The organism is Lacisediminihabitans profunda (genome assembly GCF_008040105.1).
In the GTDB taxonomy this organism is placed as follows: domain Bacteria; phylum Actinomycetota; class Actinomycetes; order Actinomycetales; family Microbacteriaceae; genus Lacisediminihabitans; species Lacisediminihabitans profunda.
Window position 1 is genome coordinate 224,104 of record NZ_VRMG01000007.1, and the last position, 57,671, is coordinate 281,774.

49 protein-coding genes (2 of these 49 only partly in view) are annotated in these 57,671 nt (G+C 66.7%); 17 read left to right on the forward strand and 32 right to left on the reverse strand.

Features of this window, described 5'->3' with window-relative positions; all coding sequences use genetic code 11:
• Window positions 1-195, reverse strand: the start of a protein-coding gene (locus FVP33_RS10540) for a lysophospholipid acyltransferase family protein (protein WP_147783605.1). Its footprint begins 513 nt before the window's first position; the window shows 195 of its 708 coding nt (coding positions 1-195); the start codon lies at window positions 193-195; its stop codon lies off the left edge, out of view.
• Window positions 196-611: 416 nt separating this feature from the next.
• On the opposite strand from FVP33_RS10540, the gene FVP33_RS10545 reads away from it, so the two are divergent.
• The 5 genes from FVP33_RS10545 (at window position 612) to FVP33_RS10565 (ending at window position 5,729) form a co-directional block, all read left to right on the forward strand.
• Entirely contained in the window at window positions 612-2,147 is a 1,536-nt protein-coding gene (locus FVP33_RS10545; RefSeq protein ID WP_147783606.1) for a sugar transferase, read from the forward strand.
• On the forward strand, window positions 2,147-2,791 hold the full coding sequence (locus FVP33_RS10550; RefSeq protein ID WP_147783607.1) for an acyltransferase: 645 nt from the start codon (window positions 2,147-2,149) through the stop codon (window positions 2,789-2,791). The genes FVP33_RS10545 and FVP33_RS10550 overlap by 1 nt, the downstream gene beginning before the upstream one ends.
• Window positions 2,788-3,480, forward strand: coding sequence for a hypothetical protein (locus FVP33_RS10555; RefSeq protein ID WP_147783608.1), 693 nt, complete (start codon window positions 2,788-2,790; stop codon window positions 3,478-3,480). Before FVP33_RS10550 ends, FVP33_RS10555 begins: the two co-directional genes overlap by 4 nt.
• 115 nt (window positions 3,481-3,595) lie before the next feature.
• Window positions 3,596-4,612 (forward strand): TolB family protein, encoded by a 1,017-nt coding sequence (locus FVP33_RS10560; protein ID WP_147783609.1) that lies wholly within the window; start codon window positions 3,596-3,598, stop codon window positions 4,610-4,612.
• Between the two features lie 172 nt (window positions 4,613-4,784).
• Complete coding sequence (locus FVP33_RS10565; RefSeq protein ID WP_147783610.1) at window positions 4,785-5,729, forward strand: glycosyltransferase family 2 protein; 945 nt, start codon at window positions 4,785-4,787, stop codon at window positions 5,727-5,729.
• Here the strand turns inward: FVP33_RS10565 and FVP33_RS10570 are convergent.
• From FVP33_RS10570 to FVP33_RS10590, 5 genes are all read right to left on the reverse strand, one after another.
• Window positions 5,701-6,942 carry an O-antigen ligase family protein gene (locus FVP33_RS10570; protein WP_187270670.1) on the reverse strand — a complete coding sequence of 414 codons (1,242 nt, stop codon included), beginning with the start codon at window positions 6,940-6,942 and terminating at the stop codon, window positions 5,701-5,703. The two genes, FVP33_RS10565 and FVP33_RS10570, sit on opposite strands and share 29 nt — an antisense overlap.
• A gap of 98 nt (window positions 6,943-7,040) precedes the next feature.
• A complete protein-coding gene (locus FVP33_RS10575) occupies window positions 7,041-7,796 on the reverse strand; it encodes a YveK family protein (RefSeq protein ID WP_147783612.1) in 756 nt (251 codons plus the stop codon).
• On the reverse strand, window positions 7,793-8,461 hold the full coding sequence (locus tag FVP33_RS10580) for a hypothetical protein (RefSeq protein ID WP_147783613.1): 669 nt from the start codon (window positions 8,459-8,461) through the stop codon (window positions 7,793-7,795). The genes FVP33_RS10575 and FVP33_RS10580 overlap by 4 nt, the downstream gene beginning before the upstream one ends.
• Before the next feature lie 295 nt (window positions 8,462-8,756).
• Complete coding sequence (locus FVP33_RS10585; protein WP_147783614.1) at window positions 8,757-8,996, reverse strand: hypothetical protein; 240 nt, start codon at window positions 8,994-8,996, stop codon at window positions 8,757-8,759.
• A gap of 74 nt (window positions 8,997-9,070) precedes the next feature.
• Entirely contained in the window at window positions 9,071-10,552 is a 1,482-nt protein-coding gene (locus FVP33_RS10590; RefSeq protein WP_147783615.1) for a DUF4082 domain-containing protein, read from the reverse strand.
• A gap of 323 nt (window positions 10,553-10,875) precedes the next feature.
• Between FVP33_RS10590 and FVP33_RS10595 the strand changes: the two genes are divergently transcribed.
• Both FVP33_RS10595 and FVP33_RS10600 read left to right on the forward strand, forming a co-directional pair.
• Complete coding sequence (locus FVP33_RS10595; RefSeq protein WP_147783616.1) at window positions 10,876-12,075, forward strand: glycosyltransferase; 1,200 nt, start codon at window positions 10,876-10,878, stop codon at window positions 12,073-12,075.
• A gap of 1 nt (window position 12,076) precedes the next feature.
• Window positions 12,077-13,480, forward strand: a complete 1,404-nt coding sequence (locus tag FVP33_RS10600) for a glycosyltransferase family 4 protein (RefSeq protein ID WP_147783617.1) — start codon at window positions 12,077-12,079, stop codon at window positions 13,478-13,480.
• Here the strand turns inward: FVP33_RS10600 and FVP33_RS10605 are convergent.
• Window positions 13,449-14,102, reverse strand: a complete 654-nt coding sequence (locus tag FVP33_RS10605) for a polysaccharide deacetylase family protein (RefSeq protein ID WP_147783618.1) — start codon at window positions 14,100-14,102, stop codon at window positions 13,449-13,451. The two genes, FVP33_RS10600 and FVP33_RS10605, sit on opposite strands and share 32 nt — an antisense overlap.
• On the reverse strand, window positions 14,102-14,968 hold the full coding sequence (locus FVP33_RS10610) for a glycosyltransferase family 2 protein (protein ID WP_147783619.1): 867 nt from the start codon (window positions 14,966-14,968) through the stop codon (window positions 14,102-14,104). Before FVP33_RS10610 ends, FVP33_RS10605 begins: the two co-directional genes overlap by 1 nt.
• Window positions 14,969-15,018: 50 nt before the next feature.
• On the opposite strand from FVP33_RS10610, the gene FVP33_RS10615 reads away from it, so the two are divergent.
• Window positions 15,019-15,885 (forward strand): hypothetical protein, encoded by an 867-nt coding sequence (locus tag FVP33_RS10615; protein ID WP_222706692.1) that lies wholly within the window; start codon window positions 15,019-15,021, stop codon window positions 15,883-15,885.
• Window positions 15,886-15,901: 16 nt separating this feature from the next.
• Here FVP33_RS10615 and FVP33_RS10620 read toward each other — a convergent pair whose 3' ends face one another.
• The 15 genes from FVP33_RS10620 to recQ all read right to left on the reverse strand — a co-directional run bounded on the left by FVP33_RS10620 (window position 15,902) and on the right by recQ (window position 36,821).
• Window positions 15,902-16,159, reverse strand: a complete 258-nt coding sequence (locus FVP33_RS10620; RefSeq protein WP_147783620.1) for an acyl carrier protein — start codon at window positions 16,157-16,159, stop codon at window positions 15,902-15,904.
• A 17-nt stretch (window positions 16,160-16,176) separates the two neighbouring features.
• Entirely contained in the window at window positions 16,177-17,403 is a 1,227-nt protein-coding gene (locus tag FVP33_RS10625) for a pyridoxal-dependent decarboxylase, exosortase A system-associated (protein ID WP_147783621.1), read from the reverse strand.
• Window positions 17,400-18,971 carry an acyl-CoA ligase (AMP-forming), exosortase A system-associated gene (locus FVP33_RS10630; RefSeq protein ID WP_147783622.1) on the reverse strand — a complete coding sequence of 524 codons (1,572 nt, stop codon included), beginning with the start codon at window positions 18,969-18,971 and terminating at the stop codon, window positions 17,400-17,402. Before FVP33_RS10630 ends, FVP33_RS10625 begins: the two co-directional genes overlap by 4 nt.
• Entirely contained in the window at window positions 18,968-20,305 is a 1,338-nt protein-coding gene (locus FVP33_RS10635) for a glycosyltransferase family 4 protein (RefSeq protein WP_246142290.1), read from the reverse strand. Before FVP33_RS10635 ends, FVP33_RS10630 begins: the two co-directional genes overlap by 4 nt.
• Window positions 20,302-21,897 (reverse strand): lipopolysaccharide biosynthesis protein, encoded by a 1,596-nt coding sequence (locus FVP33_RS10640; protein WP_147783623.1) that lies wholly within the window; start codon window positions 21,895-21,897, stop codon window positions 20,302-20,304. Before FVP33_RS10640 ends, FVP33_RS10635 begins: the two co-directional genes overlap by 4 nt.
• Window positions 21,894-22,973 (reverse strand): glycosyltransferase family 2 protein, encoded by a 1,080-nt coding sequence (locus FVP33_RS10645; protein ID WP_147783624.1) that lies wholly within the window; start codon window positions 22,971-22,973, stop codon window positions 21,894-21,896. The genes FVP33_RS10640 and FVP33_RS10645 overlap by 4 nt, the downstream gene beginning before the upstream one ends.
• Before the next feature lie 15 nt (window positions 22,974-22,988).
• Entirely contained in the window at window positions 22,989-24,068 is a 1,080-nt protein-coding gene (locus FVP33_RS10650; protein WP_147783625.1) for a glycosyltransferase family 2 protein, read from the reverse strand.
• 16 nt (window positions 24,069-24,084) lie between these two features.
• Complete coding sequence (locus FVP33_RS10655; RefSeq protein ID WP_147783626.1) at window positions 24,085-25,236, reverse strand: DegT/DnrJ/EryC1/StrS family aminotransferase; 1,152 nt, start codon at window positions 25,234-25,236, stop codon at window positions 24,085-24,087.
• Entirely contained in the window at window positions 25,194-25,832 is a 639-nt protein-coding gene (locus FVP33_RS10660) for an acetyltransferase (RefSeq protein ID WP_147783627.1), read from the reverse strand. Before FVP33_RS10660 ends, FVP33_RS10655 begins: the two co-directional genes overlap by 43 nt.
• Window positions 25,829-26,986 carry a DegT/DnrJ/EryC1/StrS family aminotransferase gene (locus FVP33_RS10665; RefSeq protein ID WP_147783628.1) on the reverse strand — a complete coding sequence of 386 codons (1,158 nt, stop codon included), beginning with the start codon at window positions 26,984-26,986 and terminating at the stop codon, window positions 25,829-25,831. The genes FVP33_RS10660 and FVP33_RS10665 overlap by 4 nt, the downstream gene beginning before the upstream one ends.
• Window positions 26,983-27,978, reverse strand: a complete 996-nt coding sequence (locus FVP33_RS10670) for an NAD-dependent epimerase/dehydratase family protein (RefSeq protein ID WP_147783629.1) — start codon at window positions 27,976-27,978, stop codon at window positions 26,983-26,985. The genes FVP33_RS10665 and FVP33_RS10670 overlap by 4 nt, the downstream gene beginning before the upstream one ends.
• On the reverse strand, window positions 27,975-29,039 hold the full coding sequence (locus FVP33_RS10675; RefSeq protein WP_147783630.1) for a Gfo/Idh/MocA family protein: 1,065 nt from the start codon (window positions 29,037-29,039) through the stop codon (window positions 27,975-27,977). Before FVP33_RS10675 ends, FVP33_RS10670 begins: the two co-directional genes overlap by 4 nt.
• A gap of 44 nt (window positions 29,040-29,083) precedes the next feature.
• The gene (locus FVP33_RS10680) at window positions 29,084-33,535 is read right to left on the reverse strand and encodes a DUF4082 domain-containing protein (RefSeq protein ID WP_246142292.1); all 4,452 of its coding nucleotides are present in this window, start codon (window positions 33,533-33,535) and stop codon (window positions 29,084-29,086) included.
• 226 nt (window positions 33,536-33,761) lie between these two features.
• A complete protein-coding gene (gene pip / locus FVP33_RS10685; protein ID WP_147783632.1) occupies window positions 33,762-34,721 on the reverse strand; it encodes a prolyl aminopeptidase in 960 nt (319 codons plus the stop codon).
• A gap of 156 nt (window positions 34,722-34,877) precedes the next feature.
• The gene (recQ, locus tag FVP33_RS10690) at window positions 34,878-36,821 is read right to left on the reverse strand and encodes a DNA helicase RecQ (RefSeq protein WP_147783694.1); all 1,944 of its coding nucleotides are present in this window, start codon (window positions 36,819-36,821) and stop codon (window positions 34,878-34,880) included.
• A 197-nt stretch (window positions 36,822-37,018) separates the two neighbouring features.
• Between recQ and FVP33_RS10695 the strand changes: the two genes are divergently transcribed.
• The 3 genes from FVP33_RS10695 to FVP33_RS10705 all read left to right on the forward strand — a co-directional run bounded on the left by FVP33_RS10695 (window position 37,019) and on the right by FVP33_RS10705 (window position 39,792).
• Complete coding sequence (locus FVP33_RS10695) at window positions 37,019-37,900, forward strand: EamA family transporter (RefSeq protein ID WP_147783633.1); 882 nt, start codon at window positions 37,019-37,021, stop codon at window positions 37,898-37,900.
• A gap of 64 nt (window positions 37,901-37,964) precedes the next feature.
• On the forward strand, window positions 37,965-38,816 hold the full coding sequence (locus tag FVP33_RS10700) for a DMT family transporter (RefSeq protein ID WP_147783634.1): 852 nt from the start codon (window positions 37,965-37,967) through the stop codon (window positions 38,814-38,816).
• 46 nt (window positions 38,817-38,862) lie between these two features.
• The gene (locus tag FVP33_RS10705) at window positions 38,863-39,792 is read left to right on the forward strand and encodes a LysR family transcriptional regulator (protein WP_147783635.1); all 930 of its coding nucleotides are present in this window, start codon (window positions 38,863-38,865) and stop codon (window positions 39,790-39,792) included.
• On the opposite strand, the gene FVP33_RS10710 is transcribed toward FVP33_RS10705, so the two are convergent.
• The 4 genes from FVP33_RS10710 to FVP33_RS10725 all read right to left on the reverse strand — a co-directional run bounded on the left by FVP33_RS10710 (window position 39,735) and on the right by FVP33_RS10725 (window position 44,651).
• Window positions 39,735-40,595: an aldo/keto reductase gene (locus FVP33_RS10710; protein ID WP_147783636.1), complete on the reverse strand. Its 861-nt coding sequence runs from the start codon at window positions 40,593-40,595 to the stop codon at window positions 39,735-39,737. The genes FVP33_RS10705 and FVP33_RS10710 overlap by 58 nt on opposite strands.
• A gap of 37 nt (window positions 40,596-40,632) precedes the next feature.
• Window positions 40,633-41,604 (reverse strand): aldo/keto reductase, encoded by a 972-nt coding sequence (locus tag FVP33_RS10715; RefSeq protein ID WP_147783637.1) that lies wholly within the window; start codon window positions 41,602-41,604, stop codon window positions 40,633-40,635.
• Window positions 41,605-41,892: 288 nt separating this feature from the next.
• Window positions 41,893-42,342: a GNAT family acetyltransferase gene (locus FVP33_RS10720; protein WP_147783638.1), complete on the reverse strand. Its 450-nt coding sequence runs from the start codon at window positions 42,340-42,342 to the stop codon at window positions 41,893-41,895.
• A gap of 197 nt (window positions 42,343-42,539) precedes the next feature.
• A complete protein-coding gene (locus FVP33_RS10725) occupies window positions 42,540-44,651 on the reverse strand; it encodes a DEAD/DEAH box helicase (protein WP_147783639.1) in 2,112 nt (703 codons plus the stop codon).
• Between the two features lie 353 nt (window positions 44,652-45,004).
• On the opposite strand from FVP33_RS10725, the gene FVP33_RS10730 reads away from it, so the two are divergent.
• Window positions 45,005-45,457: a GNAT family N-acetyltransferase gene (locus FVP33_RS10730; protein WP_147783695.1), complete on the forward strand. Its 453-nt coding sequence runs from the start codon at window positions 45,005-45,007 to the stop codon at window positions 45,455-45,457.
• A 7-nt stretch (window positions 45,458-45,464) separates the two neighbouring features.
• Here FVP33_RS10730 and FVP33_RS10735 read toward each other — a convergent pair whose 3' ends face one another.
• From FVP33_RS10735 to yczR, 3 genes are all read right to left on the reverse strand, one after another.
• A complete protein-coding gene (locus tag FVP33_RS10735) occupies window positions 45,465-45,932 on the reverse strand; it encodes an NUDIX hydrolase (RefSeq protein WP_147783640.1) in 468 nt (155 codons plus the stop codon).
• A 9-nt stretch (window positions 45,933-45,941) separates the two neighbouring features.
• Complete coding sequence (locus FVP33_RS10740; RefSeq protein ID WP_147783641.1) at window positions 45,942-49,061, reverse strand: efflux RND transporter permease subunit; 3,120 nt, start codon at window positions 49,059-49,061, stop codon at window positions 45,942-45,944.
• Window positions 49,062-49,190: 129 nt separating this feature from the next.
• A complete protein-coding gene (yczR, locus tag FVP33_RS10745) occupies window positions 49,191-50,609 on the reverse strand; it encodes a MocR-like transcription factor YczR (RefSeq protein WP_147783642.1) in 1,419 nt (472 codons plus the stop codon).
• Between the two features lie 61 nt (window positions 50,610-50,670).
• Here yczR and yczE point away from each other — a divergent pair, with 61 nt between their 5' ends.
• Window positions 50,671-51,330 (forward strand): membrane protein YczE, encoded by a 660-nt coding sequence (gene yczE / locus FVP33_RS10750; protein ID WP_147783643.1) that lies wholly within the window; start codon window positions 50,671-50,673, stop codon window positions 51,328-51,330.
• 140 nt (window positions 51,331-51,470) lie between these two features.
• Here the strand turns inward: yczE and FVP33_RS10755 are convergent, their stop codons facing one another.
• Window positions 51,471-52,214, reverse strand: coding sequence for a MerR family transcriptional regulator (locus tag FVP33_RS10755; RefSeq protein ID WP_147783644.1), 744 nt, complete (start codon window positions 52,212-52,214; stop codon window positions 51,471-51,473).
• 389 nt (window positions 52,215-52,603) lie between these two features.
• Here FVP33_RS10755 and FVP33_RS10760 point away from each other — a divergent pair, with 389 nt between their 5' ends.
• From FVP33_RS10760 to FVP33_RS10770, 3 genes are all read left to right on the forward strand, one after another.
• A complete protein-coding gene (locus tag FVP33_RS10760; protein WP_147783645.1) occupies window positions 52,604-53,404 on the forward strand; it encodes a DUF4097 family beta strand repeat-containing protein in 801 nt (266 codons plus the stop codon).
• Window positions 53,401-54,009, forward strand: a complete 609-nt coding sequence (locus FVP33_RS10765; protein WP_147783646.1) for a PadR family transcriptional regulator — start codon at window positions 53,401-53,403, stop codon at window positions 54,007-54,009. Before FVP33_RS10760 ends, FVP33_RS10765 begins: the two co-directional genes overlap by 4 nt.
• Before the next feature lie 136 nt (window positions 54,010-54,145).
• Window positions 54,146-56,206 carry an APC family permease gene (locus FVP33_RS10770; protein WP_246142293.1) on the forward strand — a complete coding sequence of 687 codons (2,061 nt, stop codon included), beginning with the start codon at window positions 54,146-54,148 and terminating at the stop codon, window positions 56,204-56,206.
• Window positions 56,207-56,218: 12 nt separating this feature from the next.
• Here FVP33_RS10770 and FVP33_RS10775 read toward each other — a convergent pair whose 3' ends face one another.
• Complete coding sequence (locus tag FVP33_RS10775; protein WP_147783647.1) at window positions 56,219-57,265, reverse strand: LacI family DNA-binding transcriptional regulator; 1,047 nt, start codon at window positions 57,263-57,265, stop codon at window positions 56,219-56,221.
• A gap of 369 nt (window positions 57,266-57,634) precedes the next feature.
• Here FVP33_RS10775 and FVP33_RS10780 point away from each other — a divergent pair, with 369 nt between their 5' ends.
• On the forward strand, window positions 57,635-57,671 hold the 5' portion of the coding sequence (locus FVP33_RS10780) for a sugar ABC transporter substrate-binding protein (RefSeq protein WP_147783648.1). The gene runs 1,217 nt beyond the window's last position; the window shows 37 of its 1,254 coding nt (coding positions 1-37); its start codon is at window positions 57,635-57,637; its stop codon lies beyond the right edge, outside the window.

Genomic DNA, 57,671 nt, shown 5'->3' on the forward strand with positions numbered 1-57,671 from the left:
GTAGCTCGATTTCGCCAGAAAGGAGACCGAACGTGGGGCGACGAGCGTGATCACCACGCTGTCGATGAACGACAGATGGTTGCTCGCGAGGATCACCGGGCCGGTGCTGGGCACATTCGACCGCCCGATGATTCGAGGCCGAAAGAGCAGGCGGGCCAGGGGTGCGAGGAAGATCCTCGACAGTCGTTTCAGCACTCACGCCTCCCGTGTAGATTGCTCGCTCCACCCTACGGAGCCCCCCATGCCCCGAGCAGCATATTCGGCGTATTCGCGGCACCCTGGTGGCTATGATTCGGGCCGAATTCGTCGGTGCAAATCGGGGGTGTCCAGGGGGTGGACGGACCCCAAAATGGGGGCCACCACAATGGTGAGAGAAGCGCTACTCTAGGTCGAATCGAGTGATTACTGATCGTTCGTTCCGGCTTACCCCGCTGGAACGTCGTGAGAGCCATCTCGCGTGAGCAGTGGTCATCCGATTTCCCTGTAAACCCGAACTACAGGAATGATTCAATGACCCGAACATTGACGACCCATTCAAGGTTTTTTCCGCGCCCTCATGGTGCTGGATTGTGCCTACCCGCGAGCCGCAAGGTGTCACCGGTGGGTGAATCATGAGCGAGCTCGGCAACATCCTTCCCGCTCGTGACATTACCCAGTCGGCCTATCGAGAGCGGTATCGACACGCCGACACGCCGAATTCGACGACGGCGACTTTCGCCGCGACCGGAGTTTCCTGGGCTCGACACTTTCGCAGGCAGCTCCTCGTCTCCGACAGCGTGGTGATCATCGTCGCGGTCGCCAGCTCGCTGGTCGCGCGATTCGCCCTGGCCGCCGGTCCCGCCGGCGGTTCCGGCATCACGGCCGAATACGCCGGCATCGCCGTCGTCATTGCAGGCGCCTGGATGGTGATGCTCGCGGCGTACCACTCGCGAGACGCTCGTGTCATCGGCGTCGGACTCGCCGAATACAAGAGCGTGGTCAACGCGAGTTCCCTCACCTTCGGGCTGCTGGCGATCGGCTTCCTCGTGTTCCAGGTCCCGATCGCCCGCGGCTTCTTCATCGTGGCGCTCCCGGCCGGTCTCGGCGGACTCCTGCTCGAGCGGTGGCTCTGGCGACGCTGGCTCAACCACAACCGGGGAGAGGGCCACTACCTGTCGCGAGCGATCGTCGTCGGCGAGGCATCCGACGTCAGCTACGTCGTGCGGCAGATCGACAAGAAGTCCGGCGCCGCCTACAACGTGGTCGGCGTGGCCCTCCCGTCGAACGAGCGTCTCCCGATGCAATTCGCGAAGCACTCGGTCCCGGTGGTCTCCGACCTCGAGAGCGTCGGAGCCGCGGTGCGCAACATGGGTGCGGATGCCGTCATCGTCGCCGGCGAACCCGCCGGTCGGGGGCACTACATCCGTGACCTGGGGTGGGAACTCGAGGGAACCGGCGCAGAACTCGTCGTCGCCTCCAGTCTCACGAACGTGGCCGGCCCGCGCATCCACTTCCGTCCGGTCGAGGGCCTGCCGCTCATGCACGTGGAGTTGCCGCAATTCGAGGGCGGAAAGCACCTGCTCAAGCGGATATTCGACGTGACGATGTCGGGCCTCGCCCTGCTCGCGCTCTTCCCCGTCTTCGCGATCATCGCGCTCGCCATCCGGCGGGACAGCGAGGGCCCCGTGCTCTTCCGGCAAGAACGGGTCGGCCGCAACGGCAAGACCTTCAAGATGCTCAAGTTCCGCTCGATGGTGCAGACGGCCGAGACGGATCTCGCCATGCTGCTCGACAAGAACGAGGGGTCCGGGCCGCTGTTCAAGCTCAAGAACGACCCGCGCGTGACGAAGGTTGGCCAGGTGCTCCGCCGGTTCTCCCTCGACGAATTGCCCCAGTTCTGGAATGTGTTCACCGGAGAGATGAGCCTCGTCGGTCCTCGGCCGCCGCTTCAGACCGAGGTGGAGGACTATGAGCGCCACGTTCACCGCCGCCTCTACATCAAGCCGGGGCTCACGGGCATGTGGCAGGTGAACGGTCGCTCAGACCTGAGCTGGGAGGAGAGCGTTCGCCTCGACCTGTACTACGTGGAGAACTGGTCCCTCACCGGAGACCTGATCATTCTGTGGCGCACCCTCCGGGTGTTCGCCCGCCCCGTCGGGGCGTACTGATGATCGACCACGCGCGCGCAGAGACGGTGCGAGGCGCCTCGCGACCCGAGGAGGTGCCGGCGCAGATTGCCGCGTCGGCGGACATCGACCCGCGTTGCCGGATCGGCCCGGGCAGCCTCGTCTGGCATCTCGCCCAGGTGCGCGAGTTCGCGCAGATCGGCTCGGGCACCATCATCGGTCGGGGCGTGTACATCGGCCCGGGAGTCATCATCGGACGTAACTGCAAGATCCAGAACTACGCACTCGTCTACGAACCGGCGTTGCTCGAGAACGGAGTGTTCGTGGGGCCGGGTGTCGTGTTCACCAACGACGTCTTTCCGCGGGCGATCAACGTCGACGGGAGCCGAAAGTCCAACGACGACTGGGAGGCCGTGGGGGTCACCGTTCGCACCGGGGCATCCATCGGGGCGAGGGCGGTCTGTGTAGCCCCTCTCACGATCGGACGCTGGTCACTCATTGCCGCCGGCGCGGTGGTCACCAAGGACGTGCAGGACTATGCCCTCGTCGCCGGAGTCCCGGCAAAGAGGATCGGTTGGGTCGGCCGTGCCGGAGCGGCGCTGCGCGACGAGGGTGACGGAGTCTTCGTCTGCCCGGCGACCGGAGAGAAGTACCTGGAATCGGGCGGAGCGTTGGGGTTGGCATGACGAGCTCTTGGGGAGACAAGTCGAAGGTCGCGCGCCGCGCAATCATCAGCGGGCTGGCCGCCGCGGCCGTCATCGTCGGCGTGACCCTGGTCGCCAGTTCGCTGAACTCCGCTCCGGCGACGCCGTCCGCCCAGACGACACCGAGCGCGCGGGCTACGGCTCCCACGGACTCCACCGCGGCGCCGGCCCCGACGGCCGACCCCGGCGCCGCGCCGACCGCGGCTCCCGCTCCCGGCCCGAGCCCGACGGCACCGCGCACGTCAACCGAAGTCCAGAAGGGGACCACCGCCGGAGCGGCGCTGCCACCGGCGGCTCCGCTTCCCGTCCTGTTCAGCGGTCCAATGCCGAGGTCGGCCTCCGCCGTCGGCAAGCTCGTCGCGGAGTTCCCGGCGGTGATCCCGGTGGCCCCGGGCTCCACGATCACCGACTCCTCCGTCTCGTCGAGTGGCAACTTCCTTCAGGCGACGCTCTCGGCTAAGACTTCGCTGTCGCCGCAGGCGGTGATCGCCTTCTACCAGTCCGAGTTCACGAAGGTGAGTCTGCCGGAGGCACCACTGCCCGCCGTCGGCGGATCCACGGCGTTCGACTTCGCTCGCGACGGCAATTCGATCACCCTGACGGTATCGCCGTCGGGATCGGGGGGCTCCACCTACACAGTGCTCGGTGTGCTGCGCGCGTCGTCGTCGTAGTCGATAGCTCGGGGAATCGGTTCGTGTACAGATCGTTGCGCGACCGGGGCAGCAGCAATAATGCCCCAGGCGCAGGCGCCGCGCCGAGGGTGTCCGGCGTGGCCGTGAGGGCGGCATGAACCGGGCGCGGCTCATCATCGCCGCGGCGATCACCGTGATCCTCCTCGGCGGCGCGATCGTCTACGCGGCGGTCGCATTCACCAACTACGAGCGCCGCCAGAACAATCCGGTCGCACCGCAGGCCGAGGCGCGGTCGAGCGTGGCCTTCGACGGGTCGCCCAGAATCGTCTTTCGGAACACGACTCCGGATTCCGCGTACGGTCTCGTCGCCAGCGTCCCGCTTTCGGCGCCCTCGGGCGCACGCTCCATCACCACGGTGCCCTGCGATCGCGTCTATGCGACGACCAGGTACTCGATGTGCCTTCGCATCGACCGCGGTGTCGTGACCACCTTCTCGGCGAACCTGTTGGATTCGACAGGCAAGACGGTGCACAGGTGGCCGCTGCCGGGCATCCCGAGCCGGACCCGGATCTCCCCGGACTCGAGACTCGTCGGATTCACCGCCTTCGTGACGGGGGCGGCCTACGGCTCCGTGGGAGTCTCGACCGAGACCGAGATCTCGAGCACCTCTGGTCACGACTTCGGCAACCTGGAGGACTTCGCTTTCATGGTGGATGGAACCCGGAACACGGCGACCGACCGCAACTTCTGGGGCGTGACCTTCACCTCGGACGACAACGAGTTCTACGCGACGGCGGCCTCGGGCGGCCGCACCTGGCTCGTGCGAGGCGATCTCGCCGCACGCACTCTCACGGCGATCAAGGAGACGGCGGAGTGCCCATCCGTCTCCCCGGATGGACGCCGCGTCGCGTACAAGAAGAACGTCTCGACCACGGCATCCGCGTACTGGTCGATCGCCGTGCTCGACCTGGCGACGGGCAAAGAGACCGTGCTTCCCGAGAAGCGGAACGTGGATGACCAGGTGGAATGGCTCGACGACTCGACGCTGCTCTATGGGCTGCCGAGAACCGACTCCCCCGGCGACAGCGACATCTGGTCGATACCTTCCGACGGGGCGTCGAAAGGTAGACGGTTTGTCCAGCACGCCTGGTCTCCCTCCGTTGTGGACTGATGAGCTCGCCGCTCGATGATCCGTCCGTGCCGCGATATGTCTTCATTCAGGCCTGGGATCGGGCGTGCGCGATCATCGAGGTGACGATGTCTCTGAGAATGAATGCCGTTAGTCTGACTCGTGTGTGGGGACACCGCCCACCCGGCGGCCGCGCTCGATCCAGGGAGACGTGATGACCACACCTCGGGTGGCGATCTGTGTTGTCACTTACAACAGCGCACCCCTCATCGCGGATCTTGTCGGCTCACTCGAGCGTGGAGCTGCGGGGGTCGACTGGTCTCTGGTCGTTGCCGACAATGCTTCGGCCGACGGCACGCTGTCCGAACTGGAACGCCATGCGCCCCACGCCACAGTGGTCCGCAACGAGCAAAACCTCGGATACGCGGCGGGAGTCAATGCAGCGGTGCGTGCGGCCGGGCCGCACGACGCCTATCTGATCCTGAACGCAGATGTCCGCCTCGATCCGGGATGCGTACTGGCCTTGGTCGAAACACTGACGCCCGCCATCGGCATCGTCGTTCCGCGATTGACGGATGCCGAGGGGGCACGGATCTCGTCACTGCGTCGGGCACCGACCGTGCTGCGCGCCTGGGGAGACGCGTTGCTCGGCGCCGGACGCGCCGGTCGGTTCCCCCGGCTCGGGGAGATCGTCAGCGACTCGAAAGCGTATGAGACCGAGCACTCGACGGATTGGGCCGAGGGGTCAACCCAGTTGATCAGCTCCGATTGTTGGAACGCCTGTGGCACGTGGGACGAGTCGTACTTCCTCTACTCCGAGGAGACCGAGTACGACCTCAGGGTTCGAGACTTCGGCAGGGTGGTGTGGTACCAGCCGCGTGCGACCGCTCAGCATCTCGAGGGAGGCTCGGCCGACAATCCCCGGCAATGGTCGCTGCTTGTCGCCAATCGGGTCAAGCTCTTCCGCGCAACCCACGGCAGAGCCTCGACCGTCGGCTTCTGGTGCGCGACAATCATTCGTGAAGGGAGCCGGTCATTGCTCGGGAAGCGCACGAGCAGAGCAGCGCTGCGCGATCTCATTCGACCGGCACGGCTCCGCCAGCATCGCGGCCCGCAGTGGCTTGCCGACGTCAAGCTTCCTGCGCCCGACCGATCTTGAGGGTCGCCCCGCAGAGGCCTGCGATCAGGAAGAACATTCCACCCGACTGCGGGAACGACAGACCGTCGAAGAAGGCGAACAGGACGGCGATGTTCACCACCGAAGCGGCGAGTGCGTACCCAAGAAGACTGATTCCCGGATCGTTTGACCGGTACCGGGCCGTGATGCCGCTCCAGATCGCCGCCAGAAAGATGGAGCCGAAGGCGACGACACCTAGCACTCCGAGCTCGATGGCAACCAGGACCCACGCGTTGTCAAAGATGTAGTAGCGGGGCAAGAACGTACCGAAACCGACACCCACCAGGGGCGAGGCACTGATGAACTCCGGGGCTCGGGCAAGGCCACCCGTGCGGGACTGCGTGCTGGGATCGTTTGACGCGCCGGCGAACAGATTCACTGTCGTCGCCAACAGGCCCGGAATCGCGGCGACGGCGACAAACGCCAGCGCGAGGCCCCCGACGATCACGAGAGCGCGATGTCGTCGCGGAAGTACGGGGATCATGGTCAGCGCGGCGACGCCGAACCCGATGATGGCCGAGCGCGACACTCCGATCAACGCGGACAGCGAGATCAATGCGGCCGGAATCCACCAACCATACTTGCCCTTCCTCAGGTTCCAGCGCAGCCCGTGGCTAACCGCGGCGGCGATGACGAGCGGAAGGGCAGCATTGAGGACGGTCGCATATTCGAGCGGATGGATCGCGGTTCCGGGAACACGAGAGACTCCGCCACGTTCAGCCACCTCCACAAACGACATCGTGATGCCCGGAATCGAGCTGAAGAAGTCAAGGAGCGAAGTCTTCGTGACGAACTGCGCGATGCCGAATGCGGCCAGCAGGCCCGCACCGATGCCGATGCGTCGCACGATTCGCTCGAGATCACCCTTGGCGCCAATTCCATCGATGGAGATCAGGAGCACCCCCGACCACGACAGCATCCGAACGAGGGCGGTGAATGCCGGGCTGATCTGGTCGGCTGGCTGGCCCCGGAACATTGCCACCGCGAAACTGATCAAAGCGACGATGATGAAGACGATGAAGGTGAAACGAACTGGCTGACGCACAGGGTACAGGCCGGCATCACGACTCTGGAGTTTTGCGATGACCCACCACAGGACCATCAGGATGCCCCAGATCATCGATGGACGGCCCAAGGATCCGAGCGCAGTGATTGTTACACTCGACGGGATCGCGAGCAGCAGGAACAGGTACACGGTGAGCATGGACACGGCGTGCAGTCCGCGCCACTTGGGCGAACCCTGCTGCATCGCGGCAGGGAGTCGCTCAGTTGCCCGGGGATCGCTCGCCACGGTCACCGATTTCGACGAAGAGCTCGCCGTTGTCGCGCGAGCGGGCGCGTCGGCACCCGGCGACCAATATGACTTTCAGACGGCAAAGCGACCACATCGTCCTGGGCCGGGGATTGCTCGTCCTCCAGCTCAGGTGTGGCCGCGTCAGTCCAACGACGTCGTCGCTTGCGAGTGCTCAGTCCCTCGACGAGACCCGCCACGATGAGCGTGAGCAACAACGCGACCAGCGCCACCCCCGCGGCACTCAGCACTCTCGTCTTCTGAATCGGGGTGCTTTGGTTGTCGACCGTGATCGTTTTGATTCCAATCCGATTCCCGGCGGTGATCCCATCGACGTCCTGCAGACTGTCGAGCATCTGTGTCGTTCTGACAATGGCGGCGTCCAGGATCTCACCCGCCTCGGCATCACTACGCGCGGTAACGGTCGTGAGGATCTGCGGGCCGGACGTCAAAGGATCCCGCTCGATTGTGATCTGGGCGCCCGCATGGCCGGCCAGGAGGGAGTTTTGCTCGAAGTCCGACGACATAGCGGTGACCAGAACATCGGACGCCTGCGAAAGCCCGCCCAGGTAGAGGTACGGATTGCCTGCTTCGGGGATGCTCGCCGTCCCGGGCAACAGGAGTTGAGTTCCGGTTCGCTGGTATTCGGGCTTAATCGCCTGCCAGGCCGCGAGAGCGACGACAATTGTGAGTATCAGCCCCGGGATGACGATGTACCACCGTCGCCAAAGACCTCGCAGAGTATCCGCAAGATTCATCGTTCCGGCCCTTCGTTCGCTGTGATCTTCAATCTGCGTCTCGTGCGATCCACGATGACTGCTGCCCACCCTCCGACCAAGAGCGCCGCGATGAGGAGCGCGATCGACGCCGAGATCGCTAACGTGCGGGAAGGGGCGACACGAGAAATCTTCTTCGTCGAGGACTCTGGAGATGCGTGAATGCGGGCCGTCTCCGAGGCAACCGACGCCTGTTGCGCGTTCGTGATCTGAACGACCTGAGACAGCAACTTGCTCTGCACCCGTGCAACCCACCGCTCAGACGGGCCGACGATCTGCAGCACGACCTCAGCGCGTTGGTAGCTCGTCGCGAACTGATTCCCGCCATTCGGTATCGAGACGGCCACGCCCTGCCTGACACCAGCCCCATAGAGGGGCGCGTCGTAAACGGAATAGATCGCCGGAGTCTGGCCGTTGTTCACCTTGCGAGCGACGAGCCCGGCGAAGGCGATCAGATTCGCATCCTTCAGACCGTTGTTGGGCGAAAGGGCTTTCTGGTTCGGAAGCAGAAAGGAAACCACCGTCTCGGTCGTGTACACGCCTTGTCCGCGCTGAAGAATGTAACTTCCGACGACAGCGATGAGCAACGCAACGGTGACCACGTACCATCGACGCATCAGAGCATCGACCAATTCGCGTGCCGTCATCGTAGTCACCCCCGCTCAAAACGAGAATAGCGGGCGTGCCCGGATTCACCCTCCACGGCGCGAACCTGCTCCGCGACGCCGTGCTGGGCTGATTAGTTTCCTTGGCCTGCGCATTCGATCGTTGAGCCAGTGCGAACCGGCTGTCCGTTTCCATCTAGCCTACGACTTGGGCCTGGCAAAGCGAGACGACCGAACAGTTCACGTCGACCGGTGCGTAGACCCAGCTGCCGTGATGACAGTGCCGTCCGTGATCCGCATTTCCTGAATCACAGCGTCCGCCTGCCGCACATAGAAATCACCGGTTACCTGCTGCGTCGGTTGCCACCCACTGGGCAACCCTGCACTCGCTCGCGTGGGGAATCCAGTGGAAGACGCTGGTGGCTGCGGGGTTGCCGGCGTGGATGGCGTAGGCGATGTGGGAGTCGACGTCGGAGTCGGAGTCGGAGCCTGTGGCCCCGTCTTCGCGTTGATCGTAGACACCGGAGACAACCCGCCCATGACTGATCGCCGCGCTGCCCAGGATGCCAGTAAGCACCAACAGGCACGCCGTCAGGATCGCCACGAAAAATGGACCCCCCGGATCTCTCCAGGGGGTCCAACTTTTCACCCTCAGTTGATCGGCTTGCCTGCTGCGTCTGTGTTGCCACTCCATGCCGCAGTGCCCTGATCGGTGTAGGGTCCATACACCCAATTGGAGATGACGTTATCTGTCACCTGAACATTCTTCGCAGTCGATCCGCCTAGATACAACGGGTAGCCACCGCCGACGAATCTGTTGTTCCGGATCAGCACCGCATCCCAGTTACCCTGCCCCTCGAACATGCTGATACATCCAGTGTCCGGGGTCGTGATGTAGTTATGGATGAACTTCCAGTTGCTGCCGTCGTATGCCTGAATCCCATCGTTATGGGAGGTAGAGGTTTGCGAGAGTCCGTGGATGAACGAATCCTGAATCAGTCGACTTGCACCGCTGAGCTTCATACCATCTGTAGAACCTGAGATGTTCACACGAACATAGCTGACGTTATTGGCATAACCGTCATCCATGATCGCGGAGTTGTCTCCACCGAGGAAAGTCGTATCCTGCACGATCAGGTTGGTCGCATTGGGACCGACTTCGATTCCCCAGTTGCCGCCGTGAACAACACTGTTTTTGATAACGACATCAGGCGCATTTACGAAAGTGTCGCCGCTAAGGTTCACATGGTCGATTACCGTACCCGCCGAGGTAATGCTAGGGATACTCTTCGCTACTAGGTCCGCTGTACTTCCGAGATACCCGGTATTAGAGGCATCAGGCCACCCAGTTACGGGCGCCGGAGCCGGAGCCGGAACCGGAACGGGAACCGAAGCCCGAACCGGAACCGGAACCGGAGTCGGAACGGGAACGGGAACCGGAACCGGAGTCGGAGTCGGCGTCGGAGTCGGCGTGCTCGTTGACGATGGCAATGGCGTCGCACTCTTCGGCGGCGCAGGCTGTGAATACCCGCCCGATCCACCCGGAACGAAGGTCACATCTGCCCAGTACTGACTCGAGTGCCATTTAGAGCGGGGGTACGTGCTCGCCGCACCGTACGAGTAGACGCCTGAGTCTCGCTGGGACACTTTCAGGACCGACGACTCCGACTTTCCCGTGAAGTTGGCCGTTGTCGCATAACGACCTCCGGCAGTCACCCGGTACGACACGGTGTAGTGGGTTCCCGACTTCAATGCCACCGGATTTTTCAGCGATGCCGTCTGCCATCCGGCCGAACTCTCGTTCTTGAAGGTAACCATTGCCAGTCGGGTGCCATTTGGCGCCCAGAGAGAACCCGTGTGTGTGCCGGTCTGACCGACCAATTTGTAGAACCGAATCGCCGTCACGCGGCCATCGGTCGCGGGGGTGAAGGTGGTTCCCAGTTCCGCCCCGCTTTTGTCGTGGTCCAGCGAGACGGCGACCGGTTTCGATTTTCCCCAGATCGTCGTGGGGGAAGCGGCTGACGCGCTCGCAGTTATGAAGACGACCGCGCCGACCAGCGCAAGCATCAGCGCAACGACGATAGCAATGGCACTTTGTTGGCGCGTTTTAACCAGTCTGAATGAGTTTCGCATGTAATGTCCTTGAGGGGGAGCGTCCGGTTCTGACCGACCAGGGGGAGCGTCTGGTTCTGACCGATGAGGGGAAGACGAGGGGGAGCGTCCGGTTCTGACCGACCATACTACACACCCCACCTCCTGTCCCTGAGAGATCGCTGGCGGTTCCGGCGCGAATATCGAGCCTTCGCCACCTCGGAATCCCCGTGGTCGACTTCAGCCAAGACATCACTGCCCGCTAGAATCTTGCTCGGTGGCTGCACCGCGGTCCGCCATTCGCCGGTGCGGTCGACGGTTCGTGCGTTCCTCTCATCGAGAGAGTCGCGGAGAGGTCCGGGGCAATGAATGCATCAACCGATTCGAGAATTCCAGTCTCGATCGTGTGTGTCTTCAACGATCCGGATGTTCTCGAGAGCTGTCTCGCCCGCTCGGTAATGGCAGGCATCGGCGACGCCCCACAGACCGAATTCCTGCCCGTGGACAACCGAGATGGCGAGTTCTCTACCGCGGGAGCCGCGCTCAATCATGGGGCGCGCCTCGCGCGTAACGCGGTCATCATCTTCGTCCACCAGGACGTCGTTTTGCACTCGATAGCCGAGTTGGAGCGTGCAGCAGGCATCCTCGTTGGTCAATGTGAGATCGGCATCATCGGCGCCGTCGGAATCGATCATCGACGCCACATCGTCGGGCGCATGCGCGACCGCGTGGTTCAAATCGGTGAGTCCGCATCGGTTCCACGCGACGTCGACAGTGTGGACGAGGTGTTGTTCATGATTCGGCGGGAACTCGTGCTCAGCAGCCCTCTCAGCGAAGACCCCTTTCTCGCGTGGCACGCGTACGGAGTTGAGTACTGCGCTCGTGTCCGCCGGGCAGGGATGCGTGCGACAGCGATGGATCTGGGGCTCACCCACAACAGCTTGACCACCAATCTCGATCGTCTGGATCTCGCCCATCGGAAGGTCGGCGAGTACTACCCCGAACTGCTCCCCCTTCGCACCACGTGCGGCACGGTGTACAAAGGCGACGGCCCGGGCGGACTGAACCGCACTTTACGTCGTGCCCGCGGTGCTGCAATCTGGTGGGGGGAGTCCTGGGAGGCGCTCGCGCTCGGTCGCCAAACACGAAGGCCGATAGTGCTCGCGGACATCCGGCTTGTGGTCGACGAGGCGGTGCGGCGCGGCCAGAAGCGCGGCCTGCGAGTGGTTGACGTCGCATCGGCACCGGAAACCTCGGTGGATGGGCTTGTGCGATTTGACCGGGGTTACGAGGTGAACGCCGCCACGATTTCCGGCGCGCGGAAGTTCGTCGAGGAGCGTTCCGCGGACGAGGCTGTCCTCGTCTCGGGATTGCATCGTCACGACCTCCTGCAGCTGCGCATTTCTCGAGACACTCCGCACACGATCGGGCTCTGGCGCGACACGGGATTGTGGGTCTTGGTTGGAATCGAATCGAAGGCGCTCGCACCCCTCTGGGCAACGGCCCGGAGTCGGCCGTTTGCGGGCGTGATGCCGGGACGCTGGATCAGCGCGTGGACAGATTGAGGTGAAACGCTCAGAAGGAAGGCCTCATTTTCGGGCGTCATCCTTCGGCGCTCTGTTCTTCGGCACCGTCGTCACACTGACCGACCTCCTCCCTCCGCGGTTGCGCTATGGCTACGCTCATCGGATAGCGCGCTCGCTGTTCTCGGGATCGCTTCCCGCCGTTGACCGCGCCGTCTCGCGCACGGTCGCCTCGGGCGAGGCTCGCCCCTCACCAAGTCCCGATGTCACGTGCGCAATTCTTGCCGACCACTTGGACGTGGGCGGTATCGGCGCGGTGGTCGAAATGCTGGCAACCAACTTCGAGACCGAGGGTGTGCGCCCCGTCGTCGTCTGCCAGGGCGACGGCGAGCGGGCACAGAGGCTTCGCCGACTCGGTATCGATGTCCGATCCGTCACCGACAGCGCTTCGGCACATGCCGCGCTGTCCAGTTCAGGCGCGGGAGTTCTTCAATTGCACAGCGCGCCCGACTACCTCGAGCGGGCCGGGATGGCGACGGGCCTTCCGATGGTGACGGTCATGCACAACACGGAGATCCACTACACCGCGCGAAAATGGATGTCGTTCACGACACTGCTGGAGAATTCGGCCGTCGGCGTCGCGGTGAGTGAAACGGTGCGCGAATATCACATGCGCCACTTGTCGCCCGAACTCGCGCGGCGGATTACGGTCGTTCCGAACGGAGCACCATCGCTCTCGTCCGCGACGGCGGAGGGTCGACAGGAGGCGCGTTCCGCAGTATCTCGTGCTATCGGCGTGACCATTGACCGCGAGGTGCTCTTCGTCTGCCTCGCCCGGTACGACTCACAGAAGAACATCGCCGGCACGACCGTTGCATTTGCTCGTGCGTCGCGGCAGTGCGACGACATCCATTTGATCTTCGCGGGCGATCCATCCGACTGGGCAGAGCTGCGTCGCGCGCAGGCATTGCGCGACCAGACTCACGGACCGCGCCGCATCCACTTCCTCGGCAACTCTGACGCTGTGACTCTGCTCACCGCCGGTGATGCGTTCTTGCTCAACTCGTTCTTCGAGGGGTGGCCGGTCGCCGCAACGGAGGCATCGGCGGCGGGGCTCCCTCTGATCTTGAGCGAAGCAGGCGGCGCGACGGAACTCGTGTCTCGCGATTCTGAGTTCTCGATCATGACCCCCAACCCGGCCGGTGAGGCTGCCGGGATCAGCGACAAGCTCGTGCGCACGGCACGCAGACGAATTCGCAACCAGCCAGGGGCACAAGCCCTCGAAGCCGCTGTGATCAGCGTCGCTTCACGAGTAAGAGAGTCAGCTCTTCCCCTGTCGCCTCGCTCGGCGGGAGGTGTGGCCGACATGCTGCACGCTCACGCCAGAGTTTTGCGCGATGCCGTGCAGACGCACGCTAACGCATCCTCTTCACCAGGCTCGCCGTGACCATGCGCACCTCGGAAACTGAGGTGGGGCGCGTCAATAGGTTGCGAATCGAGTCCGCCGTGTCCAACGAGGTGACGCTATAACGTGCCTGCAGCCAGGCGTTGGGGCGGGCCCGAAACCGATCGCTCGTGAACACCGTGCGATAGGCCGCCCCTCGTAATTGCGAGAGAAGTTTTCGGTCGTAGCGGCCAAGCGGCAACGCCGCGTCTGCAATTTCTCCGCCGCTGGCCTCGACGAGTGCCTCGCGAGCTTCGATCAACTCGCGGCGCGCATCGGCCGGAGAAAGACCCCGCCACGGGATGTGCGACCATCCATGGCTGCCGACGGCCATCCCGTGTGCTCGGAGAGTGCGCAGGTCGGCCGGACTCAGGCTGGACGGATCGTCCAGTCGCCCCGCGAGCGCGAAGAACGTCGCGCTCAGATTCCGCTCCTGGAGTGCCGGAAGCGCGATAGCCACGTCGGATCGATTGCCGTCGTCGAAACTGATCTTCACGTCCGGGCGATCGAGCGTCTCGTCGAGAATGCCGTGGAACGCGTCGGCGGAGACCCAGTATCTCGCCTCGCCGGCCTCGCGTTCCTGTGTGCACACGCCGATCCCGTGGAAGCAGAGATTTGTAATCATCAGTTGTCCTCTCCCGACGCTGTCGAGCGTTCGCGCGTGCTCTCGTCCCGACCCCAGTCGACACTCGATGCAGTCCGACGAGCTCGCCGCGAGGCGACCAGCGTTATCGCGACATAAGGGATCGCCGCGACGATCAGACGCGGCTCCCGTGCCACGACCCGGAGCCAGGCACGCTTGTCGGAGGTGCGCACCGACGACTCGACCTCTCCTGCTCGTGCGGCCTCACGCATCTCGCTGTTGCCTCGGCGAACGCGAACGAGCCGACGCATCAAATCAGCGGTGGTGAACGGCGCCTCGACCACGACCTCCAGCGTTGGCACGGTCACCTTCTCCTCGACCGAGAACAGTGAATCGAGGAAGAGATCGTCCGCGACCAACTCGGGAAACTGCTCGAACCTGGCCCGCCCCTCAGAGGACAGGGCGATAATGCCGCGACCGAACAGACCGTCGGTGAAGGCAGGAAGTCGCTCGTTGATGGAGAAGTACGCGCGCACAAGCCAGGGCCGTCCCCGCGTGTTCAATTTCCGTCGCGGAACCGCAGCGAGAACGCCCCCGGGCCGGGCGAGCGCCGCGACGAGCTCCGCAATCGCATTCTGCGGCACAACTATGTCCGCGTCGAGATAGATGCGGGGAAACCCGTGCGCCACGTGCTCGCCCGCATTGAGCGCGGCGGCCTTGCCGCTGAGCGGCCGATCGACGACGGTGGCCCCGCCGGCGCGGGCGATGTCGACGGTGGCATCCGTACAGGCATTGGCGCTCACCACGATGTCGAGCGGACCATCGATTCCCGTCTGCACCGACAGCGCATCGAGGCACGCGCGGATCACGCCCTCCTCATTGTGGGCCGCGATGATGACGCTCGTCATCCGGGCCTCCCGACTCCGGTGCCGGCCCGCTGTCCCCCTAGGCTGTGGTCATGTCGAACTCCGGCGTCTCGACGCATCCGATTCACTCGGAAGACTCCATCGCGGTCAGTGAATTCCTGCACGAGCACCTCGACACTCGCGTGTCGAGCGCAGCGTGGAGGCAGCTCATTCTCCCGCCGTGGAAGCAGACCGGCCCGAATCATGGATTCCAGCTCGTCACCGACGACGGAACCATCGTCGGTGTGTACGCCGCGGTGTACTCGCAGCGCGACATCGATGGGGCCACGATCGACGTCTGCAACCTCGCGGCATTCTGCGTGCTCGAGCCCTATCGCGCGCACAGCCTCAGACTCATTCGCGCCCTTCTCAAACAACCGGGATTCGTCTTCACCGACCTGTCCCCCAGCGGGAACGTCGTCGCGATGAACGAGCGATTGGGCTTTCATCGCGTCGACACCGCCACTCGCCTCGTGGTCAACCTCCCCCACTTCTCCCCGCGCGGCCTTCGGCTGACGAGCGCGCCCGACGACCTGGAGCGTGTTCTGGTCGATCGTGATGCGGAGGTGTACCGCGATCACCGGGGCGCGGCAGCCGTCGAACATCTGCTTGTCGAGGGGCTCGGAGAATACGGATATCTGATGTTTCGACGCGATCGTCGAAAGGGACTTCGACTGTTCGCCACGCCTCTTTTCGTCGGCGGCTCGGCGGCATGCATCGAGTCCGCGTGGGGGGCGATCCGATCCCACCTCCTGGGCAAAGGACTCCCGTTCACGCTCGCCGAACACCGGGTTCTCGGGTTCTCCCGAGGACTCGGCACCGAGTTGAGCAACCCGCGGAACAAGATGTTCCGAGGGAACGGCATGCGGGCCGAGGACGTCGACTACCTGTACAGCGAACTCACGCTTGTGGCGTGGTGAGGCGAGCACGAGCCGGCTAGACCGAAGCGAGTTTGGAATCGACGAAGTCCGTCAGCGTACCGACCGTCTCGAACAGGTCGGCACCGAACTCGTCGTCATCGATCGTGATGTCGAAGCGCTCCTCGAGCTCGGTGACCAGTTGGACGACCCCGAACGAATCGAGCTCGGGAAGGGCTCCGAACAACGGGGTATCACGGTTGAGTTCCGTCGGCTGTTGCGTGAGCTCGAGTGTCTCGATCAGCACGCTTCGGACGGCATCTAGGGTTTCGGTCATGGCTGCTCCGTTCGATATCAAACGAGCACCTCTGCGGGTGCAGGGTGCCCGAGGAAGGCTGTCGGGCTGGCGGTCAAACCATACGCCCCCTGTTGGAAGATGACGATCAGGTCGTCGATCTCTGCCAGTGGCAGCTCGACGTCGTCGCCAAGCAGGTCGAGCGGCGTGCAGAGGCAGCCGACGACAGTCGCGTTCTCGTCGACGGGAGTGTCCGCGCGGTTGCCCACGATTAGAGGATAGTTGCGCCGGATCGCCTGGCCGAAGTTCCCGGAGGCGGCCAACTGATGGTGCATCCCGCCATCCACGACCAGGTAGGTCTTCCCGCGCGAGACCTTGCGATCCAACACCCGGGTCACGTAGACACCGCACTCCCCCACGAGATAGCGGCCAAGTTCGACCACCGGGGTGGCCTCGGGAAGCCGTTCAGCGATCGGGCCGTCGATGAGCGCGTGGAGACCGGCGGCCACGGCCTCGAGATCCAACGGCCGGTCCTTCTCCGTGTACGGGATGCCGAAGCCACCCCCGAGGTTCAGATAGCGCACCGGCGTGGGCAGGTACTCGGCGAGCTCGCTCACCAGATCGACCGTGCGTCGCTGCGCTTCGGCGATGATCTCCGCGTTGAGATTCTGCGATCCCGCGAAGATGTGGAAGCCCAGGATGTCGAGTCCCGCTGAGGCGTAGTGCTTCAGAACATCGGGGACTTGCTCTGCGTCGATCCCGAACTGCTGCGGACCACCGCCCATGCGCATGCCCGAGCCCTTGACCGCGAAGTCTGGATTGACCCGGATCGCGATCCGGGGTGTGACGCCGAGTTCGTCGCCCGCGGCGATCACCCGCTTGATCTCCGTGGTGGATTCGACTTCGACGATGATCCCCGCAGCGACGGCTTGGCGGATCTCTGCCGGCGCCTTCCCTGGGCCGGCGAAACTCACCCGTTCGGGTCGGATGGTGCTGTCCAGTGCCGCCTGCATTTCCAGGGCCGATGCAACGTCGATGCGATCGACGCGCGTGGCGAGGTGCTGCACCACTGCGGGCATCGGGTTGGCCTTCATCGCGTAGCTGAGCTCCACCCGAGAGGGGAGCGCGGCACGCAGGAGATCGACACGGGCGTCGAGGATGCCGCGGTCGTAAGCGAAGAATGGGGTCGATCCCACCCGCGCCGCCAGTCTCGACAGCGGCATTCCACCGAGGCGGAGTTCACCATCCAACGTGCCGAACGCGGCTGCGTGCTCGTGGGGCTTCATACCGATACCTGTGCCTTCAAGAGATTCCGGTCGAACTTGCCGTTCGGTGAACGTGGCAACTCGTCGCGGGCGTGGATCTGCGACGGCACCATGTAGAGCGGCAGCACCTGACGGAGGGCACCGAGCAGTACTGTCGTGTCGAGCTCGCCGTCCGTCGCCGTCGCGAACAGGACCACGCGGTGCCCGATCCCGACTTCCTCGATGCCGAGCGCAACGGCATCCCGCACAACACCGGTCGCGTACGCCGCCTCTTCGATCTCGCTCGGACTCACGCGGTACCCCGAGGTCTTGATCATGTCGTCGGTGCGGCCGACGAAGTAGAGGAAACCCTCCTCGTCGGCGACGACGGTGTCACCCGACCAGACGGCCAGTTCCGGGGCGCGCCACGGCTGACCGGGATGATGCACAGGACGGTACCTCTCGGCTGTGCGCTCCGGGTCGTTCCAGTACCCGAGCGCGACGAGCGCCCCGCGATGGACGAGTTCGCCCTCCTCGCCGGGCTCGCAGCGCGTGCCATCGGGACGCAGCACGAGGATTTCCGCATTGGGGATCGCCTTGCCGATCGAATCGGGGTGACGGTCGACTTCGCTCGGGTCGAGGTAGGTGGAACGGAATGCCTCGGTCAGTCCGTACATCAGGTACGGGTCGGCCTTCGTGAAGACGCTGCGAAGTCGGTCGAGCACCGTGCGCGGCATCCGGCCCCCCGTGTTCGCCCAGTAGCGCACGCGCGCGGCGACCTCCTCGGGCCAGTCCACGTCCACGATCTGAAGCCAGAGCGGAGGCACCCCCGTGATGCCGGTCACCCCGTGCTGCGCGCACAGTCTCGGTACATCCCGAGGCAGCAGGTAGTTCATCAGAACGCAGTGGGCGCCGACGGCGAACGCGGTCGTCACCTGGCTCAGCCCCGCGTCGAAGCTCAGCGGCAGGACGCTCAGGATGACGTCGTCGCTCGTGTTGTGCAGGTAGCTGCTCACGCTCTCGGCACCGACGATGAGGTTGCGATGGCTCAGCACGACGCCCTTGGGCTTTCCGGTGCTGCCCGAGGTGTAGAGGATCGCGGCCGGGTCGATGTCGATGGCGCCGGCCTCGGCTGGCTCGGCGGTGGAATCCGCCGACCCCGGGCCGCGCAGCGGCGACACCCGGTACCCAGTGGTGTCTGCCCCCTCCGCGCCGACCAGCAAGACGTGCTCCACCGATCCGTCGGCGAGGACGGCGGTCAGCTGAGCGAGCCGGTCCGCCGAGGTCACCAGGAATCGCGCGGCGCTGTCATTCACGATATGCCCGAGCTGCGCCGGCTTGAGAACGTGATTGATCGGGACGAACACGCCCCCCGCCGCGGATGTCGCGAACATGGCGACCACCACTTCGATGCGCTTCTCGAGATAGATCGCCACCCGGTCACCGCGCTGGAGACCGAGCTCCTGCAACTGGACGGCGGCAGCACGCGCGGCGCGCCAGAGCGCCTCATAGGCCACCGTCTCCTTCTTGTAGCTGAGCGCCGGCGAGCCTGGCGCGGCGGCCGCGGCCTGCGACAGGAGGTCATGGACGTTGACGCGGATCGGGATCACGGGGCCCTCCGCTCACGAAGAAAGCGCGCGAACTCCACGGCGTCGTCGAGGTCGACGTATCGTCGCCCCTGCGCGTCGCACTCGGGCTTCGTCCCGTCATCCGGGACGGCAGGTCCTGGCTGACTGAATCCGGAGACCTCGTCGAACACGGCGACATAGGCCTCCGCCTGCGGACGCCAGTCGAGCTGCGTCGAGACCCGCTCGCGTGCCTTCTCGCCGAGGGCCACGCGGAGGGTCGGGTCGTCGATCAGCTTCTCCACCGCGTCCGCGAAGGCGGCGATGTCGCCGGACGGCACGTACAGCAGCGTGTCCCCGCCGGAGACGCGGGTCTCCACGAGGTCGAAGGACACGGCGGGGAGCCCGTAGGACATGTACTCCATGGTCTTGTTCATGGTGGAGAGATCGTTGAGCGGCGTCTTCAGATCCGGGCACAGGCCGATGTCGGCGCGACTGAGGTGCTCCGCGATCGCGACCCGGTCGACGCGTCCCGTGAAGGTCACGTGATCGTCGAGACCGAGCGCCGTCGATTGCTTCCTGAGGTCTTCGAGGCAATCCCCGAAACCGAGCAGAGTCGCCGTCACCTGAGTGAGACCGCGCCGGTGGACGAGTTCGTCCATCACGAGCAAGACCTGATCGACTCCATCCTGCGGACCCATGATGCCGAGGTAGGTGAGATTTATCCCGTCAGCCGGGCGAGGATTCGCCGGATAGATCGGGCGCATCTGCTTGGTATCCGGCCCGCTGCGCACCACGGTCACCTCGTCGGGCCGCCTCCCTCCACGACGCACGGCCACCGCCTTGTACGACTCGTTCGTCGACGTGATCCGTTGGGCGGTGCGGAACGACCGCCGCTCCAGCCAGCTCAGTCCTCGGTACTGGAGTCGCTGCCCGAATTCCGTCGGCTCGCCGAACCTCGAGAGGAACAACTCGGGATTGAGGTCGTGGTGGTCGAAGATGAACTTCACGCCCCGGATCCTCCAGAGGAGCGCCAGAAACCAGAACGTGTCCGGCGGGTTGCAGGCCTGGATGATGTCGAAGGGGCGGTGGCGCCAGGCCGCCAGCGACAGCCACGCGGTACGCACCCAGCTGTACGCGAACTCCCAGACGAAGCCGAGCAGTCCTTCCGCTTCGGGGGCTGGCGTGTACTTGTAGATGTCGACGCCGTCGATGTGCTGACGGGCCGGATCACCGGGGCCCTTCGGGCAGATCACGCTGACGCGGTAGCCGCGCGCCAGGAGCGCCTGGCACTCCAACCAGACGCGACGGTCTAGAGGGACCGGGAGGTTCTGCACGATGATCAGCACGTGCGGCGCGGTGGACATTCCTCGGGTCACGGTTTCCCCCTTCGGCTTCGGAGGATCGGAATTCGACTCCCCCACTTGGAGCGGGCCAGCAAGGCGAGTCCTTCCGAGAGCACCGTCGGTGCGAGAAGGCGGGTCGCCGTGAGGTGCACGATCGTCACACCCACCGCGATCAGAATGATCGAAACCACTCGGGGCATCCCCTGCGTGAGGAGCATGACACCCCAGCCCGCGGCGCCGGACGTCAGCGCGGCAGCGAGGACGAACATGAACGGACCGGCCACAACGCGGACCCGGGATGACAGGATCCTCGCCACGAGGAACCACCGGCTGATCGTCGCGAGCACGCACACCCCGAGGAAGCCCCATGCGACGAAGATCAGCCCGATGTGGGCGAGGACCGCGGTCGTGCCGAACGTTATCGCGTCGATGATGAGCGCGTACACGAACCACCCGCCCGGCTTGCCGATGCCGTAGAACAGACCGTGATCGAGCGACGCTCCGACGGTGAGGAGGCCCGCGAGGGCCAGGATCTGCGCGACGGTGTAGGTCGCTTCCCATCCCTTGCCGAACACGATCGGAATCATCAGCGGAGCCGCCACCGCGACGATGGTGAGCGGAAGCGACAGCACGGCATATGACAGGCGCAAGGCGCGCAAGTACGCGTTGAGCAGGCGTTCCGCATCCTCCCGGATCCTGGCGAACGCGACCGTCGTCACCGGCACGATCGCGCTTCCGGTGAGCTCCTGAACGACTTGGACCAGGCGCTGCGCGATGTTCATGTAGCCGAGTGCCGCGAGTCCGAGGGTGGACGAGATCACGGCCGCCTCGCCGGATGCCCGGAGCATCGCGACGAACTCGACCCCCAGAACCTGCCCGCCGAACCGCGTCATTATCGCGAACTCGCTCCGCGAGAACTCCAGATTCGGATGCCAGCGGGTGCTGATCCACGCCAGGATCGAGGTGATCACGGGGGCGATGAGGCTCTGGCCGACGAGGGCCCACACCCCGAAGCCGCTGAAGGCCAGCACCATCGCGGCGACCTGGGCGATCACCGCGGCGATCGCGCCCTGTCCTGCGAGGACGGCGAAGCGCATGTCCCGCCGGAGGATGGCCATCGGCGCGGAGCCGAACGCCGTGAAGATCACCCACAGGGCCAGCGCCTGCAGCACCGGAACGACTCCGGGGTCGCCGAAGATCACTCCCATCAGTGGCGCAATGGCGACCAGCGCCGCGCAGAGCACCACTCCGGCACTCAACGAGAACCAGAACGCGGTGCTGAGCATCCGCTGGTCGACCTTGGCCACCTGCACGATGTACGCGGCAAACCCCAGGTCTGCCAGCAGGTAGAAGAACGGCAGGATCGTCGACGCTGCCGCCACCGTGCCGAAGTCCTGCGGGCTCAGCAGGCGAGTCAGCACCGCGATCGTGACGAAGCCGAGAAGGCGGGTCGCCCACTTCTGCGCGGTGAGCCAGAACACCCCCGAGGCGGCTCGGCCTCCGACCGTGCTGTTCGCCGCCGGCGAGGCGAGCGGCTCCGCGGTCGGAATGGCGCTCGGTGGAGACCACTCGCTCGCCAGCGACTCGAGGGTCGGCTCAGGCCCCTCCGAAGATCTGCCCGTCATAGTCCGTATCGGCGCCAGATGCGCCACCTGATCCGTCCGCTCAGGTCGCGTCGCAGTCGTTCCACACGCACCGCAAGGCCGTTGAACGGGAGACCGGCGGTGCGCTTGTAGCTGTTCTTCCAGCTCGACGTCCGCGCGATGTCGGGGCGAAGGTCGACCGCCTCGTCGAGGAACTCCTGAGCCGATCTGCCGTCTTCCAGCTCCTCGAACGCGCGTCGGACGGCGTCGCTCGCCAGGGCGCGACGATTGGCACGCCGCAAGCTCTCCACGCCAGCGACGCGGCCCCCCGCTTCGCTGAAGAACGCGTCGAACGCCGAGCGCCTCGCGTGAAAATCGACGATCTTCCCGGCATGGATCGTGTGTTGCATGCTGAGCGAATGCACGCGGTAGAGGCCCTGCACCACGCCACCGATCCGCGCCACCGATCCAAGTGACGCCAATCGCAGCCACAGGTTGAAGTCGCTCGCCGCCGGCAGGTCAGCCCGATGCCCGCCCGACACGGCCAGGGCCGAGGTGCGGATCATCACCTCCGGCTGCGAGATGACGTTCTCGACCCGCTTGACCCGGAGCTCGATCCAGCGTCCGCCGGGCCACACCTTAAGCCGACGTCGTCCGACCGCCGTCGGGTGGGTCGGCACCGCGCCGTTGAAGTTCACCACCGGCCCGTAGACGAACGCAACGTCGGGGTGCGCGTCGAGCACCTCCGCCGATCGACGGAGGGCGCCATCCGGCAGGATGTCGTCCGGATCGAGCTTCACGACGTAAGGGGCGGTCGCACTCTCCAAGGCGTCGTTGAAGGTGATGATGTGGCCCTTGTTCGTCTCGTGCGCGACGACTCGGACGCGAGGATCCTGGGATTCCCACTCCCGGGCGATCCTCAGACTGCCATCGGTCGATGCGTCGTCGACGATCGTGACGTCGACGATGACCCCGGTCTGGGAGAGCGCGGAGTCGACGGCTTCGCTGAGGTACTGGGCGTAGTTGTGACACGGGATGACCACCGAGACACGCGGAAGCGAGTGGTTCGCATTCTCCGCGATCTCGGTCGTTTCCGCGCCGGTATCAGACGTCGACATCGTTCTCCTCTCCGCTCATCCCGGCAGCCCGACCTCGGTGGCATGTCGCCATGCCGCGGAGTTCCGCAGGGTCAGCATCTTCTCGCGGGCGACGAAGAACGGGTTCCTCCGGGACAGCCGAACACCGAGCCTGCGTCGACGCCGATAGGCGCGCCCGGCGCGGCTTCGATCGATCGCGGGATCGCAGTTGCGCGCGAACCCCAGCAGCTCGGGCACGGGCCACGTTCCGGTGAGACCCCACACGTAGGCACGAGACGCCAGATCCATCGCCTCGACGGCCTCCGCGTGTTGGATCATCGTGACGAGTTCCTGGGCGTTCGGGAACGACTTCGACGCCGAGGTGAAGGCGTCGAGACGGTGTTCGAGGTCGGTGATCATGCCGCGCGCCTGGTCCGAGCCGAAGACCGAGCTGTGCATGTTCTGATCGTGCTGTCGATAGAACGCCTGCACGGTGCCCGGGAGGTACCCGACGTCCGAGACGGCCGCGACCCTGAGCCACATCTGCAGGTCTCCGGCATGCGGGTGATCGGGGTCGTACAGCCCTACCTGGCGTAAGACGCTGCCGCGCACGATCGCCTCCGGCGAGCGGATGACGTTGGCGCCGAAGCCGAACACGCGGCGTGCCCAGTCGCCCCCCTGCCAGAGGACCCAAGCCGACCCATCGGGGACCTCGACCTCGGGGACGGTCTCGCCGAACACGACGACGGGGCCGTAGACGAGTCCGACTTCGGGATGCCGCTCCATCAGCGCCACGGCCCTCGTGATCGAGTTCTTCGTCAGCAGGTCATCGGCGGAGAGCAGGATGACGTAGTCGCCCGCCGCCTCGGCGAGGCCGTCGTTGTAGGTCAGGATGTGGCGCTTGTTGCTCGCGTGCGCGATCAGGCGCACCCGAGAATCACGGTCCGCCAGCCCGCGCGCCACCTCGGCACTGCCATCCGGCGAGGCATCGTCGACGATGATGACTTCCACGTCGACGCCCTCCTGATCCAGCGCCGAGGCGACCGCGGCGGGCAGGAAGTGACCGTAGTTGTAGCACGGAATCACGACCGTCACCAGAGGCCGCGTGGCGAGGGCGAGGTGTTCTAGAGTCTGCATGCGCGTCCGCGACCGATCACGACGTCGACGCGACCGCGGAGTGCAAGGCCTCGGCAACGCTCTCCTGCTGGGCGTAGGTCAGGTGCGGGAACATCGGCAGAGAAAGGATGCGGTCGGCTGCGGCCTCGGTGACCGGGAACTGGCCACGCCGATAGCCGAGCCCGGCGTACGCCTCGGTGAGATGCACCGGCGTCGGGTAGTGGATGCCGGATCCGACGCCCGCTGCGGACAGCTCGACCATCACGCGCTCGCGGTCCTCGACCCGGACGACGTACAGGTGCCAGACGTCGGTGTTGCCCGGCCGCACACTGGGCAGACGGACGCCTTCGATGTCGGCGAGGAGCTCGGCGTAGCGGTCGGCAGCCGCGCGGCGGGCCGCATTCCATCCCTCGAGCCGCGCGAGCTTCGCCCGCAGGACGGGAGCCTGGATCGCGTCGAGCCGGGCGTTCATCCCGATCTGATCGTGCACGTACTTCACCGAGCTGCCGTGCGCGGCCACGTTGCGGATGAACGCGGCGATGTCCGCGTCATTCGTCATCACGGCACCCGCGTCACCGGCCGCGCCGAGGTTCTTGCCGGGGTAGAAGCTCGTCGCCGCCACGCGCGCCAAGGCTCCGGCGCGACCGGCGGAGGACGACGCGCCCTGCGACTGCGCGGCATCCTCGACGACGACCAGCCCGTGCTTCTCGGCGATCGGAAGGATGAGCTCGACCGGCGCGGTCTGCCCGAAAAGGTGCACCGGCGCGATGACCCGCGTCCGCTCGGTGATGGCGGCCTCGACCGCGTCGGGATCGATGAGCAGGTGCTCGACGTCGACATCCACGAAGACCGGCACGGCGCCGATGCGCGAAACGGCCTCGGCCGTGGCGATGAAGGTGTTCGCCGGCATGATGACCTCGTCACCGGGCCCCACACCAACCGCACGGTAGGCGAGCTCGAGCGCATCCGTCCCGTTCGAGACGCCGATCACGTGCTCGACCCCGATGTACTCGGCGTACTCCTGTTCGAAGGCACCGATCTCGCTGCCGCCGATAAATCCTGCGCTCTCGAACAGCCGCTGCCACACGGGCAGCACCTCCTCGGCGATCTCGGCGCTCTGCGCGGCCAGGTCCAGGAATGGAACGCTCACGCCGTCACTCCCAACGGACGAGCGGGGACGCCGGCCCATGTCTCTGAATCGTGGATGTCGCTGAGGACGACCGCGCCCATCCCGACGGTGACGCCGGCTCCGATGGAGAGGCCTTGGCGCACCGAGGCGTTCATCCCCAGGTAGGCACCGCGCCCGATCCGGACTCCCCCGCCCAGGGCGACCCCGGCCGCGAAGGTGGCGAAGTCGTCGATCAGGCAGTCGTGCGTGATGGTGACCCGCGGCATCGCGACGACGTGGGATCCGATCACGGCATCCGCGGTGATCACCACGTGGGCGAGCAGGATCGAGCCCGCCCCGACCGCGCAGGCCCCGGGGTTGCGGACCGACGGATCGATGACCGTGGCGTAGCGTGACGCGTCGACGCCGAGCGCACCGAGTCTCGCAACCACGCTCTCACGTCCGAGACCCGAGCCGACGCAGACGAGGACGTCTGCATCCGGATAGAGCGGGATGTCGTCGATGCCGCCGAGCACGGGCGCACCGCCGATGGTGCGCGGCAGCTCCTCGTGCCGATCATCGAGGAATCCGAGGACGTCCTTCCCGGACTCGCGCAGGACCGGCAGCACCTCGCGGGCCAGACCGCTGGCCGCGATGAGCAGGACGGGACGGCTCATGCCGCAGCCCCCGCAGAGCCGTTCACCGCCCCGAGGAGCGCGTCGACGACCTGCGTGAGCTCGGCCTCGGTCAGCTGGTGGAACACCGGAAGGATGAGGGTGTTGTCGGTCAGGTGCTCGGTGACGGGCAGCGGTGCCGAGCCGGTGTCGCGATCGGCATAGGCGGGTTGGCGGTGCGCCGCCATGATCCCGCGTCGCGCGGAGACGTCGGCGGCGGCGAGCGCCTCGAGAAGCTGCTCGCGCGTGAGGGGGAAGCCCTCCCCCACCTCGACCCACAGTGACTGGAAGTTCGACGTGCCGTACTCCGGGTCGGCGACGATGCGCAGTCCGGGGATGCCGGCGAGGCGCTCCGCGTACTCCGCGGCGATCTCGCGGCGGCGCGCCACGATCTCGGGCAGGCGGCCAAGCTGAACGATGCCGACGGCGGCCTGCATGTCGGTCATCCGGTAGTTGTAGCCCACCTCGTCGTAGACCTCCGGCGGCGCGATCACGCTGGCGGCGCGATCGGCGGCCGAGACGCTCATGGCGTGCTCTCGGAGGCGGCGCGCACGAGCGGCCCACTCGGCGTTCGAGGTGGTCAGCATCCCGCCCTCACCGGTCGTCAGAAGCTTGCGCGGGTGGAACGACCAGGCCGCGATGTCGGCCCCGGCACCGACCGGGCGTCCCTTGTACGTCGACCCCGCGCCGCAGGCGGCATCCTCGATGACCAGGATGCCGCGGGGGTCGGTCACGGCGCGGATGCTGTCGAGGTCCACTGGCATGCCGCCCTGGTCGACGACGATCACGGCACGAGTCTTCTCGGTAAGTGCGGCCAGCACGGTCTCCGCGGTGAGGTTGCCCGTCGTCGGGTCGACGTCGGCGAACACCGGGCGGGCGTTCAGGTAGGTCGGCGCGTTCGCCGTGGCGATGAACGAGAACGAGGGGACGACCACATCGTCACCCGCGGCGATCCCCCCGACCACGAGGGCGAGGTGCAGCGCCGTCGTGCAGTTCGACGTGGCGACTGCGTGCTCGGCCTGCATCGCCTCGGCGAACGCGGTTTCGAACGCGGCGACCCGCGGGCCCTGCGCCACCCAGCCGGAGGCGATCACCTCGGCGACGGCATCCGCCTCCTCGGTGCCGAGCCACGGCTTCATCACGTTGATGCGACTCATGCGCGCACCTCCGTGCGGCCGGCCGCGATCTCTTCGCGAAGTGGTCGCCACCAGGCGACGAGTTCGCGAAGGCCGTCCTCGAGGGCGACGCTCGCCTCGAAGCCCAGGTCGGTGCGGGCCGCTGTCGTGTCGGCGAGCCGCCTGACGACACCGTTCACCGCGCGTTCCGGGCCGTGCTCGACGGCCAGGTCGGAATCCATGGCACGCAGGAGGGCCTGGGCGAGTTGCAGGAGGCTCGTCTCTGTGCCACTCGCGATGTTGTACACGCCGTCTCGAATATCGCTCGCTGCCGCGAGGATGTTCGCGCGCGCGATGTCCGTCGTGTAGACGAAGTCCATGGTCTGGCTGCCGTCACCGAAGATGAGCGGCGGCTGACCGTCCACGATGCGCTCCATCCAACGCACCAGAACCTCGGTGTAGAGGCCGTGCACGTCCATGCGGGGTCCGTAGACATTGAAGTACCGCAGCGCCACGTAGTCCAGGTCGTTCATGGCGCGGAAACTGCGGATCATCCCCTCATTGAAGGACTTGGCCGCACCGTAGAAGGTGTCGTTGTTGTGGTGATGGTGACGCTCGGTCGTGGGGAACTGCTCGGCCATGCCGTAGACGGAGGCACTCGACGCCGAGATGAGTTTGTCCACACCGTGCTCGGTCGCCGCCTCCAGCACGTTGAAGGTCCCGTCGACAAGCACCTCGAGCGCAAGCCGGGGCTCCTCGGCGCACTGGGTGATGCGGATCGCTGCCTGGTGGAAGACGAGGTCTTTTCCACGGGTCACGTCGTGCACCAGATCCCGGTCACGGATGTCCCCGTCGACCACGCGCACGATTCCCGATTCGAGTGCTTCGGAGAGATTCGCCACACGGCCCCGCACGAAGTTGTCGAGCACATCGACATGGCCGACGCCCGCGGCGACGAGCTGGTCGACGAGCGTCGACCCGATGGTCCCCGCCCCGCCGGTCACGAGCACGTTCGCCCCCTGCAGCGCGGTCACCGGGACACCCCCGCGAGGGATTCGTAGGCCTCGACACCGCACATCGTGCCGGCGTGCTCGAGGCTCCTCGTTGCGGCCTCGAGAACGGAGAGCACCCGCAGGCCGGCCTCGCCGTCTGTGCGAGCGGGCCGTTTCTCCCAAATGCTCGTCGCGAACTCCGTCGCCATGAGGCCGAGCGCCTCGTGCTCGGGAAGCGCCGGCGACCAGGTGTCGCCCAGTCGATAGGAGATCGTCGACGACCGGCGATCCACCTCATCCACTGATTGCTGGTCGAGGTCGACTCCACGGTCGTAGACGCTCAAGCGCTGTTGCGGGTTGAGGTCGTCCCAGACCAGGGTGCGCACGGTGCCGCCGATGACCATGCGACGGATCTTGGTGGGGCTGAGCCAGTTGACATGCACGTGGGCGATCGCTCCGTTCGGGAGGGGGAAGGTGAGGTAGCCGACGCACGCGCGGCCTGCACCGAGTGGGTCCGCGCCCTGGGCAGAGACGGTGGCAGGCCTGAGCCCACCCGGCACCACGAAATCGATGATCGAGAGGTCATGCGGGGCGAGATCCCAGAGAACGTCCACGTCGGGCTGGATGAGTCCAAGGTTGATGCGAACGGAATCGATGAAGAGCAGGTCGCCCAGCGCTCCCTCGGCGATGAGCTGGCGAATCTTCAGCACGGCCGGCGTGTAGCAGTAGGTGTGGTCGGCCATGAGGATGAGGCCTCGGGACGCGGCCTCCCGCACCATTTCCAGTGCTCGGTCGCGGCTGTCGGCGAGCGGCTTCTCCACGAGCACGTGTTTGCCGGCCCGCAGCGCCGCGAGCACCACCGGGTGGTGGGTGCGCGCCGGCGTGGCCACTGCCACCGCGTCGATGTCGTCGCGCGCGAGGAGCTCGTCGAGATCCGTGTGCACGTCCACGCGGCCGACCCTGTCGGCGAGCGACTGCGCCCGGTCACGATCGAGGTCGCAGATGGCTGCGAGGCTCCATTCCTGGCTGGTGCTGAAGTTGCGCGCGAGGTTCGGGCCCCAATATCCGGCGCCGACCACGGCGACACGCAATTTCGCGTTCATTACATCCCCCTTCATGAGTTCGCTTTCGGGAACGAACCCAGGTTCTACTGGGTGAGGATCACATCCACCCAGAAATTATGCGGAGCGGCGTTGTTGGGCTGTCCCGTTCCGTAGGTATAGGCGCCACCGTTCGCCACGGTGGTAAGAGGTCCGCTCGTGATCGGAGTCAAGAGGCCGTTGAGATCCACCGCGTACTGGCCCACCGGGGCGTAATACGACGCCCAGTATTCGGTGCCGGCGGTGATGGGCACGGGCTGCGCCAGCACCACGGTCTGCCACCCGCTCGCCGTCTCATTCATCGCCGTCGCGGTCGCGAGTTGCGTGCCGGTGGCGCTCCAGAGGTAGACCTGGTGCGTCCCCGTGTTGGTCGCGCCCTTATAGAAACGGATGGCGGCGATCGATCCCGCGACCGATGACGTGAAGCGGACGCCTACCTGCACCGGACCCGGGTCGGCCCAGTCGGCGTTCACCGGGACGCTGGTGTCGGCAAAAAGGGACGTTCCCGTCGGGACCGGCGTCGGTGTGGGGGTCGGCGTCGGGGTGGGAGTCGGCGTCGGGGTGGGAGTCGGCGTCGGGGTGGGCGTGGGGGTCGGCGTCGGAGCCGGGGCCCCGGACGCGAAACTCACGTCCACGAAGTAGTTGGACGCCCCGAACGTGTTCACCGGGAATCCACCGGCCGAACCATAGAGGTACAGCCCGTTGGAGGTCGCGCCGGCGGTCAGCGGTCCACTCGTCTTCGGGACGGAGAAGTAGTTTCCCGTGTATGAGTAGTGCCCGCTGGGAGCGAGATAGGAGACCACGTACATCGTGCCGGCGGTGAGGGCGACGGGAGAGGACAGCGACGCCGACTGCCATCCCGTTGCCGTCTCGTTTGCGAAGGTCACCGTGGCCAGCAACTGCCCGGTGGACGACCAGAGGTGCCCGACGTGGCTGCCGGAGTTGCCGGTGCCCTTGTAGAAGCGGATCGCGGTGACCGATCCGGCAACGGACGGCGTGAACGACACACCAAGCTCCACCGACGAGGTGTCGTCGGCTGCGGCCACCGTCGGAGTCTCGGTTCCGAATAGTGTCGAAACGGTCGTGGTGGTGGAATCCAAGGTTGTGAACGACCAGGTCTGGGTCGCGAGGGTTGCCCCGTCGGTCGTCTGTATGCCGGAAACGCTGGCGGTGACGAGAGCGTTGTTCGGCAGCGGGGCGCTGGGCGTGAAGGTGATCGTCTGGCCGTCTGTCGACAGGCTGGTCGCGCCGGAGATGGCTGTTCCGGAGCTGGTCACGGACACCGCGTAGCCGGTCGCGATCGGCACGGAGAGCCGAATGCTGATGGAGGCACCGAGGTCCACCGAGGTGGCTCCGCTCGACGGCGATTGGCTCACGACGGTGAGGGACGACGGCGAGTTGTTGAACACGACATCCACCAAGTAGCTGGTCGACGTCTGGATTGTCGGGAACGCATCAGGGTACGAATAGGTGCCGCCCTGCACCGCCACCTGCAGCGGACCACGGGTGATTCCCGAGGTGGAGAATGCCCCGAGGGTGGCGGAGTACGCGCCGACGGTCGTGCGGTAGGTGGCAACGTAGGTGGTCGCGGACGTCACCGGCACGGGAGTTGCGAAGACGAGCGTCTGCCATCCGGAGGTCGACTCGTTCGTGAAGGTGCCGGTCGCGAGCTTGGTGCCGGCCGTCGACCAGAGAGTTCCGACATGGCTGCCGGTGTTTCCCACTCCCTTATAGAACTTGACCGCGCTGATGACACCGGTCTGGAGCGTGCTGAACCGAACACCGAGAGTCACGGCATTGGGATCGCCGACCTGGAGGATGCCGGGCACCGCGCTGGCGTCGTAGAGGGTGCACGGGCACGGGCCGACGACGACCGGGCTCGCGGTGGTGAACGTCCACGTGCCGCCCACGGTCAGGGCTACTCCGTTGGTGTCGGATGCCGACAGGGTCACCGTGTATTTCACGCCACTGTTCAGAACCGAGGCCGGGGTGAACGTGGCCGTGCGGCTCGTGGAGTCGTAGGCCACCGCGCCGGCCGCAACCGCGCCGTTCTGGTCGACGACTTTGAAGACGATCGTGGCTGGGGTGACGGCTCGAGAGAACACGGCGCTGACCGTGGTGCTCGTGGGAACACCCGACGCGCCGGGCGTGGGCCACTGGCTGGACGCCGACAGTGGCGATGTATCGACGCTCGCGTAGAGGGCGTCCACGTAGTAGTTCGTACCAGCAAAGGTGGAGGTGGGGAAGGATCCGGTGTTGCCGTAGACGCCGGCGACCGGAGCGCCGAAGCCACCGGCAACATTCAACGGTCCGAGGGCAGAACCCCGGTAGGCCCAGAAGTTGTAGACCGCCGAGTAGTGGCCCTTCGGGGCGCTGTACGAAACCGTGTAAGTCTGGCCTCCGGACACGGCGACCGGAGTCGAGAAGTTGGCTGTCTGCCATCCCGACGCGGTCTCCGAGGCGAACGTCACGGTCGCCAGACGCACGCCGGACGCGTTCCAGAGGGATCCGGAGTGGGTGCCGGTGTTGGCCGTGCTCTTGTAGAAGCGCACGCCGGTGATGAAACCGTCGGCCGACGGGCTGAACTTGAGTCCGAGTTCCACCGAGGACGCGTCGCCGGAGTCGACGGTTGCCGGCAACTCGGCGCCGAAAACCGAGTACGGTCCGGTCACGGTGTAGCTGACCGTAGTGGGTGTCGCCGCGTAGTTGGCGCTGTCGTCGACCGCACGGATCCGCACCGACTGGCTGCCGGCGCCGTGCTGAAGGTAGGTGTATGACCAGGAGTTGGTACCAGTGGCCAGGTGCCAGGTGACTCCACCGTCGGTGGAGACTTCGACTCCGGCGACCACGCCGCCGACATCGGAGGCGGTTCCCGTGAGAACGACGTTCGAGCCGTTGGCGATGCTAGCGCCGGCTGCCGGAGAGGTGACCGTCACGGTGGGGGGAGTGACGTCCGAGCTCGCCGTGGCGGCGACCAGGGTCGAGTCGAGCGTCAGGGGCTGCGCGCCCATGTCGGCGAGCAGGTTGACCTGGGCCTGCTTCATCCGAGGGTCGGCAGCGGCCCCCGTGCCGTCATGCGTCTGATCGAGACCCCAGGTCCACTGGATCGAGCCGGCGGAGAAGACGAGCGCGCCGCTCGACGCGCGGTACAGGGTGACGTGATGAGTCGTCGTGCCAGGCACGACGGTGCTGCCGAAGTCCTGGAGGTACTGCGGCACCGCCCCGGTCGTCGTCGACAGCCGGATGAGGCCGGACTGGCGGAATCCGTTGTCGACATCCTCGTCAGACTCGTAGCCGATCGTGTGGGCAGCAAGCGCCTGGGTCGTACCCGGGGCGAGACTAGTCAGACTCGTGTTGCGCCACAGTCGCGTCTTTCCCTCCGCCGCAGAGACGGTGACGGGAAGGTCGCTGAAGTTCGACATGTATTGGGTGCCGGTGAGTCCATTCTCGGGGAGGCCGGCGCCGTTGGCCTGTGAGGCGAACCGCGGGTCGCGCCAGGTGCCGGTCCAGGTCGGGCTCGGATCGATCTTCGCGTTGCTCCACGTCTCCTTGTACGAGACGAGGGTGCGATACGGAGTCGCACTCGTGTCGGCGGATGGCTCGTAGCGCGTGTGCCAGTAGGCCTCGTTGCCGGAGAGGAACTGCATGTTCACGCCGGCATCCCTGGCCGCTGCAACGTTTGCCCGCTGGCCAGTCGACCAGTACTCGTCGTGGCCGACCGAAAGGAACACCTTGTGATTAGTGAGATTGGCCCCGAAGCGATCGGTGTCCACCCCGCTGAAGTAGCTGACGTCGTAGCCGTTCTTCTCCAGGAAGCGCACCAGGGGGTATTCGTTGGCGAAGTAGAAGTCGCGGCCCGAGTTGTCTCCTCGTGTCGTAACGGGGCGGTTGTAGCTGATCTTGTACGCCCGGCCGACGGCGCCGCCCTGGTAGAAGTCCGATCCCCCGTAGGTGTTGTAGGCCTGCCAGGTGGGATCTGAGGTCTGGAACAGCACGGCGGAGTGGCTGGAGACGTCGCGCACCACGAAGGTGATGTGGCTCTCGCCCCCGGTGTCGTTGCGATGCAGAAGGGCGAAGTAGACGCCGGAGACAGCGGTGCTCGGCACGGCCCAGGACGCGGACACCTTCCAGGTGCCGCAGTCGTAGAGCCCGGTGGTCGCATCCGTGATGCACTGGGGTTGGGTCTGCGGCAGCGTGGCCGATGGGGTGACCGTGGCGATCTGGCGGGCACCGAGCCCACCGTAGTAGCCGGTGCGGTAGATCGTGATCGAGTACGCCTTGGCACTCGTGCTGATCTTGAAGTCGATCGACGACCCGACGTTGACGCTGATGTCCGACGAGAAGCCCTGGATCGATGGATCACCCGCCCCGCTGATGTCCCAGACCGAGGGGTCCGTGCCTGGTTTGCTGTTCTCACAGACGATCGGGTTCGAGCCGGTGCCGCACGGGGTGAGGGCTTGGACGGGCTGGGGGTTCAACGCCAGAAGCGTCGAGCACACCAAAACGAGTGTTGTGACAATGGCGGTCACTAACACGGCATTGCGTCTGTTTTTAACGCCAAAATAACGCGAGATTCGGGTTCCCACAGACGACATACTTACATACGAGCGCCGACGCGCCTAGTCCCAAAATGCCTTACGACCGTAGCGCACCCAATGAGGCGCCATTTACCAAAACCCGGCGTGTCGGAAATGAGTACGAAAAATGCCGGTCAGGCGCGGGCTCTCAATCCTCCGCGAAGCGGTCGGTCGCCTCGACGAGGGCGCTGAGAATTCCGGGCTCGTCGAAGGCGTGGCCGGCATCCGGAACCATCACGAACTCGGCCTCGGGCCATGCGCGGTGCAGATCCCAGGCCGTCACCGGGGGCGTGCAAATGTCGTAACGACCCTGGACGATGACCGCGGGAATGTCGCGAAGAATGCCGGCGTCGCGAATGAGCTGTCCCTCGTCGAACCAGCCCTTGTTCACGAAGTAGTGGTTCTCGATTCGGGCGAACGCGATCGCGTAGCGCGGTTCGGCGAAGATCTCGATCACCTCCGGTCGACGCAGGAGGGTGATGGTGGATGCCTCCCAGGTCGACCACGCGACGGCCGCCGGGCCGTGAATCGCCGGATCCGGGTTGTTCAACAAACGACTGTATGCCTGGATCAGCCCGCCCCGTTCGTCGAGCGGAACCGGGGCGAGAAACGACTCCCAGAGGTCGGGAAAGAGCTGTTCAGCGCCGCCTTCGTAGAACCAGTCGAGTTCGCTGGCCCTCAGCGTGAAGATGCCCCTCAGCACGAGTTCCGTCACCGAACTCGGGTGGGTCTCCGCGTAGGCGAGCGCGAGCGCGCTGCCCCATGACCCGCCGAGCACGAGCCAGCGATCGATGCCGAGATGCCTCCTGAGCGTCTCGAGATCCGCCACGAGATGCCACGTCGTGTTGGCGGAGAGGTCGGCGTCAGCGTCGCTCGCGTGCGGAAGGCTGCGGCCGGAACCTCGCTGGTCGAGCAGGATGATGCGGTACTTCGATGGGTCGAACAGCCGGCGATGATTCGGGCCGCTCTCGCCGCCCGGTCCGCCGTGCAGGAAGACCGCCGGCTTGCCATCCGGATTCCCCGACGCCTCCCAGTAGATGCTCTGGCCGTCGCCGACCTCGAGCATCCCGGTCTCGTATGGCTCGATCTCGGGGTAGAAGCTTCGCATGCTTCGAGCCTAACGGCGTGCTCGTTGCGAGCCGTCCCCCCGAAAACGCAGGAGATCCGCGCCGGGCCGGCCGATAGCGGGCCGTCGCGGTCTCTGTCGACGCGATTGTCCTGCGTTTTCAGAAGCCGGCGGCGTGCGCGGGTTGGACGAGTCGGCTCAGGCGTCGGCCAGAACGGCGAGAATCGCGTCGCCGTACTTGGCGAGCTTGCTCTCGCCGACGCCGCTCATGGTGCCGAGCTCGGCGATGGTCGACGGCTTGCCCGTCGCGATCTCGCGCAGGGTGGCGTCGTGGAAGATCACGTACGCCGGCACCCCCTGCTCCTTGGCCTCGGCCGATCGCCAGGCGCGCAGCAGATCGAACACGGGAGCCGCCCCGACCGGCAGGTCGGCGACCGCGGTGCGCCTCGCTCTGGCCGCGCGCGTCGGTCGCTCGAGCTCGCGCCTCAGCATCACGGGCCGCCGACCACCGAGCACGTCGGCGCTCGCCTCGGTGACGAGCAGTGTGCCGTAGCCGTCGCTGTTCACGGCGAGCAGGCCCTGGGCGAGAAGCTGGCGAACCACCCCGCGCCACTCGGGCTCGCTCAGGTCGGCACCGATGCCGAAGGTCGACAGGCTCGCGTGGTCGTGCTGGCTGACCCGGGGCGTCGACTTGCCGATGAGGATGTCGATGATCGCGCCGGCGCCGAACCGCTGGTTGCGTTCCCGCTTCAGCCGCACCACCGTGGAGAGCAGCTTCTGCGCAGGGACCGTGCCGTCCCAGGCCTCGGGCGGCGAGAGGCAGGTGTCACAGTTGCCGCACGGCGTCGACGTCTCGCCAAAGTAGGCGAGAAGCTGCACCCGGCGGCACTCGATGGTCTCGCAGAGGGCGAGCATCGCATCCAGGTGCGCGCTCAACCGGCGACGGTGCTCGGCGTCCCCCTCCGACGAGTCGATCATCCGCCGCTGTTGCACCACGTCCTGAAGTCCGTAGGCGAGCCAGGCCGTCGACGGCAACCCGTCACGGCCGGCCCGGCCGGTCTCCTGGTAGTACCCCTCCACCGACTTGGGCAGGTCGAGGTGGGCGACGAAGCGCACGTCCGGCTTGTCGATGCCCATGCCGAACGCGATCGTCGCCACCATGACGATGCCGTCCTCGCGCAGGAAGCGGGACTGATTGGCGGCGCGCACGCGCGTGTCGAGACCCGCGTGATACGGCAGGGCCGGGATGCCGTTCTGCACGAGGAACTCGGCCGTCTTCTCCACCGACGCGCGCGACAGGCAGTAGACGATTCCAGCATCCCCCGGGTGCTCGGAGCGCAGGAGCTCGAGCAGCTGCTGCTGGGGAGCGTTCTTGCCCGCGATTCGGTACTGGATGTTCGGCCGGTCGAAGCTCGCCACGAAGTGCCTGGAGTCGGAGAGCTGGAGCCGCTTCTGGATCTCGAGGTGGGTCTGCTCGGTGGCCGTGGCCGTGAGGGCGATGCGCGGAACGGTCGGCCAGCGCTCGTGCAGCACGGAGAGCTGCAGGTAGTCCGGGCGGAAGTCGTGGCCCCACTGGGACACGCAGTGCGCCTCGTCGATCGCGAAGAGCGAGATCACCCCGCGGTCGAGAAGGTCGGCCGTGGCCGGCACCTTGAGTCGCTCCGGGGCGAGATAGAGCAGGTCTAGCTCTCCCGCGATGAACGCGTTCTCGACGGCGGCCCGCTGGGACGCATCCTGGGTGGAGTTGAGGAATGAGGCTCGAACACCCACGGCAGAGAGGGCGTCGACCTGGTCTTGCATGAGGGCGATGAGCGGAGAGATGACCACGCCGGTCCCCTCGCGGACGAGGGCCGGGATCTGGTAGCAGAGCGACTTGCCGCCGCCGGTGGGCATGAGGACGAGTGCGTCCCCACCCGCAACGACATGGTCGATGATGGTCGCCTGGTCGCCGCGGAACGCGTCGTAGCCGAACACCGTGTGGAGAGCCTCGGCCGGGGTCGCGTACTGCACGGGCGTCGCGCGAGCCGGGGCCCGAAAGCGATCCGGCGCAAAGCGCTCCGGAGCGACGCGATCCGGAGCGAATTGCCCCGGCGAATCATCTGGAAACGGCGGATCATCGTAGGGGTCCGGCGGCGCTTCCATCTCCGGATCCCAGGGGATCTCTGCGCTCCAGCTCACTCGGCGAGTCTACCCGCGACCGCCGACACGACCGGGCGTACCGTTTCGGTTGGGGGTCAGCTGCACCGTGACCCGAGCGGGCGTCACAGGCCACCGGTCATCTCGAAATGGTCACCGACAGTTAACCGCTAGCGTGGAAGCCTCCCCGTCGATTGGCCCCCATGCTCGCCGTTCTCATTGGCCTCGCCGGTGCGCTCATCTTCGGTTCGGCCGACTTCATCGGGGGTATCGCCTCCAAACGGATCAGCTCCGTTCGCGTGACGGCGGTCGGCGGACTTTCGGGGCTCGCCGTGCTGCTCCTGGCGCTGCCGGCCATCGGCGGCACGTGGTCGAGCAAGGCGGTGCTGCTCGGTGCGATCTCGGGGGTGAGCGGCTCCCTCGCGATCGTGCTGCTCTACGCCTGCCTCGCGATCGGCCCGATGAGCATCCTCTCGCCCGTGACCGCGGTGGTGTCCGCTCTCGTGCCTGCGCTCGCCGGGGTTCTGCGCGGCGAACGGCTGAACGGGATCGCGTACGTCGCGCTCGCGCTCGCCCTTGTCGCTGTGGTCCTGGTGGGATTCGTCCCGGAGAAGGGCGCCGTGCGGCCATCCCTCAAGGCCCTCGGCATGGCCGTCGCCTCCGGGGCGCTCATCGGTTTCTTCCTGATCGTGATCGATCTGACCCCGGCGGATTCCGGCCTGGTGCCCTTGGTGGTGAACCGAACGGTGAATGCCTCCATCATGTTCTCGGTCGTGCTGATCGCAGGGCTGCTGAGCCGGAGCCGACCGCGCGAGCGCTCGGCGGGCGGCCGGCTGCCGGCGGCGGGCTGGCGGCCGGGCCTCTGGCTCGCGATCGCGGGCGGCGCGGTTGATGCCACGGCCAACGCCCTCCTGCTGCTCGGCTTGCGGATCGGCGACCTGACCGTGCAGTCCGTGCTCACGGCCCTCTATCCGGCTGGCACGATCATCCTGGCGGCCGTCGTGCTGAAGGAGCGCATCGCGCCCGTGCAGATCGTGGGTCTCGTTCTCGCACTCGTGGCGGCGGCGATGCTCGCCATCGCGTGAGGCGCGCGTCGGAGCTTACTGGCACAGTGGTTGCAGCGCGGCCGAGATCGAAGGGAGGCAGCCCATGCTGAGCGTTCTGCTCGGACTCGCCGGCGCCATCATCTACGGCGCGAGCGACTTCTTCGGGGGGATGGCGGCCCGCCGGGTGAGTGCGGTGCGGGTGACCGCGATCAACTCCGTGGTGGGCTTCGTCGCGCTGGCAGTGGGCTCACTGCTCCTGCCGACGACGTGGAGTCGGGATGCGCTGATCACCGGCGCGCTGACCGGGATCGCGGGAGCCGCGGCGCTCGTGCTGCTCTACGCCTGCCTCGCCATCGGACCGATGAGCATCCTCTCCCCCATCCTGGCGCTCGTCGCCGCCGTCGTGCCGATCACCATCGACTTCGCCCGGGGCGAGAGGCTCAGCCCCGCGGGCGATGCCGGTCTCGTCGTGGGGCTTGTGGCGATCATCCTGATCTGTCTCGTGCCGGGCGCCGGGGCGGTGCGGCCGAGCGCGCGAGGCATCCTGATGGCCATCGGATCGGGCCTGGCGATCGGCGTCTACCTGGTGGTCATCGACCTGTCTCCGGCCGACAGCGGACCGGCTCCCCTCGTCGTCTGCTTCGCCATCACCGGCCTCGTGATGGGCTCGATCCTGTTGGCGGGCGCCGTGCGTCGTCGCCTGCCCGCCGAAAGCGCGCGGGGCGCCGTGCTTCTCTTCGCAGTTCTCTGCGGCCTGACGGATGCTGCGGCCGCACTTCTCTTCCTGCTCGCCCTGCGTGCCGGCGACCTGTCGGTGGTCTCCGTGCTCAACGCGCTCGCGCCGGCCGGCACGATCATCCTCGCCGCCATCGTGCTCAAGGAACGGATCGCCGTGGTGCAGTGGGCGGGCCTCGCCGTGGCCCTCGTGGCCGCCGCGCTGCTCGCCCTCGCTTAGCTGCTCTGCTTCTCGGCCCGTCGACAACGATCACTAGAATCGATGAATGGAACTTCGCCAACTCGAACACTTCGTGACCGTCGCCGACGAGCGGCACTTCACCCGCGCGGCGGAACTGTTGCAGATCTCCCAGTCCGGGCTGTCCGCGTCGATCCGCGCCCTCGAGACGGAGTTGGGAACCTCGCTGTTCGTCCGGAGCACCAGACGCGTGGAACTCACCGCCGCCGGCCAGGCGCTACTCGCGGATTCGATCCGCACCCTCGCGAGCGCGGCGGCCGCCCAGAACGCGGTCGCGGCGGTGCGCGGACTGGTGCGTGGGCGATTGACCGTGGGCGCCGAGCCGTGTCTCGGCGCCATCGACCTGCCGGCCGAACTCGGCCGTTTCCGGGTCGCGAACCCGGGGGTGGAGGTGCGGCTGCGCTACGACGGCTCCGTCGAGCACCTCGAGAATGTGGCGAGTGGCCTCACCGACGTCGCCCTCGTCGTGGCGACTGGCCCGGTGCCGCAGGGGGTGCGGCTGCGGCGGCTGAGCTCGCAGAAGCTCGTGGTCCTCTGCCACCCCGACCACCCGTTCGCCGCCGTCGGCGAGGTGGACATCGAGTCGCTGCACCGGGAACCGCTGATCGGCTTCCAACAGGGCTGGGGCGCTCAGGTTCTGTCGCGTCGGGCCTTCGCGGCCGCCGGATACGACTTCCGCGCCTCGATGGAGGTGAACGACGTGCATCCGCTTCTCGACCTGGTGGAGTACAACCTCGGCGTGGCGATCGTGCCCGCGAGCTTCGCGGCGAAGCGGCCGGACTCGCTGTGCTCGGTGGCCCTGCCCGACGACATGCCGGAGTGGACCGTCGCGGTCGCGGTGGCGGACGAGCCCAGCCCGGCCGCCACCGCGTTCCTCGATCAGCTCTTCGAGAGTCCCATTCAGGCCGCGTCGAGCATGGACAGCTCCTCGGCGGAGAGCGTGACCTCGGCCGCCTGAACCGAGTTGGTGATGCTCTCCGGCCGCGATGCCCCGGGGATCGGGATCACGCGGGGCGACTTGGCGAGCTCCCACGCCAGGCAGACGACCTGCGGGGTGAGCCCGCGGTCCGCCGCGACCCGCCCGAAGGCCGCGAAACGGTCGCCGAGGGAGCCGGCCGACCTGATTCCGCCGAGGGGACTCCAGGGCAGGAACGCGATCCCGAGCTCGTCGCACAGCTCGAGCTCCGGCTCGCTGCTGCGGAAGGCGGGCGAGAACTGGTTCTGCACCGACACGAGCCGCCCGCCGAGGATCTCCTGGGCGAGCCGGATCTGCTGTGGGTTCGCGTTCGAGATCCCGGCCATCCGGATCGTTCCGGCGTCGAGCAGGTCGCGGATCGCGCCGACCGAATCCTCGTACGCCACCTCCGGGTCCGGGCGGTGGAACTGGTAGAGCCCGATCGCGTCCCCGCCGAGACGGGCGAGCGACGCCTCGGCCGCGCGCTTGAGGTACTCGGGGCGCCCATCCACGGTCCAGGAGCCGTCGCCCGGACGCAGGTGGCCGCCCTTGGTTGCGACGAGCACCTTCGAGGCGTCACCGCCCCACGAGGCGATCGCCTTGGCGATCAGGGACTCGTTGTGTCCGACGTCCGTCGCGGTCAGGTGGTACGCATCCGCGGTGTCGAAGAGCGTGACACCGAGGTCGAGCGCGGCGTGGATGGTGGCGATCGATCGGGCCTCGTCCGGTCTCCCCTCGATCGACATGGGCATGCCGCCGAGGCCGATCGCGCTGACCTCGACGTCACCGATTGTGCGAGTCTTCATGTTTCAGTTCTTCTTTCTGTCGGGTCTTGCCGGCGGGTCACCAGGCGTAGTCTTCCGGGGCGGTCTTGCGGCCCGGGAAGATCTCGTCGAGGCGGGCGAGCGCTGCGGGATCGAGCGTCACGTCGAGGGCGCGCACCGCGGCATCCAGCTGCCCCTGTGTGCGGGGTCCGATGATCGGAGCCGTCACCGCCGGCTGGTGCAGCAGCCAGGCGAGACCGATGTCGCCCGGCTCGTGTCCGAGTTCCGCCGCGAAGTCTTCGTACTTCTCGATCGCGTCTCGATGTGTCGCGAGGGTCTCGGCCGCGCGCCCCTCGAGGCGGCGTTTTCCTTCCTGCTCCTTGCGCAGCACCCCGCCGAGGAGTCCCCCGTTCAGTGGCGACCAGGGGATGATGCCGAGGCCGTTTCCGATGGCGGAGGGAATCACCTCGAGCTCGATGTCGCGCTTGAGCAGGTTGTAGATCGACTGCTCGCTCACGAGTCCGGTGAAGTTGCGTCGGCGCGCCTCCGCCTGGGCCGTAGCGATGTGCCAGCCGGCGAAGTTGCTGCTTCCCGCGTAGAGGATCTTCCCCTGGGCGACGGCCGTCTCCATCGCCTGCCAGATTTCGTCCCAGGGGGTCTCCCGGTCCACATGGTGGAACTGGTAGAGGTCGATGTAGTCGGTCTTCAGGCGCGTGAGGCTGGCATCCAGCGCGCGGCGGATGTTGAGAGCCGAGAGCTTGCCCTCGTTGGGCCACGGCGTCATGTCCCCGTAGAGCTTGGTGGCGAGCACGGTTCGTTCGCGTCGACCGCCGCCCTGCTCGAACCAGTTGCCGAGGATCGTTTCGGTGATGCCCCTGCCGAGGTCGCCGCCGTAGACATTCGCCGTGTCGAAGAAGTTGATTCCGTGCTCGTGCGCCGAGTCCATGATGCTGAACGAGTCGGGCTCCGTGGTCTGCGGACCGAAGTTCATCGTTCCGAGGCAGAGTCTGGAGACTTTCAGGCCGCTGCGGCCGAGGTGTGTATAGTCCATGCCTCTAGGCTGCGCTCGCGTCGCTCCAGCTGTCCAACAGGGGATCCGGATGCAACTGTGCGCTCGCGCTTCTCAATGCGATCCGATTCCCGCTCGGCTCGCGTTTCGTTGCTCGACTCGCGTTTCTCCGTCCGCCGCTCGCCTCGCGTGTCTCCGTCGCTTTCTCGCGTTTTCTCGCGTTTCTCCGGAGCTTTTGGCGAAATTGGTCCGTTTCCGTCCCAAATCGGCCTGGGCGGCAGGCTTCCCGGCTGAACCTCCGGAGAAACGCCCGTTCGTGCTTGGGGACGGTCAGCCCTCGTCGAGGATGAGGCGCTTGCCGAGGCTGAGCACCTGGTCTTCGCCGTAGCCGAGTCCGCGATAGAAACCGAGAACCTTCAGGTTGTCGGATCGCACCTGGAGGTTGAGCTTCGGGCATCCGCGCTCCACGAGCTTGCGCTCCACCTCGGCCATGATGGCCCGACCGAGGCCCTGGCGCTGGCGAAGCGGGTCGACCGCGAGGTAGTGCACCCAGCCTCGGTGGCCGTCGAACCCGGCCATCGCCGTCGCCGCGATCGAGGCCGGCGCGTCGCCGGCCTCGCCCATTTCGACGACCTCGCCCACCAGGAACAGTTCCGGCTGCTCGGTGAGTTTGCGCGCGATGTCGGCGCGCGGGTCGTTCCACGGTCGAACGAGCCCGCAGCGCTCCCACAGGGCCACGACGACGTCGGTGTCTGGTTCGGCAAACGGTCGGATCAGCATCCTCCAACTTTACGGCCCCGCCCGCCACCCTCCGGCACCCGCGTTTCTCCGGAGGTTGCCCCGGATTCGGACCGGAATCGGCCTCGATGGGCGGTGCGGACGCGAAACCTCCGGAGAAACGTGAATCGAGGGAGGGAGGAACGACAAAGGGCGCCCATCCGCAAGGATGAGCGCCCTTCGTTCGAGAGTGCTGCTGACTACAGGGCCGCGAGTTCTCCGATGACGCGGTCGCCGGGCGCCGCCATCTCCACGGACGCCTTGATCTCGGCGCGGCCGAGGAGCTCGTCCATGCGACGACGACGCGCCTTGGAGATGAGCGTCACGACGGTGCCGACCTTGCCGGCGCGGCCGGTGCGACCCGAGCGGTGCAGGTAGGTCTTGTACTCGTCGGGCGCATCGGCCTGGATCACCAGGCTGATGTCGTCCACGTGGATGCCGCGGGCCGCGACATCCGTGGCCACGAGCACGTTGACCCGGCCGCTGGTGAGCAGCTGGAGGTTGCGCGTGCGACGGGACTGGTTGAGGTCGCCGTGCAACGAGGTGGCCGGGATTCCGGCGTCCTCGAGCTGGTCGGCGAGCTGCTCAGCGAACGCCCGAGTGCGCGCGAAGATCAGCGTCTTGCCCTCGCCACCGGCGAGCTCCTCGATGATGCGGGTCTTGTCGCGCTGCTCGATGAGCAGCACCTTGTGATCGATCGTCGACGACGCCTGGTCTTCGCCCGCAACCTCGTGCACCGACGGGTCCTTGAGGAACTGCTTGACGAGCGTGGCAACGCCCTTGTCGAGGGTCGCGGAGAAGAGCAGCTTCTGGCCGCCCTTCTTCGTGGACTCGAGGATGCGCTGCACCGGCTCGAGGAAGCCCAGGTCGCACATGTGGTCGGCCTCGTCGAGCACGGTCACGAAGACCTCGCTGAGGTCAAGACGGCCCTGCTCGATGAGGTCCTCGACGCGGCCCGGGGTCGCGATGACGATGTCGACACCGCGCTGCAGCGTGGAGACCTGCTTGAACTGCGGCACGCCACCGACGATCGTGGTGGTGAAGAGCCCCACACTGCGTGCGATGGGCTGCACGGTGCGGTCGATCTGCATGGCGAGTTCGCGGGTGGGAGCGAGGATGAGCGCGCGGGGCTTGCGGCCCGGCTTGCGTCCGGCGCCGCCCATGTTCTCCATGAGGCGCTCGACGAGCGGTGCACCGAACGCGATGGTCTTGCCGGAGCCGGTCTTGCCGCGGCCGAGGACATCCTTGCCGGCGAGAACGTCGGGAATGGTGGCCGCCTGGATCGGGAAGGGCGTCTCGGCGCCCATCGCGATGAGCTGGCGGGTCATGTTGTCGCCGATGCCGAGGTCGGCCCAGGTCTTGCCGCTGGCGTCGCCCGCGGTGATCACCTTCGCTTCGAGGCGCTCGAGCACGACATCCTCGTGAGGCTGGAAGCCCGCCGAGTGGCCGGTGCGCTGCGAGTCGTTTCCGAACTCGCGCTTGGCCGGGTAGTAGTCGCTCTCGCGGCGGGGCGCGCGATCGTCCGACCGCTGCGGGCGGTCGCTGTAGGTCGGGCGCTCGGTGCGTGCCGGACGGTCGTTGTAGGAGGGACGCTCGCTCGACGTGCGCGCCGGACGGTCGTTGTACGCCGGGCGCTCCGTGCGTGCCGGACGGTCGTTGTAGGAGGGACGCTCGCTCGACGTGCGCGCCGGACGATCGTTGTAGGCCGGACGCTCCGTGCGCGCCGGACGGTCGTTGTAGGAGGGACGCTCGCTCGACGTGCGCGCCGGGCGGTCGTTGTACGCCGGGCGCTCCGTGCGCGCCGGACGATCGTTGTAAGCCGGACGTTCGGTGCGGGCCGGACGATCGTTGTAGGAGGGACGCTCGCTCGACGTGCGCGCCGGACGGTCGTTGTACGCCGGACGCTCGGTGCGCGCCCCGTAGGACGGACGCTCCGTACGCTGCGGGCGGTCGCCATAGGACGGACGCTCGGTACGCTGCGGGCGGTCCCCATAGGACGGACGCTCCGTACGCTGCGGGCGGTCCCCGTAGGACGGACGCTCCGTACGCTGGGCGCGATCGCCATAGGACGGGCGGTCGTTCGAGGCCGGGCGGTCGTTGGTCGGCGTCCAGTTGGGACGACGGTCGTTCGAGGCCGGGCGGTCGCCGGTGCGCGAGGCACGCTCATCCGCGTTCCAGCGCTTCTTCGCCGGGGCGGCGTCGGCGTGGAAGCCTCGGTGACCCTCGCTGCGGCTGCCGGGCTTGGAGGCTCCGGTGGAGTTGTACTTCTTGGCTGGACGGCCAGAGTCGGACTTCTTATCGAAATTAGGCATGGTTCTTTCCGGGTTGTATTAAGTTGCATGGCAGCGCGCAACCAACAAGCAGCGCTTCTGCAGGAACCCGGGCAGTCTTTGGCCAGGACCGTTCACATACGTGATTTTCCCCGCACCAAAAAGGAGTAGTTAAAGGTGGGGAAACCGGCCCGAAAGACTTACAAACCCATTCGCAAGATTTCGCGATGTCTAGAGCCGACCTGTCTACGTTACCGGAAGACCGGAAAATCCGCACTAAATTGGCCGGAATCATGAATCGCGTTTTCCGTGCGGCCCGCGCGCTCGCGGAGGCGATCGCGCATCGCGACGTTTCTGCACACGAAGCTCGACGGATGAGTCAGGCTTGGCTGATCATGACTTTCTCCATCGAGCCGGCGACCGCGCCCGGCGTCACCGAACTCCTCCGGCTGAGCGACGAGTTCGCCTTCTCCCTCTACCCCGCCGACAGTTGCTACCTGCTCGACGTGAGTGAACTGACCGCGCCCGGGGTCACTGTCGTCGTCGCCCGCTCGGGCGACGATGCGGTCGGCGTCGGCGCCCTCGTCGAGCGCGGCGACGGCTCCGCCGAGCTCAAGCGCATGTTCGTGAGGTCGGATGCCCGGGGTCGCGGGATAGCGAGCGGCATCCTCACGACGCTCGAAGGGGTCGCGCGTGGCCATTCGATAGCCACGCTCCAGCTCGAGACCGGGCCGCTGCAGCCCGAGGCGATCGCGCTCTACGAGAAGCACGGCTACCGCCGCATCCCCGCCTTCGGACAGTATGTGGGCGACGACTTCAGCGTGTGCATGGCGAAGACACTCGGCTGAAGCGGGCTCAACGCTCGAACCGTGTCGACCCGTTGGCATCCACCGCGACGCGGATGCGGTCCATCATCTCCGCCGACATGTCCGGCAGGGCGTCGAGGGCGAACCAGGCCGCTGCGGTGTTCTCGCCATCGGCGGGATGCGGCTCGCCGGAAAGATAACCGCAGCGGAATACCAGGTCGAGGTACTGCGATTCGTCCCCGTTGGGGTAACGGATCGGCGGCAGCGCCTTCACCCAGGCGAGCACGTCAACGCGGGAGACGATGTCCGCCTCCTCGAGCACCTCGCGCTCGGCCGCCACCGCCGGCTCCTCGCCCGGGTCGATGATCCCGGTCACCGGAGTCCAGGCACCCGTGTCCGCTCGACGAACGAGGAGCACCTCGTCGCCGCGAACGACGACCGCGGTCACGCCGGAGAGCCAGAGCGGCGCGTGTCCGATCTTCTCGCGGAGCGCGAGGACGAAGTCGGGAGTGGCCATCCCGCGATCCTAGCCAACCTCCGCAGCGGGCTTCGCGACGGCCGTCTCCTTTGCCGCACGCCGGTCGTTGCGTCGTTCCTTCGCGCCCTCGACGAGATAGTAGAGCACCGGCAGCACCACGAGAGTCAGCAGGGTCGAGGACACGAGGCCGCCGATCACCACGATGGCGAGGGGCTGCGAGATGAATCCGCCATGACCGGTGAGCCCGATGCCGAGGGGCAGCAGCGCGAAGATCGTCGCGAGCGCGGTCATGAGGATCGGGCGCAGACGCCGGGAGGCACCATGGATGATCGCCTCCCCAACCTTCATGCCGCGGGTGCGGTACTGGTTGATGAGGTCGACGAGAACGATGGCGTTCGTCACGACGATCCCGATGAGCATGAGCACCCCGATGAGGGACGCCACGCCGAGCGGGATGCCGGACACGACCTGCAACGCGATCGCCCCGGTCGCCGCGAACGGCACGGACACGAGCAGCAACAGCGGCTGGCGCAGGCTCTTGAAGGTGGCGACCATGACCACGTACACGATGAGGATCGCCGCGAGCAGGGCGAGTCCGAGCTGGCTGAAAGAGTCACTCTGCTGGGACGTGACTCCACCGAGCGTGGCCGTGGCGCTCGCGGGGAGCGTCACCTTGGCGACGGCCGCCGAAACGGTGGCCGAGGCGCTGCCCGTGTTGTCTGTTGCCGGTGTCACCGTGAGGGTCGCGCTGCGCAGCCCCTTGATCGTGGTGATGCTCGACGGGCCGTTCACCGTCGCGATCGTCGCGAGGTCGGAGAGCGGAACGATGCCCTTCGCCGTGGGGATCGAGAACGCCGACAGCTCGGCCGCGGTGGTCGGCGCGCTCGAGTTCTTCACGTAGATCGAGAGCGTCTTGCCGTCGATGACGACGCTGCCCGTGGCGCTCGGGTTCATGGCCTGGGTGACGATTCCCCCGACCTGCACATCGGTGAGGCCGGCGGCAGCCGCCTTCGTGCGGTCGATCTGCACGGCGATGTACGGCAGGGATGCCGAGAGGTTGCTCGAGGCTCGCGACACGACGCTGAGCTTCCCGACCTTCGCCAGGATGGCGCTGGACGCCTTGCGCAGGTCGCCGTCGCTGCCCGCCGTGATGTTCACCTGGATGTCCGATGAGCCGAACCCGCCCTGGGCGGTGGCGACCGCGAGCTCGCCCTGTCCCTTGATCGTCTTCAACTCGGCCGTCACCGCGGCCTGCAGCTTCGCCTGGTCGGCGTTCGGGTCCGTCGTCAGCGAGAAGGTGCTCGACCCGCCCCCGGCGAAGGCGGCGCGGAGGGAACTGCCGCCCGATCCGATCGTGAGCAGCACGGTCTTGACGCCCTTGACATCCTGCAGCGCCGTCTCGACCTTCTTCGAGGCGACGACCTGCGCGTCGAGGCTGGTGCCGAGCGGGAGGGTCTGGGTCACGGTGAGGGTGTTCTGGCCGCTATTGCCGATGAAGTTGGTCTTGAGGCCGCTGGCGACGAACCCGCTGCCGGCGAGCAGGAGGAGGGCGCCGACGAGGACGATCGCCGGGAACTTGAGCGTCCAGCGAATCACCGGGAGGTAGGCGCGCTGGAGCCGGGTGGGGTGTTCGAGCTCGTCGGCCGCGGCCGAGGCGACCGCCGGGCTGCCGGCATGCTTGTGCGCCGTCTTCTTGTTGCCGAGGAACCAGTAGGCGAGCACAGGGACGATGGTGAGAGCCACGAACAGCGAGGCGCCGAGGGCCATCGTCACCGTGAGGGCGAACGGGCGGAACAGCTCCCCCGTGATTCCGCCGACGAGGGCGATCGGCAGGAAGACGGCGACGGTGGTGATGGTGGAGGCGGTCACCGCGGTCGCGACCTCCCGCACTGCCGTGAGGATGGCCGGTAGCTTCTCCTCCCCGAGGCCGATGTGGCGCTTGATGTTCTCGATCACGACGATGGAGTCGTCGACCACCCGACCGATGGCGATCGTGAGGGCCGCGAGCGTGATGACGTTCAGCGTGTAGCCCGAGGCCTGCATGCCGATGAAGGTGATCAGTACCGAGACCGGAATCGAGATGGCTGTCACGAGCGTCGACCTGATGGAGAACAGGAAGACGAGGATGATGACCACCGCGAAGACGAGGCCGAGCAGCCCCTCCTGCGCGAGGCTGTCGATCGACTGGGTGATGGACGGCGCCTGGTCGGCGACGACCACGAACTTCGTGTTGCTGCCGAGCTGCTTCTCGAGCGTCGGGATGTTGCTGCGCACCAGGTTCGACACGGTGACCGTGTTGCCCGCGGCGGACTTCGTGACGTTGAGGGTGACGGCCGGCTTGCCGTTGACGCTCGAGAAGCCGGTGGTCGGGTCATTCACGATGGCGACGGTGGCGAGATCGCCGATCGTGGGCGCGACGGCCGCGCGGGCACCGAGCAAGGGCAGCGCCGCGATCTCGTCGGTCGTGGTGATGCGCGACCCGGACTGCACGGTGAGCGTCTTGTCGTTCTCGGTGATGGATCCGCTCGCGAGCAAGGTGCCGTTGGCGGCGAGTGCGGCCTTGATGGACTGGATGCTGAGGCCGTCGGCGGCGAGTTTGTCGGCATCCGGGGTGATTGCCACGCGCTGGGATGCCGCGCCGAGGAGGCTGACGTCGCTCACCCCGTCGAGCTGCTTGAGGTTCGTCACCGTCAGTGCCGACAGCTTCGAGGCGAGGGTGTTCTGATCCATGTCGCTCGTGACGGCGAGCTGGATCACGGGGAAGTCGCTCAGGCTGAAGGTGATCACCTGGGGCGTGACGCTGGCGGGCAGGATCGATTTGATCCGATCGAGGGCGAGCTGCACCTTCTGCTCCGACGTGGCGATGTTGGTTCCGAAGGCGAAGGAGGCGGTGACGGTCGACGCGGCGGTATTGGAGGTGGCCGTGGTCGAGTCCAGGTTCTCCAGGCCCTGGAGGGCGCTCTCGATCGGCGTGCTCACATCGGTGTTCACTACGTCGGGCGAGGCGCCCGGGTAGGACGTGACGATGTACACGGACGGGAGGGTGAGCGAGGGGATGAGCTCCTGTTTGAGCGACGCCAGCGCGAGGCCGCCGAAGATTGCGACGACCACCGTGATCAGGGCGATGAGCGCCCGGTTGCGCAGGCTGAAGACGGACAAGAGGTGCACGGGGTTCTCCCTGGACGCTGCGGTGTGACGCCGCGAGTGGCGCCGGAGAAGGCGCGCTGCTGGCGTGCCTCCCTCGAAATTATCTCAGTGCCCGGTGCCTGCTCGCATACTCTCGCGGGAGTAGTTGGGTCAGACGACCTCGGCGAGATAGCTGGAGTCGAGCATCGGCCCGCGAGCGAGCGAACCCCAGGCCGTCTCGAGGGCGGACACCGCACGATCGATCTCCTCGGTCGGGTGCCCGAACGGGATGCGCAGGAACCGCTCGAACGCGCCGTCGATGCCGAACCGCGGCCCGGCCGCGAGCAGGAGCCCCTCATTGCGGGCGGCGAGGGTGAGCTGCGAACTCACCGGCGCTCCGAGATTTATCCAGGCCGTCATCCCGCCCGCAACGTGCGGCACCCGCCACTCGGGGAACGCCCGGCGCAGCTCTGACTCCAGGTGATCCCTGCCCCGCCTCAGCTGGGCCCGGCGCGCGTCGAGCACCGGCGGGAAGTCGTCGAGGAGGTCGGCCACGATCAACTGCTCGAGGATCGGGGTGCCGAGGTCCCCGGCGCTGCGTGCCCTGGTGAGCTTCTGGATGAGCTGGCGTTCGGCCCGGATCCAACCGATGCGCACCCCGCCCCACACGGTCTTGCCGACCGAGCCGATGAGCACCGCCGGCCCGTAGGCCGCGAGCGGAAGCGTCGCTGCCGACTCGTCGATCGCCAGTTCCGCCGTGGTCTCGTCGGCGACGATCGTCGTTCCCTGCTTCGCGGCGATGGCGAGCATCCGTTCCCGCAGCTCGGGCGACATCGTGCGCCCGGTCGGGTTGTGGAAGTCGGGCATGACGTAGCCCATCGCCGGGCTCGCCCGCTGGAGGGCCTGCTCGATGGCCGGCTCGTCCCATCCGTCGTCGGTCGTGACGCTCACCGGTACGAGTCGCGCCCCGGTGAGGCGGAGGGCCTCGTAGGCGTGGGGGTAGCTCGGCGACTCGACGAGGGCGCCGTCGCCGCGCCCGAGCAGCGTTCTCGCCAGCAGCGCGATCGCGTGCTGGGCGCCGATGGTGACCATGACCTCCTCCGGCTCGGTCGGCAGGCCGCGCGCCGTGTACCGGTCGGCTATGGCCGTCCGCAGCACCGGCAGGCCGATCGGGTCGAACCCCGAGTCACCGAGGTAGGCGGGCAGGGCCTCCGCCGCCCGTCTGGCCGCGTCGGCAAGCAGCGGGATGGCGGGAAGTGACGCCTTGCTGAAGTCGAGGTAGCCGCTGTGCACGTTCTCGATCGACACCGGGGCACGGGCGGGCAGCCGGGCCACGCTCCCGGATCCCCGCACGCTGTCGAGATAGCCGGCGTCCCTCAGCTCGGCATAGGCCGCGGTGACGGTGGTGCGGCTCACTCCGAGCTGCGCGGCGAGATCCCGCTCGGCCGGGATGCGGGTGCCGAGGGGTACGCGTCCGTCGAGGATGAGAAGCCGCACGCGGCCGGCGAGCGCGCTGTAGGCCGGGGCGGCGGTGGCTTCCCGCCATCCGCTCAGCACGGAGGCCAATGCGCGGGCTGAGATCGAAGACATAAGGCCACTCTACGACGATTGGCATCTTGCGATAAGGCCAATCGAGTAATTGGATACAACCATGCCTCCTGTTCTCGTCCTCTCGCGTCGGATCGCCCAGCTCCTGGTCGGCCTCTCCCTCTACGGCTTCGCCATCGCCATGATGGTGCGCGCCGGGATCGGGGTGTCGCCGTGGGACGTGCTGTCGCAGGGTGTCTCGCTGCAGACCGGAATCGCGTTCGGCTGGGTGACCAACATCATCGGGGTCGTCGTGCTGCTGCTCTGGATCCCGATTCGGCAGAAGCCGGGCATCGGCACGCTGCTCAACGTGCTCCTGATCGGGCCGAGCGCCGAGGTCGGACTTGCCGTCCTTCCTGCCCAGCATGTGCTGTGGCAGCAGGTGCTGCTCTTCGCCGGTGGGCTCGCGCTGCTCGCCGTGGCCACGGGCCTCTACATCGGCGCCCGGTTCGGGCCGGGACCCCGCGACGGCCTCATGACCGGCATCCACCGCCGCTGGGGCTGGCGCCTCTGGATCGTGCGCACCTCGATCGAGATGGTGGTGCTCGGCATCGGCTGGCTGCTGGGCGGCAACGTCGGCATCGGCACCGTGGCCTTCGCCCTCCTGATCGGCCCGATGGTCAACGTGACGATCCCGCTCCTGCGGGTGCCCACCGCGCCCGTCCCGACGGCCGCCCCCTCCCCCGTTCAGCCCTCCCCCGTTCAGATTGGAGAACCACTGTGATCGCCCTCGTCTCCCTCGCCGCGCTGGCGCTCTGGGGATGCCTCGCCACCGTCGAGGTCGTGCGTCGCGATGGCTATCGGCAGGTCCCCACGCTGGCCCGCTACTGAGCGGCGTGCCGATCGGGCCCTCCTCAGCAATCCTTAGAGGTTGCGCTCGGCGAACGCCGCCATCGCGTTTCGCACGAAGGTCGCGCCCTCCAGGCCGCCGTACTTCGCGCCGAATCGTTCGTCGGCGACGTACAAGTCGCCCATCCCCACGAACTGCTCCGGCGTCGGGCGCCTGCCCTGCCAGCCGACGACCAGCCAGTCGTAGTGGCGCCGCGTGATCGCCAGGACCTCCTCGCTCTCGACGCTGGCGCCGGCGGCGATAGCCGCCAGGTAATCCGCCTGCACCGACTTCTGGTCCTCACGGAACTTCGCCTTCTCGGCCGCCGTGAGCGACCGCCACCAGCGGTCACCACTCGCGTACGCCTCCGTGCCCCAACGTTCCTCGACCTCTTGCCTGTACTGCGTGTGGTCGAAGCCGTCGAACATTTCCTCTGCCATGAGTTCTTCACCTCCCCTCATTCGTCGAATCGTGGCCTCCACCGAGCCGATCTGCCGGTCGAGCCTGTCCTTCTCCAGCCGGAGCCAGCGCAGGTGTCTCTCGAGCGCATCCGCCTGTTCTCGGTCGCCCGCGAGCAGGTCGGCGATCGCCGGCAGTCCGAGGCCGAGCTCTCGCAGCAGCAGGATGCGCTGCAGCCTCACGAGGGCATCGTCGTCGTAATAGCGGTAGCCGTTGACGCCGATGCGGCTCGGCTCGAGCAGGCCGATGTCGCCGTAGTGCCGCAGCGTGCGGGATGTCGCTCCCGACAGCCTCGCGATGTCCTGGATGGATCTCTCCACGCCGCCTCCGTCCCTCGTGTGCTCCACGCTAAACGTTGACGCCGCGTCAATGTCAAGGGTGGGATTGCTCCGCCCGCAGTGCGGCGCCCGTCGAGTTCGCGGGGAGCCGCGCCTCGCGGAGGGAGTCCCACCTCGCGGACGGAGTCGCGCGGCCCGGCGGCGGGGAAACGCACTCGCGGAGGGAGGCGGGACCCCCTCCGCCGTGCGGTTTCCCCGCCGCGAGGCGGGCGGGTGCGTCCCCGGCCCGGGGCGGCGACTGCGCGGGGCCCGGCCCGAGCCGCGTCAAACGAGGGGCTTGCGCTCCGCCAAGACGCGATATATCTTGAGTTTACGCACACGCGATATATCTCGATTCGGATGCGCGGCATCCGCCAACGAAAGGCACGACAATGGCTCTGGAAAAGTGGCTCGTCGACGGCGAGAAGGTCATCGACATCGAACTCGTCCGCAATCTCAAGGTCGCCCTCATCGCCGGTCAGGTGAACATCGTCGGACACGACGAGCCGGGCGCGCGGGTGGAGGTGCACTCGGTGCGCGGCAAGGCGCTCAAGGTTTCGATCGACGGGGACACCCTCGAGATCGACCACCCCCAGCTCAGCTGGGACAACTTCATCGACGTGTTCAAGTCGTTCAGGGGATCCGCGAGCGCGGACGTGAGCATCATGGTCCCCCGGGATGCCGCGCTCAAGTTCGGCGTCGTGTCGGCGAGCGCGCTCATCAGCGGCCTCACCGCCGACGCACGCATCAGCACGATCTCCGGCGAGGTCGTGGTGGACAACCACCGCGGAGATCTCGAGCTCAACGCCGTGAGCGGCGAGCTGGCGGTGCGCAATCACACCGGCAAGATCGCCGCCCACACCGTGAGCGGCGACGTCACTGCGACGGGCGAGATCTCGCGCTTCACCTGTGAAGGCGTGTCGGGGAACGTCTTCCTCGACATCGCCGGGATCCCGGATGAGGTGCGCATCAACACCGTCAGCGGCAACGTGACGACCAGGCTGGAGGCCGGCGTCGCCGCGCAGTACCGGATCAACACGGTCAGCGGCAAGCTGCAGCTCGACGACGCGTCCATCACCGGGGTTCGCGGAAGCTACACCGGCAAGTACGGTGTTCTGGAGAAGAGCTGGCTCGACTTCAAGGCCAACACGGTGAGCGGTGACGTCTCGGTGCTGCACGCGGTGACCGCATGACTCCTCCGGTCTTCGCGCACGGACACCTGAGGCTGTACCTGCTCAGCATCCTCGCGACGCAGCCCATGCACGGCTACGAACTCATCCAGGCCCTCGGCGACCGGTTCGGTGGGACATACGTGCCGAGCGCCGGCACCATCTACCCTCGACTGGCGAAGCTCGAGGACGAGGGACTCGTCACCAAATCGAGCGACGGTCGCAAGACCGTCTACGCGATCACGGATGCCGGCCGCGCCGAACTCGAGGCGCGACAGGGCGAGCTCGACGGGATCGAGAGTGACGTGACCGACTCGGTTCGCCGCCTCGCCGACGAGGTCCGGGCCTCGGTGAACGGCGCGATGAAGACGCTGCGGGCCGATCTCGCCGCCGCGGCACGCGAGGCGAGGGATGACGCGAGGGACTTCGGGCGCACCGTTCGCGTGGACACCCAGCGCTCCACCACGAGCACGCAGCTGCACGAGGCCGAGATGGTGCTCAACGAGTTTCGCCACCAGGTGCGCGTCGACCTTCGTCGACTCGCCGCGGACGGCGAGATCCCCGCGGAGATGGTCGCGCGGCTCAAGGAGCGGCTCGACGGCGTGCGGGCCGACCTGCTGGCCGGCTGAACGCGCAGGGCGGGCCGCGAGGATCCTCACGGAATCCTTACGGCCCCGCAGGCGTCGAGGCCCGTGATCCCGGGGTCGCGGGCCCGAGCCTTACGAATTATTGACACTGCAGGGAAGGGGTGTAGTGTCGCTCCTCGTGACTAGCGAAGTTCGGTCGCCGAAGAGGTGGCTGATCGGCGAACCGCTGGCGTCTGAGAAACTCGAAGGCCAGCTCCTCCCGAAGCATTTGGCGCTGCCTATTTTTGCCAGCGACGCCCTTTCCTCCGTGGCCTACGCGCCGCAGGAGCTCCTCCTCATCCTCACCCTCGGCGGCCTCGCCTTCCTGAGCTTCGCCCCCTGGGTGGCCGCCGCAGTGGTGCTGCTGCTCATCGTGGTCGTGTCGTCCTACCGCCAGCTCATCAAGGCGTACCCCTCGGGCGGCGGGGACTACGAGGTGGCGCACCGCAACCTCGGCGAGAAGGCCGGCCTCGTGGTGGCCTCCGCGCTCCTCGTGGACTACATCCTCACCGTGACCGTGTCGGTGGCATCCGGCGTGGACAACATCATCTCCGCGTTCCCCGTGCTCAACACCTGGCGAGTGGAGATCGCCGTCGCCTTCGTCATTCTTCTCGCCGCGATCAACCTGCGCGGTGTGGCCGAGTCAAGCAAGGCCTTCGCGCTGCCCACCTACCTCTTCATCGCGAGCGTCGGGGTCATGATCGTGACCGGGCTCGTACGCGCGGCGCTCGGCGACACTCCCATCGCCGCCTCCTCCGCCTTCACCGTGAAGTCGCCGCAGAGCCTCAGCCAGATCGCCTTCATCCTGCTGCTGCTGCGAGCCTTCGCCAGCGGCTGTAGCGCGCTCACCGGCGTGGAGGCGGTCGCCAACGGCGTGCAGGCATTCCGCCGCCCCAAGATCAAGAACGCGCAGCGCACGCTCGTGCTCATGGGTTCCATCGCGATCGTGCTCTTCGTGGGCATCATGGCGCTCGCCCTGATCAGCCGGGTGCACTACGCCGAGACCGCCTGCGACCTGCAGGGGTTCAAGGACTGCACGACCGCGCCTCAGGCGAGCGTGATCTCGCAGATCGCGGCCGCGGTGTTCCCGGGCGCCGGTTATTTCATGTTCTACGTGGTGCAGGGCACGACCGCCCTGGTGCTGCTGCTCGCGGCCAACACGGCGTTCAACGGGTTCCCCCTGCTCGGATCGGTACTCGCCCGAGACTCGTACGCGCCCAAGTCCCTGCAGACCCGAGGCGACCGGCTCGTCTACTCCAACGGTGTCCTCGTGCTGAGCGCCGCCGCCATCCTGCTCCTGCTGATCTATCGCGCCAACCTCACCCAGCTCATCCAGCTGTACATCATCGGCGTCTTCGTCTCCTTCACCCTCGGCCAGACCGGCATGGTCGTGCACTGGACCAAGATGCTGCGCGAGGGTTGCGCCAACCGCGGCCAGGTGTACCGCAGCCGGGCCATCAATGCGACCGGCGCCCTCTTCACCGGCATCGTGCTCATCGTGGTGACCATCACCAAATTCACCCACGGCGCGTGGCTGGTGTTCGCGATCATGCCGGTGCTGTTCTACCTGATGCTGCGCATCAACCGGTACTACGCGAAGGTGGCGCGGGACATCGAGGTCGACCCGACCACGACCTTCGGCGCGTCGGGCGACCACGCGATCGTGCTCGTCGGAAAGATGCAGAAGCCCACCCTGAAGGCGCTCGACTACGCCATCGCCGCCCGGCACGAGAGCATCGAGGCGATCCACGTGAGCATCGACGATGCCGCGTCGGAACTGCTCTCCAAGCAGTGGGACGAGATGAACATCAAGGTGCCGCTGCGCATAGTGTCGTCGCCGTACCGCGACATCAGCATGCCCCTGATCAAGTACATCAAGGCGCGGCGGGCGGAGTACGGCTCCGAGGTCGTCACGGTCTACACACCCCAGTACATCGTGGGCCACTGGTGGGAGAACCTGCTGCACAACCACAAGGCCCGCCGCATCCGTCAGAAGCTCATGCTCTGTCATGGCGTGACGATCGCCCTGGTTCCGTGGCTGCTCGACTCGTCGAAGGCGCTCTACGGGCGCCCATACCGGCCGCTTCCCGGCCAGGACCGCCGTGGCGAACCTCGTCGACCGGTGATGCGCAAGCCACTTCCGCCTGCGGCCCCGCTGGTCAAGAAGCCGACCCCGGCCAAGAACTCCGTGCGCCAGTAGCCCGGTCCGTCTTCAGCGCACGCCCGTGATGGCCGAGCGCTCGCGCATCACGAGGTGCGGTGTGACGAGCCGGTGCCGCGGGTCGGTGGACGACGACGACCAGCCGACGATCTCGCCGCCGGTCGGCCCGAGCAGCAGCTCCAGCGCCCCCGCTGCCACCTCGTCGAGCGGCTGCTCCACGCTGGAGAGGCCGACGGCCTCCGCGACGGGGGTGTTGTCGTAGCCGATCACCGGGATGTCCGCCCCCACGGCCAACAGCGCGCCGAGGGCGAGCGAGTCGCTCGCGCACACCACGGCATCGACCGGCGTACCGGAGTCGAGGAGCGCCTGCAGAGCCTCCCGGCCCTGGGCGACGCCATCCACCGTGCTGAGGTCGAGGGCGTCGAGTTCGGCGGCACTGAGCCGGCCGTCGGACTCCATGGCGTCCCGCCAGCCCCGCCGTCGATCATCGCCGGTGCCGGAGGGCCGCGGCCAGCCGAGATAGGCGATTCGCAGCCTTCCCTCGCCGAGAAGGTGGCCGGTCGCCTCGTGCAGGCCGCTCCAGCCGTCCACATCCACCCAGAGGTGCCTCGGGTCGTTCATGTCGTCGATGCCCCAGGGCCTGCCGAAGGTGACGAACGGCACGTTGTTCTCGATGAGCCACTCGGTGCGGGGATCCCCGTGAAAGGTGGCGGTGAGCACGAACGCGTCGACGTCGGCCCCGTCGCGGAGCCGCTTGAACTGGCGGATCTCGTCCTCCGGGTCGAGAGCCGTGAAGAGCATCACCCTGAGGCCACGCTGGTCGGCCTTCTCGGTGAGCGCGTGCAGGAACCTGTCGAGCACCGCACCGGAGATGCCGTTCTGCATCGGGTCGAGCCGGATGCCCAGGGTGGAGCTCTTCTGGGTGCGCAGCCTTCTCGCCGAGGCGTGCGGGCGGTAGCCGAGTTGCGCGATCGCCGCCTCGACCCGTTCGCGGGTGGCCGGCTTGACAAGCCCAGGCGAATTGAGCACGTTGGAGACGGTCTGCCGGGACACCCCAGCGACGCGGCCCACATCGACCACGGTGGGCAGTTGGGACACGGCCGCCTCCTCGCTCTTGATCGATCAAGCAGTAACGGTACGCTATCGCGGTCCGCGCCGTGAACTGGCCTTTCGACCTCCCGCACGCACAGAGTCATCGCGCGCGCCGCGCACCGAATGTCACCGAATCGCTACCGTGATCGGGTTGACACCCCTCGCGGGCGGCTATATCGTCATACTGCTGTTTGATCGATCAAATTGCGGTGCTTCACCGCAAAGTTTGAACGATCCAATCCCAAAGGAGGGCACTGTGACCGCCGGTCTCTCGCGCACACTGCCCCCATCCGGTTCGCGCCGCGACCGACCCGGCCGCGGCGCGCCCCTTCGACTTCTCTGACGCCCTCGCAACACCCAACCAAGGAGAAACACATGCAACGACGCACAACACGCTGGCTGGTAGTCGGCG

Bases quoted from the DNA above. Each gene is read 5' to 3' on its own strand.
- recQ (WP_147783694.1), bottom strand. From the start codon at position 36,821: ATGGAAGCGCCGCCGGACCCCTACGATGATCCGCCGTTTCCAGATGAT.
- FVP33_RS10625 (WP_147783621.1), bottom strand. From the start codon at position 17,403: ATGAAGCCCCACGAGCACGCAGCCGCGTTCGGCACGTTGGATGGTGAA.
- FVP33_RS10605 (WP_147783618.1), bottom strand. From the start codon at position 14,102: ATGATTACAAATCTCTGCTTCCACGGGATCGGCGTGTGCACACAGGAA.
- FVP33_RS10705 (WP_147783635.1), top strand. From the start codon at position 38,863: ATGGAACTTCGCCAACTCGAACACTTCGTGACCGTCGCCGACGAGCGG.
- FVP33_RS10675 (WP_147783630.1), bottom strand. From the start codon at position 29,039: ATGAACGCGAAATTGCGTGTCGCCGTGGTCGGCGCCGGATATTGGGGC.
- FVP33_RS10700 (WP_147783634.1), top strand. From the start codon at position 37,965: ATGCTGAGCGTTCTGCTCGGACTCGCCGGCGCCATCATCTACGGCGCG.
- FVP33_RS10650 (WP_147783625.1), bottom strand. From the start codon at position 24,068: ATGCAGACTCTAGAACACCTCGCCCTCGCCACGCGGCCTCTGGTGACG.
- FVP33_RS10610 (WP_147783619.1), bottom strand. From the start codon at position 14,968: ATGACGAGCGTCATCATCGCGGCCCACAATGAGGAGGGCGTGATCCGC.
- FVP33_RS10595 (WP_147783616.1), top strand. From the start codon at position 10,876: ATGAATGCATCAACCGATTCGAGAATTCCAGTCTCGATCGTGTGTGTC.
- FVP33_RS10645 (WP_147783624.1), bottom strand. From the start codon at position 22,973: ATGTCGACGTCTGATACCGGCGCGGAAACGACCGAGATCGCGGAGAAT.
- FVP33_RS10590 (WP_147783615.1), bottom strand. From the start codon at position 10,552: ATGCGAAACTCATTCAGACTGGTTAAAACGCGCCAACAAAGTGCCATT.
- FVP33_RS10615 (WP_222706692.1), top strand. From the start codon at position 15,019: ATGTCGAACTCCGGCGTCTCGACGCATCCGATTCACTCGGAAGACTCC.
- FVP33_RS10640 (WP_147783623.1), bottom strand. From the start codon at position 21,897: ATGACGGGCAGATCTTCGGAGGGGCCTGAGCCGACCCTCGAGTCGCTG.
- FVP33_RS10555 (WP_147783608.1), top strand. From the start codon at position 2,788: ATGACGAGCTCTTGGGGAGACAAGTCGAAGGTCGCGCGCCGCGCAATC.
- FVP33_RS10695 (WP_147783633.1), top strand. From the start codon at position 37,019: ATGCTCGCCGTTCTCATTGGCCTCGCCGGTGCGCTCATCTTCGGTTCG.
- FVP33_RS10725 (WP_147783639.1), bottom strand. From the start codon at position 44,651: ATGCCTAATTTCGATAAGAAGTCCGACTCTGGCCGTCCAGCCAAGAAG.
- FVP33_RS10560 (WP_147783609.1), top strand. From the start codon at position 3,596: ATGAACCGGGCGCGGCTCATCATCGCCGCGGCGATCACCGTGATCCTC.
- FVP33_RS10545 (WP_147783606.1), top strand. From the start codon at position 612: ATGAGCGAGCTCGGCAACATCCTTCCCGCTCGTGACATTACCCAGTCG.
- FVP33_RS10655 (WP_147783626.1), bottom strand. From the start codon at position 25,236: ATGGGCCGGCGTCCCCGCTCGTCCGTTGGGAGTGACGGCGTGAGCGTT.
- pip (WP_147783632.1), bottom strand. From the start codon at position 34,721: ATGCGAAGCTTCTACCCCGAGATCGAGCCATACGAGACCGGGATGCTC.
- FVP33_RS10660 (WP_147783627.1), bottom strand. From the start codon at position 25,832: ATGAGCCGTCCCGTCCTGCTCATCGCGGCCAGCGGTCTGGCCCGCGAG.
- FVP33_RS10715 (WP_147783637.1), bottom strand. From the start codon at position 41,604: ATGGACTATACACACCTCGGCCGCAGCGGCCTGAAAGTCTCCAGACTC.
- FVP33_RS10620 (WP_147783620.1), bottom strand. From the start codon at position 16,159: ATGACCGAAACCCTAGATGCCGTCCGAAGCGTGCTGATCGAGACACTC.
- FVP33_RS10760 (WP_147783645.1), top strand. From the start codon at position 52,604: ATGGCTCTGGAAAAGTGGCTCGTCGACGGCGAGAAGGTCATCGACATC.
- FVP33_RS10580 (WP_147783613.1), bottom strand. From the start codon at position 8,461: ATGACGGCACGCGAATTGGTCGATGCTCTGATGCGTCGATGGTACGTG.
- FVP33_RS10735 (WP_147783640.1), bottom strand. From the start codon at position 45,932: ATGGCCACTCCCGACTTCGTCCTCGCGCTCCGCGAGAAGATCGGACAC.
- FVP33_RS10665 (WP_147783628.1), bottom strand. From the start codon at position 26,986: ATGAGTCGCATCAACGTGATGAAGCCGTGGCTCGGCACCGAGGAGGCG.
- FVP33_RS10730 (WP_147783695.1), top strand. From the start codon at position 45,005: ATGACTTTCTCCATCGAGCCGGCGACCGCGCCCGGCGTCACCGAACTC.
- FVP33_RS10710 (WP_147783636.1), bottom strand. From the start codon at position 40,595: ATGAAGACTCGCACAATCGGTGACGTCGAGGTCAGCGCGATCGGCCTC.
- FVP33_RS10765 (WP_147783646.1), top strand. From the start codon at position 53,401: ATGACTCCTCCGGTCTTCGCGCACGGACACCTGAGGCTGTACCTGCTC.
- FVP33_RS10575 (WP_147783612.1), bottom strand. From the start codon at position 7,796: ATGAATCTTGCGGATACTCTGCGAGGTCTTTGGCGACGGTGGTACATC.
- FVP33_RS10565 (WP_147783610.1), top strand. From the start codon at position 4,785: ATGACCACACCTCGGGTGGCGATCTGTGTTGTCACTTACAACAGCGCA.
- yczE (WP_147783643.1), top strand. From the start codon at position 50,671: ATGCCTCCTGTTCTCGTCCTCTCGCGTCGGATCGCCCAGCTCCTGGTC.
- FVP33_RS10720 (WP_147783638.1), bottom strand. From the start codon at position 42,342: ATGCTGATCCGACCGTTTGCCGAACCAGACACCGACGTCGTCGTGGCC.
- FVP33_RS10550 (WP_147783607.1), top strand. From the start codon at position 2,147: ATGATCGACCACGCGCGCGCAGAGACGGTGCGAGGCGCCTCGCGACCC.
- yczR (WP_147783642.1), bottom strand. From the start codon at position 50,609: ATGTCTTCGATCTCAGCCCGCGCATTGGCCTCCGTGCTGAGCGGATGG.